The organism is Janthinobacterium sp. LPB2021202312-11-4, assembly GCF_037049705.1.
Classification (GTDB): domain Bacteria; phylum Pseudomonadota; class Gammaproteobacteria; order Pseudomonadales; family Pseudomonadaceae; genus Aquipseudomonas.
The window spans coordinates 1-56547 of record NZ_JBAGKV010000001.1 but is presented as its reverse complement, the minus strand read 5'-3'; the positions used below and the strand labels follow the sequence as shown (position 1 = coordinate 56547).

Sequence of the window (56547 nt, the reverse complement as noted above, 5' to 3'; positions counted from 1 at the left end):
CTGTGATCACTCGTCGAGGAAGGAGCGCAAATGCTCGCTTCTCGTCGGGTGGCGCAGCTTGCGCAGCGCCTTGGCTTCGATCTGACGAATCCGTTCACGGGTCACGTCGAACTGCTTACCAACCTCCTCAAGGGTGTGGTCGGTATTCATGTCGATACCGAAGCGCATGCGCAGAACCTTGGCTTCACGTGCAGTGAGGCCGGAGAGAACTTCGCGAGTCGCTTCTTTAAGGCTCTCAACGGTTGCAACATCGATTGGCGACTGCATGGTCGAGTCTTCGATGAAGTCACCCAGGTGGGAGTCTTCGTCATCACCGATCGGGGTTTCCATGGAGATCGGCTCTTTAGCGATCTTCAATACCTTGCGGATTTTATCCTCAGGCATTTCCATGCGTTCGCCCAGCTCTTCCGGGGTCGGTTCGCGACCCATTTCCTGCAACATCTGCCGGGAAATACGGTTGAGCTTGTTGATCGTCTCGATCATGTGCACCGGAATACGGATGGTGCGGGCCTGGTCGGCGATCGAGCGAGTGATCGCCTGACGAATCCACCAGGTGGCATAAGTCGAGAATTTGTAGCCGCGGCGGTATTCGAACTTGTCTACCGCTTTCATCAAGCCAATGTTGCCTTCCTGGATCAGATCGAGGAATTGCAGGCCACGGTTGGTGTACTTCTTGGCGATGGAGATCACCAGACGCAAGTTCGCTTCAACCATCTCTTTCTTCGCGCGGCGGGCCTTGGCCTCACCGATCGACATGCGACGGTTGATGTCCTTGATCTCGGCAATCGTCAAACCGGTTTCGGTTTGCAGCGCGATCAGCTTTTGCTGGCAACGAAGGATGTCCGGTTGCAGGCGACCAATGGCTTCGGCGTATTTGCCTTTGCCTTTAGCCAAACCGTCGGACCAGCTTTCGTCGACTTCATTGCCCGGGAACTGGCGCAGGAAATCGGCACGCGGCATGCGCGCATCACGAACGCAGAGCTGCATGATCGCGCGCTCTTGCTGACGCAGACGATCCAGGGCACTGCGAACACGCTCGACCAGGCCTTCGAATTGCTTCGGCACCAGTTTGATCGGCATGAACAGCTCAGCCAGCAGCACCAGTTCGGCAATCGCCGCCTTGTTGCCACGACCGTGCTTTTTCAGCGCCTTGCGGGTGATTTCCATCTGATCGGAGACAGCGCCAAAACGCTGGGCTGCGATGATCGGATCGGGACCGCTTTCGGCTTCTTCGTCGTCGTCGGTGCTGGCTTCAGCTTCTTCGTCGTCGGTATCGTCATCCGCTTTCACGGCTTTCGGATCGACAGGCGGCGGTACTTCGGCTGCAGGCGGCGCAATGCCGTCGTCCGGGTCGATATAACCGCTCAGGACGTCGGACAGGCGTCCACCTTCGGTGGTGACGCGAGTGTATTCGGACAGAATGTGGTCAACCGTGCCAGGGAAGTGCGCAATTGCGCCCATCACTTCGCGGATGCCCTCTTCAATACGCTTGGCGATTTCAATTTCGCCTTCACGAGTGAGGAGCTCTACCGTACCCATTTCACGCATGTACATGCGCACTGGGTCGGTGGTGCGACCAATGTCGGTCTCGACCGCTGCCAACGCTGCTGCTGCCTCTTCGGCCGCGGCTTCGTCGGTATCGGCGTCGGCCAGCATAAGGGAATCCTTATCTGGCGCAACCTCGAATACGTTGATCCCCATGTCGTTGATCATGCGGATGATGTCTTCCACCTGTTCCGGATCTGAAATATCCTCCGGCAGGTGGTCGTTGACCTCCGCGTAAGTCAGGTAACCCTGCTCACGACCAAGTGTGATCAACTCTTTGATACGAGACTGCTGTTGCGCTTTTCCGGACATAACACCCTATCCACTGAAGGTCTTGGCGGGCAAAAAACAAGCCGAGGATTATACCTGAGCTATGACCTCACGCGCCAGTTGAGGTCGGGGTTGATACAGCCATATTGCGTTTTAATAGGTCGCGCATCTGATTTGCGATCTGATTTGCTTCCTCCGCGGTCAGTCCTGGCTGCCTTGCTTTTCTGATAAGTGCTTCCAGGCTATCCGTGTGTTGAGATGCGGATAGCCTAGTAATGGTGTCTAAAAACTGTTGTTCAAGGTTATCGCCTTCAATCAGCCATTCCTTTTCTGCCAATGCCTTGAGCAAACGCCCCTGTTCGGTCCCGTGCCAGCGCGCCATCAACTGAATTGAGTTTAGCTTAGGATTTTTTTGCACGGCCTCAATAAGGGCCACCAGCAACTGCGCGTAGGTATTGCTCTCATTGGCGAAGTGGTTGGCGGTTTCTACCCGGCCGGCCAGATCCGGATGATGGATGAGCGTGCGAAGTGCGATCAGGGTTGGTGCTTCGACGGCAATCGGCGTGCGCGGGGCACTTTGTTGATCGCGATCACCGCCACGCTTGCCGTTTTTGTCCCAGGGCTTCTTGTCCCACTTTTTGCCGCCGGCGCCGGGTTTCTTCGGTGTCCACTCCTGCTGCGGCGCATACATCTCTTGTGACTGTGGCTGATGGTAGTCGCTGTAATCCGGCATGGCGTCGTAATCGATGCCCGGGTCGTAGGCCGGTGGTGCGTCCTGGGGTGCGCTTTGCACCAGTTGGCTCACGGCTTCGCCGCTAAGCCCGGTGATTTCGGTCAAGCGCTGACGCATCAGGATGCGCAGGTTGGCGCCCGGGACTTTATCGATCAGCGGCGCGGCGAGGGTGGCCATGTGGGCCTTGCCTTCGAGCGAACGCGGGTCCGATTCCTCGGTCAGTTGCTGAAAGAAATAATCCGCCAGCGGTTGAGCATGTTGATTGATTCGCGCGCGGAAGGCATCAGTACCTTCGGAGCGAACCAGCGTGTCCGGGTCTTCGCCCTCGGGCAGGAACAGAAAACGCGCCCGTCGCCCATCCTGCAGGCACGGCAGCGCCGCTTCCAGTGCTCGCCAGGCGGCGTTACGCCCGGCCTGGTCGCCGTCAAAACAGAACAATACGTTGGGCACGACGCGAAACAGTCGCTTCAAGTGCTCTTCGCTGGTAGCGGTGCCCAGGGTTGCGACGGCATTGCGCAGGCCTTGCTGGGCGAGGGCGATAACGTCCATGTAACCCTCGACGACAATGATTTCGTCGAGGTTGCGATTGTTCTTGCGCGCTTCATAAAGACCGTAGAGTTCCTGGCCTTTATGAAACACCGGGGTTTCCGGCGAGTTCAGGTATTTCGGCTTGTCGTCGCCCAGTACGCGGCCACCAAACGCAATGATGCGCCCGCGACTGTCGCGAATCGGGAACATCACGCGATCGCGAAAGCGGTCATAGCGTTTGCCGGTTTCGGCGTTCTCGATCAACAGGCCGGCATCGACCATGGCTTTCTGTTGCAGGGTATCGCTGCTCAAGTGTTTGAACAGGTTGTCCCAGCCGGGCGGAGCGAAGCCGAGGCCAAAGTCGCGGGCGATCTCACCGGTCAGGCCGCGACCTTTCAAGTAGTCCACAGCCGCTTTGCGCGATGGATGGCTTTTCAGGGCCTGCCGGTAAAAATCGGCGGCGGCGGTGAGTAGCGGGTACAACGGCGAATCGGTCGGCTGTCGCGGTTTGTGCGGGCGGCCGCTTTCTTCGCGGGGGATTTCCATGCCGGCGGCTTTGGCCAGTTCTTCGACAGCCTGGACGAAATCCAGATTGTCGTGGTCCATCATGAAGCCGAGGGCGTTACCGCCAGCGCCGCAACCGAAGCAGTAATAGAACTGTTTGTCGGGGCTGACGCTGAAGGAGGGGGTTTTCTCTTTGTGAAACGGGCAGCAGGCGGTGTAGTTCTTGCCGGCTTTTTTCAATTGCAGGCGCGAGCTGACCACATCGACGATGTCGGTGCGGTTCAGAAGGTCGTCAATGAAGCTCTGGGGAATTAGCCCGGCCATGGCGTTCTCGTCATCTGCGCTGATGGGTCCAAAACGAACGGCGAACGGGCATGGGTCGTTGCTTGAGGCACACACGTATGTGGCTCGACCGGTGTCGTCTGCGTAATCGCTGTCGGGAAGTGTATCTGCCGAAAATCCACTGACGTTAGTACCAATCAGTATTCGACTATTTGAAAGTATTGCGCTGAAATCCGCTGCAGCCAAATGCTGGCCTCGGATAGCTCATAAGCGGGCACGCAAGCAGGTGCCTTGGGCTGATCGTCGTGAGAGGAATCAGTGGGTGTGCTCGTCAGTAGCCTTGGAAGGCTCGTCAGAAAAGACGTGCACCGCTGGCAAAAGAGCCAGGTCTGACGCTGTGAAGCAGGTTTGTCTCGGTCGCGTCTGCGGCTTTGACCTTGAAACATCAAGCGATTCCCGCAAATGCCATTAGCCCGGCTGAGGGCCGGGCTTGGCAGAAGCTTGCTACGAACGTCTGTGTATTAGTACAGACGAACGGCGCGGCGCTGTTCGCGCTGTACTTTCTTGGCGTGACGCTTAACAGCGGCTGCTGCTTTACGCTTACGCTCAGAAGTTGGCTTCTCGTAGAATTCGCGGCTACGAACTTCAGCCAGTACACCGGCTTTTTCGCAGGAGCGCTTGAAACGACGCAGAGCTACGTCGAAGGGTTCGTTCTCTTTTACTTTGACGGCTGGCATCCAGAGCTACCTTCATTCATTACCGGGGTCAACATCCTCGCGGCAAAAGAGCACTTGAAGACGTCGGTTTTTAAGGGTTGCGGATGTTAACTCCTCATTGACCGGAATGCAAAGCCTCTGATCGAAAACCGCTAGTCGGGGCATCCCGTGGCGACTATTATGCGCGCCTTCGAATTCAGCCTAAACAAGGCGAAAACCCATGCTAGTACTGGGATTAGAAACCTCCTGCGACGAAACCGGTGTCGCACTTTACGACAGTGAACGCGGCCTGCTGGCCGACGCGCTGTTCAGCCAGATCGACCTGCACCGCGCCTATGGTGGCGTGGTGCCGGAGCTGGCCTCTCGTGATCACGTCAAACGCATGCTGCCCTTGATTCGTCAGGTGTTGGCCGAGGCTGACTGCGTGCCGACCGAGATCGATGCGATCGCTTATACCGCCGGACCAGGCCTGGTCGGAGCCCTGCTGGTCGGGGCTTCCTGCGCTCAGGCGCTGGCGTTTGCCTGGGGCATTCCGGCCTTGGGTGTGCACCACATGGAAGGCCATTTACTGGCGCCAATGCTGGAGTCGCAACCGCCGGAATTTCCGTTCGTCGCTTTGTTGGTGTCGGGTGGTCATACGCAGCTGGTTCAGGTCGACGGAATTGGCCAATACACGTTGTTGGGCGAGACCCTCGACGATGCCGCCGGTGAAGCCTTCGACAAGACCGCGAAGATGATGGGGCTCAATTATCCGGGCGGCCCGGAAATCGCGCGTTTGGCGGAGCACGGGCTTGCAGGACGTTTCACTTTTCCGCGTCCGATGTGCGATCGCCCAGGCCTGGCCTTTAGCTTCAGTGGCTTGAAAACCTTCGCCCTGAACACCTGGCAGCAGTGCGTCAGCGCCGGGGACGACAGTGAGCAAGCCCGTTGCGACATCTCGCTGGCGTTCCAGCAGGCCGTGGTGGAGACTTTGACCATCAAGTGCAAGCGCGCCCTGAAAGCGGCGGGCATGAAGCGTCTGGTGATCGCTGGGGGCGTCAGCGCCAACAAGGCATTGCGCACCTCACTGGAGAAAATGCTCGGCGACATGCAGGGCGATGTGTTTTATGCGCGTCCCGAGTTCTGTACCGATAACGGCGCGATGATTGCGTTTGCCGGTTGCCAGCGTTTGCAGGCAGGCCAGCATGAAAGCCTGGCGATCAGCGTGCAGGCACGTTGGCCGATGGAGCAATTGTCGGCGCTGTGATGCGGTGCGGGATGAGCGACGCTCATGTCCGGTATTTAAAAATGCCGTTCGCGCCCGGCAAACAGGTCGCGTAGATTGCCGCGATGGCGCCAGACGATCAGCCCGGTGAGTGCGCTCATGGGCAGCAATGCCGCCGGCTCTTGCCAGGCGAGCAGAGGCAGGGTCAGTGGTGTGGCGATCAGTGCCGCCAGTGAGCTGGTGCGGGTCAGGTAGAACGTCAGCAGCCAGGCGCAGATCGCCAGCAAGGCTGCCGGCGGGTACAGGCCCAGCAGCATGCCGGCGGCAGTGGCGACGCCTTTGCCGCCGCGAAAGCGGAAGTACAAGGGGAAGAGATGGCCGATGACGGCGCAAACACCGATCCAGGCCTGATCTTGCAACGAAAGGCCGATAACGCCGGCGATCAGGACGGGAACCAAGCCTTTGCAGAGATCGCCTAGCAAGGTCAGGACGGCGAGTTTCTTGCCGGCCAGGCGCAACATGTTGGTGGCACCGGCATTACCCGAGCCACTCATTCGCGGATCGGGGTTACCGGTCAGGCGGCTGAGCAAAATGGCGAAGGACAGCGAGCCGAGCAGGTAGGCGAAGGTCGCCAATAACCAAAACATGCTAACTATTCCGGGCGAGGACGCCCTGATTCTAACGGCGCATTGCGCCCTTGTCGTGCAGTGGAGAGAAGTGCTTGGACAGAGTGTTTATCGAGGGCCTGGAAGTCGACACCGTGATCGGTGCCTACGACTGGGAGCGCGGCATCCGACAATGCCTGCGACTTGATCTGAGCTTCGCCTGGGACAATCGCCCGGCAGCGGCGGGTGACGACCTGACCCTGGCCCTCGACTACGCGAGTGTTTCGTCGCGAATCCAGGCATTTGCCGAGCAGGCCCAGTTTCAACTGGTCGAAACCTTTGCCGAGCGCCTGGTCGAAGTCCTGATGAGCGAATTCAAGATCACCTGGATGCGCCTCAAGCTGACCAAGCCAGGCGCCGTTCCGGCAGCCACCGGTGGTGTGGGCGTGGAGATCGAGCGCGGATGTCGCTGACTCAGGTGTACCTTGGGCTCGGTAGCAATATCGAGCGCGAAACCCATTTGCAGGCTGGCCTGGAAGCCCTGGCGGGTTTTCTCGTGGATATCCGCTGCTCGGCCGTGTTCGAAAGCCAGCCGGTGGGGATTAAGAGCGGGCCGTTCTTCAACTTTGTGGTCAGTGCCTACACGGATCTGCCGTTGATGGAACTGGATCGCCGATTGAAATTCATCGAGGCAGATAACGGTCGCTATGCGCCGGATCGCAAGGGTTTGCCGCTGGATATCGATGTGTTGCTGTTCGGTGATCTGGTGGGCAACTTCGATGGTCTGATCCTGCCGCGAGCAGAGATTCTCAAAAATGCCTTCGTGCTCTGGCCGTTGTCGCTGATTGCACCGGACAGAGTGCATCCGGGCGTAGGCAAAAGCTTCGCGACCTTGTGGGACGAAGCACAGATTGATCAAGTTTTGGCACCAGTGGCTTTTGAGTGGCGCGGCGAGCCGTTGACCCCTTCTGATTTGTTGTAACGCAAAAGATCGCAGCCTTCGGCAGCGCCCACAGGCGCGTAGGAGCTGCCGAAGGCTGCGATCTTTTGATCTTGCTTAAGCCTGTTCTTTGTAGGCTTTCAACGCCTTAAGCCGCTCCCTCTTGATCGCTTCACCCAACTCCGGCCCCTTGAATCCCTTCTCCAGCAACGGTTGCACCGCCACACTGCGGGCCGCCATCGCCGCCCCGCGCAAATAATCCGCCTGTGGATAACTTCTCTGCTCCAGGCCTTTGCGCCCTCGGGCATCCATCTCGCACGCCGCAATAAACTCCTCGAACCGCTGCGGCCGCCGGTACACGTCAAAACTCTGCAGTAACTCCAGTAAAGTCGACGGTTTCAGCTCCAGCGCACGATGGCCGTGGGTGTGAAATTGGCCGACGAGCAGCGCCAATTCCTGGCAATCCCTTGGTGCCTTGAAGCGTTCATTGACCGCTTTGATCAGCTTCAGGCCCGTGTGCTCGTGGGCGATGTGCCGTGGCCAGTCTTCCTTGGGCGTTAGCCCTTTGCCCAGATCATGCAGCAGGCAAGCCCAGCGCACGGTCAGCGGTTGCTTATGCAACGCCGCTTGCTCGAGCACGCTCAAGGTATGGATGCCGGTATCGATTTCCGGGTGATGGGCTTCCGGCTGTGGTACGCCGAACAATGCGTCGACTTCCGGCATCAGCACTTTGAGCGCATCGCACGCGCGCAGCACTTCAATGAACACCTGTGGCTGGTCTTCCATCAGGGCGCGGGAGATTTCTTTCCAGCTACGCTCGGCCGTCAACGCTTCCAGTTCGCCGGACTCGCTGAGTTGGCGCATCAACTCCAGCGTCTCGGGCGCGACGGTGAAACCCAATCCGGCATAGCGTGCCGCAAAGCGCGCAACACGCAGGACCCGGAGCGGATCTTCGGCAAACGCGGGGGAAACGTGACGAAGCACGCGAGCCTCAAGGTCGCGTTGGCCGTGATACGGATCGGTCAGGTTCTGCTGATCGTCTTCGGCCATGGCGTTGATGGTCAGGTCGCGACGGATAAGATCTTCTTCGAGGGTGACTTCGGGGCTGGCGTGAAAGGTGAAGCCGCCGTAACCGCGTCCGCTTTTACGTTCGGTGCGGGCGAGAGCGTATTCCTCACCGGTTTTGGGGTGAAGAAACACCGGAAAGTCCGCGCCCACCGGGCGAAAACCCTGGGCGAGCATTTCTTCAGTGGTGGCGCCTACCACGACCCGGTCGATGTCAGTGACAGGTATGCCCAGCAAGCGATCGCGTACGGCGCCGCCGACTTTATAAATCTGCATAAAAAACCTCCGTTAGCTCGACAGAATAACCGTTGCGTCGAACTTCCGGAGGCAGAAACAGAATCAAAGGTGAATGACAGCCAGATCGAGCCGACCGTAATCCCCCTCGGCGTGCTCGCTTCTGGGCGGAACGTGATGGACTTTCATCACTTGGTCGCCTTGCAGGGTTTCCAGGTGAATGTCGAAGCCCCAGAGCCGGTGCAGGTGCTTGAGCACTTCGTCGGTGGACTCGCCCAGCGGTTTGCGGTCGTGTTGCTGATGGCGCAGGGTCAATGAGCGATCACCACGCCGGTCGATGCTGTAGATCTGGATGTTGGGTTCGCGATTGCCCAGGTTGTACTGGGCCGCCAGGGTTTCACGGATGATCCGGTAGCCGGGTTCGTCATGAATCGCCGGGACCAGCAAATCGTCCTTCTGGTCATCATCCAGAATGCTGAACAGCTTCAGGTCGCGGATTACCTGGGGTGACAGGTATTGCAGGATGAAACTCTCATCCTTGAAGCTGCTCATGGCGAATTTAATGCTCGACAACCAGTCGGTGCCGGCGATTTCCGGGAACCAGCGGTAATCCTCCTCGGTCGGGTGTTCGCACATGCGCCGGATGTCCCGGTACATGGCAAAGCCCAAGGCGTAGGGGTTGATGCCGTTGTAGTAGGGGCTGTCAAAACCTGGCTGCATGACCACGCTGGTGTGGGATGTCAGAAACTCCATCATGAAACCGTCGGTGACCAGGCCTTCGTCATACAAGTCGTTCATCAGCGTGTAATGCCAGAACGTCGCCCAGCCTTCGTTCATCACCTGAGTCTGGCGCTGTGGATAGAAATACTGCGCGATCTTGCGCACGATCCGCACGATTTCCCGCTGCCATGGTTCCAGCAGCGGTGCGTGTTTTTCGATGAAGTACAGGATGTTTTCCTGAGGTTCGGCGGGGAAGCGCGCGTTGTCCTTGTCGCTGTACTTGTCCGCGCCTTTGGGAATGGTGCGCCACAAATCGTTGATCTGTTTCTGCAAATGCTCTTCGCGATCCTTCTGCCGGCGACGTTCTTCTTCGGCGGAAATCGGATAAGGACGTTTGTAACGGTCAACGCCGTAGTTCATCAGCGCATGGCAGGAATCCAGCAGGTCTTCCACCGCGTCGATGCCGTGGCGCTCCTCGCACTGCATGATGTACTGCTTGGCGAACACCAGGTAATCGATGATCGAACTGGCGTCGGTCCAGGTGCGGAACAGGTAATTGCCCTTGAAAAAACTGTTGTGGCCATAGCAGGCGTGAGCCACCACCAGCGCCTGCATGCAGATGGTGTTTTCTTCCATCAGGTAGGCAATGCACGGGTCGGAGTTGATCACGATCTCGTAGGCCAGGCCCATCTGGCCTCGGGAGTAGGATTTTTCGGTGCTGAGGAAATGTTTGCCGTAGGACCAATGGTGATAACCCAGCGGCATGCCGACGGAGGCATAGGCGTCCATCATTTGCTCGGCGGTGATCACCTCGATCTGGTTGGGGTAGGTATCCAGGGCATAACGGGCCGCCAGGCGACTGATTTCTTTGTCGTAGGCCTGGATCAGCTCGAACGTCCATTCGGAGCCGGTGGAAATGGGTTGGCGTTTCTGCTCTTTGGCGGTCATGTCACTAACCTGCGCTGGAAGAGTTCACGGAAGACCGGATAGATATCCCCGGCCGAGACCAGTTGCTGTTGGGCAAAGGTGTCAGAAAAGGCTTCGGCGATGCGTTCGTACTCGAACCACAGGGCCTGGTGTTCGCGCGGTGTTATCTCGACATAAGTGTAGTACTGCACGAATGGCATGATCTGGTTGATCAGGATGTCGCGGCAGATCGGCGAATCGTCGTTCCAGTTATCGCCGTCGGAGGCCTGGGCGGCGTAGATGTTCCATTCATTGCTCGGATAACGCTCGGCCATGATCTCCTGCATCAGTTTCAGGGCGCTGGAAACAATGGTGCCGCCGGTTTCCCGGGAGTAGAAAAACTCTTCCTCGTCCACTTCACGCGCACTGGTGTGGTGGCGGATGAACACGACGTCGATCTTGTCGTAGTTACGCTTGAGAAACAGGTACAGCAGGATGAAGAAGCGCTTGGCGATGTCCTTGGTCGCCTGGGTCATTGAGCCGGACACGTCCATCAGGCAGAACATCACCGCTTTGGAGCTGGGGTTGGGTTGCTTGATGAGCAAGTTGTACTTGAGGTCGAAGGTGTCGAGGAACGGCACCCGGTGAATCCGCGCGCTGAGTTTCTCGATTTCCGCTTCGATTTCCTGAATGTCGCCGAAGTTGTCCGGTTCCTCCCGTTTGAGTCGGGCCAGTTCCTCTTTGGCGTCGCGCAGCCGCGCACGACTGCTGCCGGAGAGAGCGATACGCCGGGCGTGGGCCGAGCGCAGGGTGCGGATGATGTTGATCCGCGACGGGTTGCCCTCGTTGCTGATGCCCGCACGAACGGTCTTGAAGGTGTCCGTGCCGGTCAGGTTGCGTTTGACCAGGTTCGGCAGTTCGAGGTCCTCGAACATGAATTCGAGGAATTCCTCCTGGGTGATCTGGAAGACGAACTCGTCCATGCCTTCGCCAGAGTTGCCGGCCTTGCCGGGGCCTCTGCCGCCGCCACCGCTGGGTGGCCGGGCAATGTGCTCGCCGCTGGTGAATTCCTTGTTGCCGGGGTGCACGACGGTCTGCTTGCCGCCGCGCCCGTGGTGAAGCACCGGCTCGTCGATGTCGCGGCCGGGGATGCTGATCTGTTCGCCATGTTCCATATCGGTAATGGAACGCCGGCTCACCGCCTCTTCGACGGCTTTCTTGATGTGATCACGGTAGCGCCGCAGGAACCGCTGGCGGTTCACCGTGCTCTTGTTCTTGCCATTGAGACGTCGGTCGATCACATAGCTCATGACTGCTCCTTAGAAGCTGTCCTGAAAGGGGCGAGCGGTTATGCAGCATCGGACCGGTGCCAAGGGATGTACACGCTCCCCCAAGCGCTGTTGGATACTGCCTGAACCTCGTTACCGACTTTCGAACACCTTCCAGAGGTCTGTGTAACAGAAAATGCGCACACAGGCCTCTGGCTGACGACAACCGGTCTTACCGGCAGCGGGTTACTGTGATTTTCTGACCCGCAGGTACCACTCGGACAGCAGTCGTACCTGTTTGTCGGTGTAGCCGCGCTCGACCATCCTTGTGACAAAGTCGTTGTGCTTCTGCTGATCCTCTTTGCTGGCCTTGGCATTGAAGCTGATGACCGGCAGCAGGTCCTCGGTGTTGGAGAACATTTTCTTCTCGATGACCACCCGCAGTTTTTCGTAGCTGAGCCAGGTCGGATTCTTGCCGTTGTTGTTGGCCCGGGCACGCAAGACGAAGTTGACGATTTCGTTGCGGAAGTCCTTCGGATTGCTGATGCCGGCCGGTTTTTCGATTTTCTCCAGTTCTTCGTTCAGGGCGACGCGGTTGAGGATTTCGCCGGTTTCCGGGTCGCGGTATTCCTGGTCCTGAATCCAGAAGTCGGCGTACAGCACGTAGCGATCGAAGATGTTCTGGCCGTACTCGCTGTAAGACTCGAGGTAAGCGGTCTGGATTTCCTTGCCGATGAATTCGATATAACGCGGCGCCAGGTATTCCTTGAGGAAGCGCAGATAGCGTTCGCGGGTTTCGGCCTGGAATTGTTCCTGTTCGATCTGTTGTTCCAGCACGTAGAGCAAATGCACCGGGTTGGCGGCGATTTCGTGCGGGTCGAAGTTGAAGACCTTGGACAGGATCTTGAACGCGAACCGGGTCGACAGGCCGTTCATGCCTTCATCGACACCCGCGTTGTCGCGGTATTCCTGGATCGACTTGGCTTTTGGATCGGTGTCCTTGAGGTTCTCGCCGTCGTACACACGCATCTTGGAGTAGATGTTCGAGTTCTCCGGCTCCTTGAGGCGCGAGAGCACAGTGAACTGGGCGAGCATTTTCAGGGTGTCGGGCGCGCAATGGGCCTTGGCCAGCGAACTGTTGAACAGCAGCTTGTCGTAGATCTTCACTTCGTCGCTGACCCGCAGGCAGTAAGGCACTTTGACGATGTAGATCCGGTCGATGAAGGCTTCGTTGTTCTTGTTGTTGCGGAAGGTGTGCCACTCCGATTCGTTGGAGTGCGCGAGCAGGATGCCGGTGAACGGAATCGCGCCCAGGCCTTCGGTACTGTTGTAGTTGCCTTCCTGGGTGGCGGTCAGCAATGGGTGCAGCACCTTGATCGGTGCCTTGAACATTTCGACGAATTCCATCAAGCCCTGGTTGGCCCGGCACAGCGCGCCCGAGTAGCTGTAAGCGTCGGCGTCGTTCTGCGGGAATTCTTCCAGTTTGCGGATATCGACCTTACCGACCAGCGCCGAGATGTCCTGGTTGTTTTCATCGCCGGGTTCGGTCTTGGCCACGGCGATCTGGTTGAGGATCGACGGGTAGAGTTTCACCACGCGGAACTGGCTGATGTCGCCGCCGAATTCGGCCAGGCGTTTGGTGGCCCATGGCGACATGATGGTGTTGACGTAGCGCCGAGGGATGCCGAAGTCTTCCTCGAGGATCGCGCCATCTTCAGTGGCGTTGAACAGACCCAGGGGCGACTCGAATACCGGCGAGCCCTTGATCGCGTAGAAGGGCACTTTCTCGATCAGTTGTTTGAGCTTTTCGGCCAGGGACGATTTACCGCCGCCGACGGGGCCCAGCAGGTAGAGGATTTGTTTCTTCTCTTCCAGGCCTTGGGCGGCATGGCGGAAATACGACACGATCTGGTCAATGCATTCTTCCATCCCGTGGAAGTCTTCAAAGGCCGGATAGCGGCGGATCACCTTGTTGGAAAAGATTCGCGACAGTCTCGAGTTGGCCGAGGTGTCGAGCAGCTCCGGTTCACCGATGGCCAGCAGCAGACGCTCGGCGGCGGAAACGTAGGCGCTGCGGTCCTTTTTGCACAGCTCCAGGTACTCTTGCAGCGAGAGTTCTTCCTGGCGTGTGGACTCGAAGCGTTGTTGGAAGTGGCTAAAGATACTCATGACGTCACCTCGCTCGATACGTGGAGCCGACGCCGGATCACTCAGTCGATGCTGGCAGCGACCACATAGGCAGTCACTGTTTACCCCCCAGAACTCTTTCGCGGCTGACAGCCTTGAAAGTTACTCCCGATGATCCGCGCGCCGGTGTACCGGCTCTCCCCTGTTTTGGATGGCCTGCGCTTAAGGATAGTTGGGAATTCAGGAGGTAAAGGCGAGATACGTAATTAGTTGTGGCAGACCGTTCGTCTGCCACCGCGCGAGCCGGGGCTTGCGCGTTACAAAAAAATTATTCTGAGGTGCCTTGAGCGGTTTCCGCTGGATAAGTCGTGCGCCACAGCTCAAAACCGCCATCCATGCTGTAGACGTCGGAGAAGCCCTGGCTGATCAGGTAGGCCGCTGCGCTCTGGCTGGAATTGCCGTGATAGCAGACCACCACGGTCGGTGCGTCGAGGTCGGCAGCACGGATGAAATCCGCGATGGACACGTTGTCCAGGTGCCGGGAGCCGGCGATGTGCAGCGCGGCGTAGGTTTGCGGATCGCGGACATCGACCACCACTGCGCCTTGTTCGCGCAGGGCCTGGGCCTGTTCTGGGGGGATACGTTTGAATTCGCTCATGGCGGGCTCCTGTGGCTCGGCTGAAAGCGCAGTCTAGCGCTGGGCGCTGGCTGACGTTTGTTCGGGAATAGGGGAGGCGACTGGCGGTTTGCTGTGGCCCGACTCGTCGCATTTGCAGCTCAGGCGTTCAAGGGTGTCGACGTTCATCAGGGTCATGGCGCCGCCCCAGACGCAACCGGTGTCGAGGGCAAAGATGCCTGGCTCGTCGCACTTGCCTTCAAGGGCTGCCCAGTGACCGAAGATGATCTTCAGGCCTTTGGTCTTGCGCTCCTTGTACTTGAACCAGGGCTTGTAGCCCGGTGGCGCGGTGTCGACGCCTTCCTTGCCCTTGAGGTCGAGCTTGCCGTCGCTGGTGCAGAAACGCATGCGAGTGAAATAGTTGGTGATTACCCGCAAGCGTTCGACGCCAGTAAGGTCACTGTTCCATTTGGTCGGCTCGTTGCCGTACATGCCATCCAGGTACGGTGCGAAAAGGTTGTCGTCGCGCAACGCGGCTTCGACTTCACCGGCGCACTTCAAGGCTTTACGCAGGGACCACTGAGGCGGGATACCGGCATGGACCAGGGCGATGTCGCGCTGTTCGTCGTAGTGCATGAGCTTTTGCTGACGCAACCACTCCAGCAGTTCGCCGCAATCCGGCGCCTCAAGAATCTCACGCAGGGTGTCAGCTTTCTTCAGGCGTTCGATGTTGCTGCCGGCCGCCAATAAATGAAGATCATGGTTGCCGAGTACGCACACCAGGGATTCGCGGATGCTATAGAGGAAGCGCAAGGTGTCCAGCGACTGCGGGCCACGGTTGACCAGGTCGCCCACCAGCCACAGTTTGTCCCGGGCAGGGTCGAAGGCCACTTGTTTGAGCAGGCATTGCAGCGGTTCGAGGCAGCCTTGCAGGTCGCCGACGGCATACGTCGCCATCAGTGCAGGGCTCCGGGCACCGCCAGGCGGAATGGCGCGATCACGGCGTCGAAGTGCTTACCGTCGTCGGCGATCATCTGATAAGTGCCTTGCATGGTGCCGACCCGAGTGGTCATCACCGTGCCGCTGCTGTAGGTGTGGTTTTCACCGGACGGGATCAGCGGCTGCAAACCCACCACGCCGGCCCCGCGAACCTCTTCCACATGCCCGTCACCGTCGGTGATCACCCAGTGCCGCGACAACAGTTTGGCCGGTAGCTCGCCATGGTTGTGCACGGTGATGGTGTAAGCGAAGGCAAAGCGGTTTTGCTCGGGTTGCGATTGTTCTGCCAGATAGCGAGTGACGACGCTGACGTCGACCTGATAACGGGGATCGGACATGCAAGAGGCCTTAAACGAAGCGGGACGCGGGGCGTAGCTGATGGGAATCAGTCTAGGCCAAGTACCGGGTAGTAAACCAGACATCGCGTCTGGCGTCCTACCCGATAACGCTAATCGCCGGTCAGTCGGCGGCGGGTGCTTGCAGGACCTGTTCGCTGAGCTTGTCGGCCAGGCGCACGAAAGCGGCCAGGTCGAGTTGCTCCGGACGCAGGCTGCCATCGACGCCGGCGGCTTCGATCTCGTCGTTGCTCAGCAGCAATTTGAGGGTGTTGCGCAGGGTTTTTCGGCGCTGGTTGAAGGCTTCGCGCACAACGCGTTCCAGCAGCTTGTGATCCTTGGCCGGGTGCGGCAGTACGTCGTGGGGCACCAGGCGCACGATGGCCGAATCGACTTTCGGCGGCGGGTTGAACGCACCCGGGCCAACGTTGAACAGGTGCTCGACCCGGCAGTGGTACTGAACCATGATCGACAGACGGCCCCAATCACCGCCCCCAGGCCCCGCCGCCAGACGTTCGACCACTTCCTTTTGCAGCATGAAGTGCATGTCGCGAATGATGCTGGCGTTGTTCAGCAGGTGGAAAATCAGTGGCGTAGAGATGTTGTACGGCAGGTTACCGACCACACGCAGGCTGTTCGGCGCGGCGTTCAGGCTGTTGAAGTCGAACTTCAGCGCGTCGCCCTGGTGCAGGTTGAAGTTGCTCATGCCGCCAAACTGCTGGTTGAGGATCGGGATCAGGTCCTTGTCCAGCTCTACTACGTCCAGTTGCGCGCCGCTGTTGAGCAAGCCTTGGGTCAGAGCACCCTGGCCCGGGCCGATTTCCAGCAGGCGATCTTCAGGTTTGGCGCGGATGGCGCGCAGGATGCGGTCGATAACGCCGGCATCGTGCAGGAAGTTCTGGCCAAAGCGTTTGCGCGCCTTGTGTTGGTAATGCTCGGTCATAAACGGGTCTCGGCCATCTGGTAGGCGGTTTCCAGGGCGACTTGCAGGCTGCCGGTGTCGATGTTGCCGCTGCCGGCCAGGTCCAGGGCTGTGCCGTGGTCCACCGATGTGCGGATGATCGGCAAGCCGAGGGTCACGTTGACTGCCGCGCCGAAGCCTTTGTACTTCAGCACCGGCAGGCCCTGGTCGTGGTACATCGCCAGCACCGCGTCGCAGTGCTCCAGATATTTGGGGGTAAACAGAGTGTCGGCGGGCAGGGGACCGCGAAGGTCCATGCCCTCGCCACGCAGGCGCTCTAAGGTGGGTTCGATGATGTCGATTTCTTCATGGCCCAGGTGTCCGCCTTCACCGGCGTGGGGGTTGAGCCCACAAACCAGGATGCGTGGCTGGGCGATGCCGAATTTTTCTTGCAGGTCGGCGTACAGAATCCGCGTGACCCGCTCCAGGCGCTCCGGGGTGATTGCATCGGCAATCTCGCGCAGCGGCAGGTGAGTGGTGACCAGCGCCACACGCAAACCGCGTGTAGCGAGCATCATCACCACTTGTGCGGTGTGGGTCAGGTCGGCGAGAAATTCCGTGTGCCCGGAAAAGGCGATCCCGGATTCATTGATCACGCCCTTGTGGACCGGCGCGGTGATCATCCCGGCGAAATGCCCGTCCATGCAGCCTTGGCCCGCGCGCGTCAGGGTTTCCAGGACAAAAGCCGCATTGGCCTTGTCCAGTTGCCCGGCGCTGACCTTGGCGTTGAGCGGTGTATCCCAGACGTACAAGCTGTTGGCCGGCGCAGGAACGTCCGGCCAGTTGTCCGGGGTGACCGGCAGCAAGTCGACGACCACGCCCAGTTGCGCGGCCCGCTCAAGGAGCAGGTCGCGGCTGGTAATGGCAATCAGGGGGTGTGGCTGGGCGTGCGAGGCGAGCAGCAGGCACAGGTCTGGACCTATGCCCGCCGGTTCGCCGGGTGTCAGCGCGAAACGCTTGGGTTTCACTGCGCTGCCTGGTCTGCACCAGGGAGTTTGATCTCTACGTACGCTTCGTCACGGATCTGACGCAGCCAGGTTTGCAGCTCTTCGTCGTATTTGCGGTTACGCAGTACGGTCATGGCTTGTTGCTCACGGGCCTGGGTGGTGCTGTCGGTGGCCCGACGGCCAAGGACTTCCAGGACGTGCCAGCCATATTGGGTCTTGAACGGCTTGGACAGCTGACCTTGTGGGGTCTTGGCCATCACTTCGCGGAATTCAGGCACTACGGCATTCGGGTCGATCCAGTTCATGTCGCCGCCGTTGAGGGCGGAACCCGGGTCTTCCGAGTAGCTTTTCGCCAGCTCGCTAAAGTCTTCGCCCGCTTCGATACGGGTGTAGAGCGATTGAGCCAGGGCCTTGGTTTTTTCTTCGTCGCGAATCGGGCTCGGTTTGACCAGGATGTGACGCACATGCACTTCGTCACGCATCTGGGTCTCGCCGCCACGCTTGTCGAGGATCTTCAAGATAATGAAGCCGCCCGGGGTGCGCATTGGCTGAGTGATATCGCCGATAGTCATGGTGCCCAGCATGCGATCGAACGGAGGTGGCAGTTGAGCGGCTTTACGCCAGCCCATGTCGCCGCCTTCCAGTGCGGTTTCGCTGGCGGATTTGGCGATTGCCAACTGACCGAAGTCAGCGCCTTGCTTGAGTTGCTGGTAAACCGCGTCTGCCTGTTTGGCTGCACTCTGAATCGCGTCGGAGTTGGCGCTTTCCGGCGTAGGAATCAGGATGTTGGCCAGGCGGAATTCTTCGGACAATTGCATTTTGCCCAGGTCGGACGCGAGGAAGTTCTTCACTTCCTGCTCGGACACCTGAATGCGCTCGGCCACACGACGCTGGCGCACACGGCTGATGATCATTTCACGGCGAATCTGGTCACGGGCGTCGTCGTAAGACAGACCGTCGTGAGCCAGGGCGGCGCGGAATTGATCGATCGACATGTTATTGCGCTGGGCAATGGTGCCAACCGCCTGGTTCAGTTCTTCATCGGTAATGCGGATGCCCGAACGGTCGCCGATCTGCAGTTGCAGGTTTTCGACGATCAGGCGCTCCAGTACCTGCTGGTCCAGCACGCTGGCCGGCGGTACGGCAGAGCCGCGTTTGGCGATGGTTTGCTGAACTTCGTGGACCCGTTGGTCCAGTTGGCTCTGCATGACCACGTCGTTATCGACGATGGCCACCACTTTGTCGATGGACTGCACTGCGGCGTTAGCCGCAGTACCCAGGAACAGCGCGCCCAGCATCAGCGGGCGCAGACAATCAGAAAGCTTGGTCTTCACGTTCACGATAACCTTGAATGCCTTTGTCGAGGAAGCTCTCTACCTTGGCGCCAGTCAGGCCGCCGAGTCCCTTCAGAACAATTTGGAGGAAGACGCCATGGTCGCCTTTTTCGTTTTGCGGGGCTTCTTGACTGAACTCGTCGTAGGAAACCCAGTAACGGTTGATCAGGCGCAGTTTCCAGCAGCAGTTGTCGTACTCGAAACCACCGAAGGCTTCCAGGGTACGGTTGCGGTTGTAGTCATACTGCCAGCGGCTGATGGCGTTCCATTGCGGCACGATCGGCCACATCACCGAGAAGTCGTGCTGCTGGATTTTGTAGTAATCCTTCACGTAGCCAGGCGTGCCCGGGGTGCCATAGTCACCACCGCCCACGGTCCATTTACCGGTGGTCTGGTCGTAACGGACCTGATCATTGCGATAGCGATAGCCGGCGTTGATGATCTTGTTCGGGTTGTCTTCAGGCTGGTAGTGGAACATCGCGCTACCCGAGCGTGGGCTGCGGCTGTCCGGGTCCCAGTTGTAGTCGGCCGTGGTGCGCCAATCGCGGTTCCAGCGGTATTCGTATTCCAGGGCATAAGGCGAAACATTGGAATGTGCATCCTGGCGTGTTTTCGCGTCGATACCTGGCAGCTGAACTTCACGATCCTTGAAGTACAAGGCTTGGCCAACACTGATGCGCTGACGTTCGAAACCGTTGTCTTCGATCCAGCGGTTGGTGATGCCCAAGGACAGTTTGTTCTCGTCGCCGACACGGTCGGAGCCGGAGAAGCGGTTGTCGCGGAACAGCGATGCGTAGTTGAAGGTGTACTCGCCCGAGTCGAATACCGGGATGTCTTGCTGATCTGTCTCAGGAACGTAGAGGTAGAAAAGGCGTGGTTCAAGGGTCTGGCGATAGTTTTTGCCAAACCATGTGGTGTTCCGATCGAAATACAGTCCGCTGTCGATGCTGGCGATTGGCACGCCACGATTCTGATTGCGACTGAAGGTACCGTTCACACGGTCTTGCTCTGCACTTTGCAAGGCGATGTCACTTTTGCCTTGGTTGTCCAGATCCAGATCATATTGTGTGTACTGATACTTGAGCGATGGTTTCAGGAAACCATAGGTCCAGTCCAACGGGAGGCTGACACCTGGCTTAAGGTTCAGGCGATTACCGTTGGCGCGGGCTAAACCAAACACATTTGTGTCGAGACGTGCAGCAGTTGTACCGTCCTCGTTGGTGAAGTTGCCTTTAAGCAGATCTCGCTCGAACCGCACAACTTCAGTTTCGTAATCGAAATTCAGGCCGTTTGGGTGTGTCGGCAACTGACCATTGAAGGTGATTTGCGGCAGGCGGTCATATGGAGTGATGTCCGAAACGGTCGCCAACTGATAGGCCTGGACATTTAAGCGGGCGGTATAACTGTCGCCACGATAAGTCACAGAACCTTGCTGATTCACGTAATCCTGGCTTTTCACGCCAATCTGGTCAGTCTGCAGATCCTGGAAGTAATAAGGATCGCTGATCTTGGTGTAATCGACCTGCGTGAACACGCGCGAATCGAGGCCACCCTTGTGCTGCCAGTTGTACATGTAGCGGGTTTTTTCGTAATCGGTCTGCTTGCTGCGATCGGTATCGTCGTCGTTGAGGTACGCGGCGCCGAACTGACCTTCACTGGACTTGGTCAGGTAACGGAACTCGCCTTCCACCAACATGCCGCGCTTGCTCATGTAACGCGGATACAACGTGGCATCGTAGTTCGGTGCCAGGTTGAAGTAGTACGGCGTGACCAGCATGAAGCCGGTATCGCTGCCGGTGCCGATGGTCGGCGGCAGGAAACCGGATTGGCGACGGTCGTCGATCGGGAAGTAGATGTACGGCGTGTACAGGACTGGAATGTCCTTGACCCGCAGTGTCACGTTGGTCGCGGTACCGAAACCGGTGGCCGGGTTCAAGGTGATGTTGTTGCCCTTGAGCTGCCAGGCGTTGCTGTTCGGTTCGCACGTGGTGTACGTACCATCCTTGAGGCGGATGATCGCGTTCTCGGCACGTTTGGCGTACAGCGCGTTACCGCGGATACGGGATTTGTGCATCACGTATTCGGCGTTATCGACCTTGGCTTCACCGGTGTCGAGCTGCACGTCGGCGTGGTCGCCCACGATCAGCGCGCCGTTGTCACGAATACGCACGTCGCCATTGAGTTCGGCGCGGCTCTCGGCCTGATACAGGCTGGCCTCGTCGGACTCGACCTGCATGCTGCCCTGACGCAACACGACGTCACCGGCCAGCGTGCCGACCTGATCGTCAGTGTTGTAGCGCGAAGCCTTGGCGCCGATAAAGGTCGGTGCGTCGCTTTTATTCGTCTTGTCATTCATGCCAGGACGAATTGGTTCGATATAGGAACCAGAGCAGTAAGGACCGGTTTCGGCCAACTGCGCAGCGGTGAGCTTCTCACGCGGAACCCAGTCGAGGTGACTGTAGTCTGCGCTACGGGACTTCAGACCACGGCCCTTGGCTTCGGTCACAAGTGCCGTTTTGGCACCGGTGTCCTGCTCGGAGCTGCCGGAACTGTTGCCAGCCGGAGCTTCGCCAGTTGCGGAGACTGCGCTGCCGTCATGGACGGGCCGCGGCGGCAATGCGGCTGCCGGCGACTTGGGCGCACAGTCCCAGGCACCCGAAGCAGAGACTGAGCAGTCATACTGTTCCGCGGCGACCACGTAGGAAGTGGCTAGGGGTTGCAGGGCCAGCAGACTGCCGGTAACCAACAACGGAAATTTTTTACGAAACGCGGGGGATTTCAATGCCATCTTATTAGTCCGGGCTTCCTGCGTGCCATCTGCCCGCGGTGTGGGCCGCACGCCTCTCGATGGTCTGAAAAAGATGCTGGATAATAAAGCATGACCCGCTTGACGGCTAGCGCCGTCGGAGACCCTTGCAATGCCTGATCAAGATGTACGCTTGCAACACCTGAAAGTTTGGCTCGATGAACAATTGGCGACCCTCTTTGCCGAACAAGGCTGGGGCGCCGTACCCCCGGCCACGTTGACCGCGGCCAGTAGCGACGCGAGTTTCCGGCGTTATTTCCGTTGGGAAGGCGAGGGCCGGAGTTTTGTCGTTATGGACGCTCCGCCGCCCCAGGAAAACTGCAAACCATTCGTGGATATCGCTTTTTTGCTGGCGAAATCCGGAATAAATGTGCCGAAAATTTATGCCGAAGACCTCGAACGCGGTTTTCTTTTGCTCAATGACCTGGGCAATAAGACCTATCTGGACGTGATCGACAGCGAAAATGCCGACGATTTGTTCAAGGATGCCCTACAGGCGTTGTTGGCTTTTCAACAATTGCCGATGGTGGCGCCGCTGCCAAGTTACGACGTCGCCTTGCTGCGTCGCGAGCTGGAACTGTTCCCTGAGTGGTACGTGAAAAAAGAGCTGGGCATCGAATTTGATGCCGCTCAGCAAATGCTCTGGCAGCAGGTCAGCGATCTGTTGATCGACAGCGCCCTGAACCAGCCCAAGGTGTTGGTGCACCGCGACTACATGCCGCGCAACCTGATGCTCAGTGAACCGAACCCCGGCGTGCTGGATTTCCAGGACGCAGTCTATGGCCCGGTCACCTATGACGTGACCTGCCTGTTCAAGGACGCATTCCTCAGTTGGCCGGAAGAGCGCGTGCACGCCTGGCTGCAAGATTACTGGCAACAGGCCGGCGCGCTGGGCATTCCGGTGCAACCTGACTTCGAAGAATTCCACCGCGCCAGCGACTTGATGGGCGTGCAGCGCCACCTGAAAGTGATCGGCATCTTCGCCCGCATCTGCCACCGCGACGGCAAGCCACGCTACCTCGCCGACGTGCCGCGCTTCTTCGCTTATATAGAAGCGGTGATTGCCCGTCGTCCTGAACTGGCTGAGCTGGATGTGTTGTTGCTGAGTCTGCGCGCTGGAGCCCCTGCATGAAGGCAATGATTCTGGCGGCGGGCAAAGGCGAACGCATGCGCCCGCTGACCCTGACCACGCCAAAACCGCTGGTGCGTGCCGGCGGTGTGCCGTTGATCGAGTATCACCTGCGTGCCCTGGCCGCTGCCGGGTTTGGCGACATCGTGATCAACCACGCCTGGCTCGGTCAGCAGATCGAAGATTATCTGGGCGATGGTTCGCGCTATGGCGTCAGCATTCAATACTCGCCGGAGGGTGAACCGCTGGAAACCGGCGGCGGGATTTTCCGTGCGTTGCCGCTGTTGGGTGACGAAGCGTTCGTGGTAGTCAACGGTGATATCTGGACCGATTACGACTTCAACGCCCTGCGCCAACCCATCGCCGGGCTGGCTCACTTGGTCCTGGTAGACAACCCGGCCCATCACCCGGCCGGGGACTTCATCCTGGTCGATGGCCAGGTGCGCGACGGTCAGCCGGATGTTCAAACCCTGACCTACAGCGGCATCGCCGTGCTGCACCCGGACTTGTTCAAGGACTGTTCGGACGGGGCGTTCAAGCTTGCGCCGCTGTTTCGCAAGGCCATGGCCGAAGGGCAAGTGTCGGGTGAACGCCTGGACGGGCATTGGGTGGACGTCGGCACGTACGAACGCCTGGCCGAAGCCGAAACCCTGATAGAAGCGAGTCGCTGACATGTTGTGGCCAGGGACTCTGATCGGAGCCGGAGCAGGCTTTGCCATAGCCAGCATTCCGGGGGCCATGCTCGGCGCGTTGTTGGGACAGGCGCTGGACCGACGCCTGCACTTGCAGAGCTGGGGGCATTTGCGGGAAAAACTCGGCGGCCGGCCGATGTTGCGCAACGATGAGCTGTTGTTTGTGTTGCTGGGCCGGCTGGCCAAGAGCGACGGGCGAATCGTGGATGGTCATATCCAACAGGCGCGGCAGGAGATGCGCTCACTGGAAATGACCGAGGCGGCGCAACGTCGGGCGATTGCGGCGTTCAATCGCGGCAAGTCCGGGCATGACCGGTTGCGTGGGTATCTGCGGCGCTTGAGTGCTCAGCCTCATGCCGCTGAAGGCGTTTTGCGCGCCTGCTGGCGGATGGTCTGGGCCGATGGGCGCGCGGGCAACAGTGAGCGTGATCTGCTGACTCAGTGGGGCAAATGGTTGGGCTGGACGCCCCAACAAGTGCTGGCGTTGGCCCACGACTATGAACCGCAGAAACGCCCGCAGGTCAGCAGCGCGGTGACGTATCAGGAAGCCTTGCGGCTATTGGGTGTGTCGGCCACCGCTGAGCCGGCGCAGATCAAACGGGCGTATCGGCGTTTGCTCAGCCGTCATCACCCGGACAAGATTGCCGGCACGGGCGCGACGGCCATGCAGGTGCGCGAGGCGACGGACAAGACCCGGGAATTGCATAACGCCTATACGTTGATCAAGGCGCGGCGGGATTTTCGGTAGCAGCCAGTATTTGTGTTGTCAGTGAGGCCGCCTTCGCGGGCAAGCCTCGCTCCTACAAGGTCACCACCAATCCTGTAGGAGCGAGGCTTGCCCGCGAAAGGGGCGACTCGATCGATCAGTCCGCCACAGGCTGCGGATTCAACCACCCACGCACCCGGCGAAACAATTGCTCTTGCTCAGCCTTGGCATTCCCCGGCAACGCCTTCAGCGACACCTGGCTAAACGCCGACGTCTTCAAGCGTTTACTCGCCTGCAAACGTTCCAGCGCCGCATTGCGATCCAGCGGCTTATCCATATAGAAGAGGTCGGCGGTCGGCAGCTTCAAGGTCGGGGTCAGTTCGGCCAATGCAGGTTTGCCCGCAACGGGCGTTTGCGCGGCGATCATCACAAACTTCTCCACTTGCGACGGCTGCCTCTCGCTCAAGTAGCGCGCGGCCCAGTAAGCCCCGGTGCCATGCCCCAACACCACAATGCGCCGAGCGCTTTGCTGTTCGGCAAAAGCGATCGCGGCGTCGATGCGGGCGAAGATGCGCTCGGCGTCAGCCTTGCTCTGTTCTTCGGTGGTTTCGGCGATGGCTTTGTCCGCTACATCTGCTTCACCACCGGCCGCCTGCTCGATGGGCGGGGCGGTGGTCGAGTCCTTGCTGCCGGTGTCGGCGGCTTTCGGCGCGGGCGCGGCCTGGGCAATACGTGGCGCAATGGCATCGCTTTGCAGGTCCGGCAAGGTGATACTCAGGCTGCTCCACTCGGCGTCGGGCAATTTATTGCGCAAAGGGCTGATCGCTTGCGGCCAGTCAACGCTCTCGCCGGCGCCGGGGATGATAATTACCGCACCCTTGGGGTCGGCGGTGTTGGCCGGTTTCCACAGTGCGAGAAAGGTCTCGGCACCGGCCTGAAGCTGTTGCTGTTCCTGGGCCGGGACGGTTCGCTCAAGGGCGGCGGCTTCTTCCTGACTACGCTCAAGCAACGGCTGGCGTTCGGCCGGTTTGGCTTCGGTGGATTTTTCCGCGCTGGCGGGCGTCGGGTCGGCGGCCTCGACAGAAAAGGCGCAAGGCAGGATCAGCGACAGGCACAATGCTGGCAGTGCCAGGCGGTAGACAGGGGGCATCGGATATTCCAGGCCAGAAGTTATTCCGGCAGCCTAATGGGTTGATCAGTATTTGTCAGTGTGTGGGGCTTCAATGATGCGTTTTCGCTGCTTGTGGGTTATCGGCTGTTTGTGGTTTCCCTTGATCAGTTGGGCGGCGCCCACGCCCCCGGCCCACGGTGCTCAATTGTCCACGGCCCAGCAACAGTGGCTGGCGCAGCATGATGAATTGCGAGTCGGGCTGGTGTTGCAGGCGCCGTATGCGCAATACGATCGACGCTTGCAGCGCTTGTCCGGGGTGAACGTCGATCTGATGAAGTGGCTGGCCAAGGCCCTTAAGGTCGAGCTCAGTTGGCGCAACTTCCCTGATGTCGAACAACTGGAAGCGGCGGTGCGCGAGGGTGAAGTCGATATCGCTCCGGGCCTGACCCAAACCCCTAACGGGCTGCGACTCTGGCAGTTTTCCGACCCGTATATGCGCGTGCCGCAACTGGTGGTCAGCGACCAGAAAGGCACCGGTGTCGTGGAGCTGGAAAAACTCGACAGCCAGACCCGCGTCGCCGTGCGCATGCCCAGCGCCACCGCCGATTACCTGCGCAGCAATTATCCGCACCTGAACCTGCAAGGCGTGCCCATCGAGCGCCAGGCGTTGCAGTTGCTGTTGAGTCAGCAGGCCGGTTACGCCGTGGTGGATGAGGCGCAACTGGGGCGTTTGTCCGCCGAACCTGAATTCGCCGGGCTGGTGGTCGTGGGCGACATTGGCCTGCCGCAACTGCTGCGGGTGGCCACGCGCCGGGACTGGCCGGAGCTGGCCGGTATCGTCGAAAGTGCGCTGCGGGCGATCCCGGCCAAGGACCTGGAACAACTGCACAACCAATGGCTGCAACCCAAATACCCACGGCTGTCCGAATCCCCGGGGTTCTGGCAAAACCTTTGCCTGCTATTGCTGGTGTTGGTGCTAAGCAGCATGGCCATTGTGTTCTGGCAGCGGCGCCAGCAACACAGTCTGGAACAGCGGCTGTTGGAAGCGCGAGAAGACATCGCCCTGCGCGAAGCCAGTGAAGAAGCCCTGCGCCTGACCCAGTTTTCCATCGATCAAAGCACGGTCGGCATCCTCTGGGTCAACTGGGACAGCCACGTGCGCTACGCCAACCGCGCCGCTGAAACCATGCTCGGCTACCCGGCGGGGGGGATCATCGATCGTCCGTTGATCGACTTCGAACCCGGTCTGCACATGGACCGCTGGCTGAACCTATGGAAACGCGCCCGTGCCAGCGAAGAGGGGCCGCAAAGTTTCGAAACCAATTGCGTGCGGGCCGACGGCAGCATTTTGCCGGCGGATGTTTCGTTGAGCTTCCTGCGTTTTCGCGACGGCGAGTACCTGGTGGTCTACCTCAATGACGTCACCGAGCGCCGTCGGGCCCTGGCCGCGTTGCAGGAAAGCGAAGCGCGGTTGCAAGGGATTGCCGCCAACGTTCCCGGATTGGTCTTTCGCCTGGAGCGGGCGCCGGTGACAGGGCAGATCGACTTTGCCTACATCAGTGAGGGCAGCGAGAGCCTGGTTGGTTACTCGCCGGCGACCCTGGCCCACCGCGATAAAGGCCTGCGCAGCCTGGTGCACCCGGACGACAAGGCCAGTTACCACCAGACTCAGGACCATGCGCTGGACACTGATAGCGACTGGTCGTGGCAGGGGCGGATTTTGACCCGTTCGGGCGAGCAGCGCTGGGCTGAAATCAAAGCCATCACCCGACAACTGGAGGACGGTGCGTATGTCTGGGACGGGATCGTCTGGGACATTAGCGAGAGCAAGCGCATCGAACTGGAACTGGACAGTTCCCGTGGGCAACTGCGGGAGTTGTCGGCGCACCTGGAGAGCGTGCGAGAAGAGGAAAAGGCCCGCATCGCCCGGGAAGTTCACGATGAACTGGGTCAGATGTTGACCGTGTTGAAGCTGGAAACCTCCATGTGCGAATTGGCCTACGCGCAACTCGACCCGGGGCTGAACGAACGCTTGAACAGCATGAAGCGGCTGATCGCCCAGCTATTCCAACTGGTGCGTGATGTGGCCACGGCGTTGCGGCCGCCGATTCTCGATGCGGGGATCGCCTCGGCCATCGAGTGGCAGGCCCGGCGTTTCGAGGCGCGCACCCAGATCCCGTGCCTGGTGCAGGTGCCGGAGAACCTGCCGGTGCTTAGCGACGCCAAGGCGATTGGCTTGTTCCGAATCCTTCAGGAAGCGCTGACCAATGTCATGCGCCATGCCCAGGCGCATACTGTCGAACTGACACTGGCGCTGGAAGGCGACGAGTTGTGTCTGACCGTCAGCGATGATGGCGTAGGATTTATTCCCGCCACCGGCCGGCCGACATCCTTTGGCGTTGTCGGTATGCGTGAACGGGTGTTGATCATGGGCGGGCAGTTGTCGCTTGAGAGTGAGCCGGGTGAAGGTACGACCCTGAGTGTGCGTGTGCCTTTGGATCGTTAAAAGATCGCAGCCTGCGGCAGCTCCTACAGGGATATGCGTTCGGCGTAGGCTGCGATCTTTTCGGCATCAACGCATTTAATGAGGAGAGGCAAGTGATCCGTGTACTGGTAGCCGAAGACCACACCATCGTCCGTGAAGGCATCAAGCAATTGATCGGCCTGGCCAAGGACTTGCTGGTGGTGGGGGAGGCGAGTAATGGCGAGCAGTTGCTCGAAACCCTGCGGCACGTGCCCTGCGAAGTGGTGTTGCTGGATATCTCCATGCCTGGGGTCAATGGCCTGGAGGCGATCCCACGCATTCGTGCGCTGAACAATCCACCGGCGATCCTGGTGCTGTCGATGCACGATGAAGCACAAATGGCTGCCCGTGCCTTGAAGGTGGGCGCCGCCGGGTACGCGACCAAGGACAGCGATCCGGCCTTGTTGCTGACGGCGATTCGCAAAGTCGCGGCGGGTGGGCGGTACATCGACCCAGACCTGGCCGACCGCATGGTCTTCGAAGTCGGCCTGACCGATTCGCGCCCGCTGCACTCCTTATTGTCGGAGCGCGAGTTTTCGGTGTTCGAGCGGCTGGCCCAGGGCGCGAACGTCAACGACATCGCCCAGCAACTGGCCCTGAGCAGCAAAACCATCAGCACCCACAAAGCGCGGCTGATGCAGAAACTCAACATCACTTCCCTGGCGGAACTGGTGAAGTACGCGATGGAACATAAACTCCTCTAAAGCGGGCGCGGTCCCCGTAGGAGCTGACGAAGGCTGCGATCTTTTGGCGCCCTCAGGATCGCTGAAGATCAAGATCAAAAGATCGCAGCCTTCGGCAGCTCCTACGGGGATTGTGTTGTCATATCCATTTGCGACACCCCGCCAATCCGCTTTTGCCTGTTCTTGCGGCTTGTCGCTTGTCGCTTGCCGCTGCGCTTACCCAAGCGCGCCATGCTTGTAGGGCAATCCCTACACCCAATCTTCCATCCGGCTGAGGCGATTCTCTCCTGCGTCCCGATTTGCGTGGTCTCCAGCGTCCACTAGGCTTAGTCCCACAAGCAGTCATCAACAACAAAGGTGTGGGTATGAGCCAGGTCGATTCAAGTGCAGGGGCCAATGACATTCTGGTCAGCTTTCGTGGAGTGCAAAAGAGCTACGACGGCGAGAACCTGATCGTCAAAGACCTCAACCTGGACATTCGCAAAGGCGAATTCCTCACCTTGCTCGGGCCGTCCGGCTCCGGCAAGACCACCAGTCTGATGATGCTCGCCGGTTTCGAAACCCCGACCGCCGGCGAAATCCTGCTGGCCGGGCGCTCCATCAACAACGTGCCGCCGCACAAGCGTGACATCGGCATGGTGTTCCAGAACTACGCACTGTTCCCGCACATGACCGTGTCCGAGAACCTCGCGTTCCCGCTGACGGTGCGTGGCTTGAACAAGAGCGACGTCAGTGACCGGGTCAAGAAAGTCCTGAGCATGGTCCAGCTCGACGCCTTCGCCCAGCGCTACCCGGCGCAACTGTCCGGTGGTCAGCAACAGCGTGTGGCCCTGGCCCGTGCCCTGGTGTTCGAACCGCAACTGGTGCTGATGGACGAACCCCTCGGCGCATTGGATAAGCAACTGCGTGAACACATGCAGATGGAAATCAAACACCTGCACCAGCGCCTCGGCGTGACCGTGGTCTACGTGACCCACGACCAGGGCGAAGCCCTGACCATGTCCGACCGTGTGGCGGTGTTCCACCAAGGCGAAATCCAGCAGATCGCCCCGCCGCGCACCCTCTACGAAGAACCGAAGAACACCTTCGTCGCCAACTTCATCGGCGAGAACAACCGCCTCAACGGCCGTTTGCACAGCCAGACCGGCGACCGCTGCATTGTTGAACTCGGACGCGGGGAAAAGGTTGAAGCCCTGGCGGTCAACGTCGGCAAGACCGGCGAACCCGTCACGCTGTCGATTCGTCCGGAACGCGTGAGCCTCAATGGTTCGAGCGAGTCCTGCGTCAACCGCTTCTCAGGGAGGGTGGCGGAATTCATCTATCTGGGCGACCACGTCCGGGTTCGCCTGGAAGTCTGCGGTAAGACCGACTTCTTTGTGAAACAACCGATTGCCGAGCTCGATCCTGCGCTCGCGGTCGGCGACGTGGTTCCGCTTGGCTGGCAGGTCGAGCACGTTCGCGCGCTCGATCCCCTTCTAGAGGCGAACTGATCGCCCCGGCTACACCAACACCAACCCTGCACGTGGAGAGAACAATAAATGTTGAGATCCCTGAAATTAACCGCTTTGGTCATGGGCATGATCGGTGCGGCACACGCGATGGCGGCGGGCCCGGACCTGACCGTGGTGTCCTTTGGCGGGGCGAACAAGGCAGCGCAAGTCAAAGCCTTCTACGCACCGTGGGAAGCGGCAGGCAACGGCAAGATCGTAGCCGGCGAGTACAACGGCGAAATGGCCAAAGTCAAAGCCATGGTCGATACCAAGAGCGTGTCCTGGGACCTGGTAGAAGTTGAATCGCCAGAACTGTCCCGTGGTTGCGACGAAGACATGTTCGAGCAGCTCGATCCGAAGTTGTTCGGCAAGACCGAAGACTACGTCAAAGGCGCGATCCAGCCGTGCGGCGTGGGCTTCTTCGTCTGGTCGACCGTGTTGGCCTACAACGCCGACAAACTGGCCTCCGCGCCAACCAGTTGGGTGGATTTCTGGGACACCAAGAAATTCCCTGGCAAGCGTGGCCTGCGTAAAGGCGCCAAGTACACCCTGGAATTCGCTTTGATGGCCGACGGCGTTGCGCCGAAAGACGTCTACAAAGTACTGGCCGGCAAGGATGGTCAGGACCGCGCATTCAAGAAACTCGATGAGCTCAAGCCGAACATCCAGTGGTGGGAAGCCGGCGCGCAACCGCCGCAATACCTCGCTTCCGGTGACGTGGTCATGAGCTCGGCCTACAACGGCCGGATCGCTGCGGTACAGAAAGAAAGCAACCTGAAAGTGGTGTGGAACGGCGGGATCTACGACTTCGACGCGTGGGCAATTCCAAAAGGCCTGGATAAAACCCGTGCCGAAGCGGCGAAGAAATTCATCGCGTACTCGGTCATGCCGCAGCAGCAGCAGATCTACTCGGAAAACATCGCTTACGGCCCGGCCAACACCCAAGCCGTACCGTTGCTGGCCAAGGACGTGTTGAAAGACATGCCGACCACCCCGGAAAACATCGCCAACCAGGTGCAGATCGACGTCAGCTTCTGGGCTGACAACGGCGAGCAACTGGAACAGCGCTTCAATTCCTGGGCTGCCAAGTAGGAGCTGCCGAAGGCTGCGATCTTTTGATCTTGATCTTCAGCGGTCTCAGGACCGTAAAAAGATCGCAGGCTAGCTGTAGGCGCTGGCGAAGGCCGGGATCTTTTGATCTCGATCTTCGGCGGCCTCAAGGCCGCCAAAAGATCGCAGGCTGCGCCAGCTCCTACAGCGTCCGTGTTTGATCCAAGAGCATTGATGTAACGCGGCATCACCGTTAAGTGATGCCGCCCATCCAAAGATTTCCGGAGTACGCCATGGCTATCGCCGTTCCCCTGAACGCGGGCACTGACCCCACCTTGAAGCAACGGCTCAAGCACGCCGAGCGGATCAATCGCTGGAAGGCCCAGGCCTTGATTGCGCCGCTGGTGCTGTTTCTGTTGCTGGTGTTCCTGGTGCCGATCGTGGCGCTGCTCTACAAAAGCGTCGGTAACCCGGAAGTGGTCGGCGGCATGCCGCGCACCGTGACGGCTATCGCCAGTTGGGACGGCCGTGGCCTGCCCGCTGAACCGGTTTACAAGGCCGCCAGCGAAGACCTCGCGGAAGCCCGCAAGAATCAAACCTTGGGCGACCTGTCCAAGCGCTTGAACATGGAGTTGGCCGGCTACCGCAGCCTGCTGACCAAAACCGCCCGCGCCTTGCCGTTCGCCACCGAACCGGCCTCTTATAAAGAAGCGCTGGAAGGCCTCGACGAACGCTGGGGTGATCCGGCCTATTGGCAAGCGGTGCGCCGCAACACCAGCAGCATCACGCCTTACTACTTGCTGGCGGCGGTCGATCACCGCATCGACGACCTCGGCGAAGTGGCCCCGGCGACCCCCGATCAGGCGATTTACCTCGACATCTTCGCCCGCACCTTCTGGATGGGCCTGGTCATCACCGTGGTCTGCCTGTTGCTGGCGTACCCGTTGGCTTACCTGTTGGCGAACCTGCCGTCCCGTCAAAGCAACCTGCTGATGATTCTGGTGCTGCTGCCGTTCTGGACGTCGATCCTGGTGCGCGTCGCCGCGTGGATTGTGTTGCTGCAATCGGGCGGGTTGATCAACAGCGGCCTGATGGCCATGGGCATCATCGATAAGCCGCTGGAGCTGGTATTCAACCGCACCGGGGTCTACATCTCGATGGTGCACATCCTGCTGCCGTTCATGATTCTGCCGATCTACAGCGTGATGAAAGGCATTTCGCCGACCTACATGCGCGCCGCGATTTCCCTCGGTTGCCACCCGTTCGCGAGTTTCTGGCGGGTGTACTTCCCGCAGACCTATGCCGGTGTCGGCGCCGGTTGCCTGTTGGTGTTCATTCTCGCCATCGGCTACTACATCACCCCGGCGTTGCTGGGCAGCCCGAACGATCAGATGGTCAGTTACTTCGTCGCCTTCTACACCAACACCAGCATCAACTGGGGCATGGCGACCGCACTCGGTGGGCTGCTGCTGTTGGCGACCGTGGTGCTTTATCTGATTTACAGCTGGCTGGTGGGCGCCAGTCGCCTGCGCCTGAGCTAAGGGGAGAATCGAAATGCTGAGTCCTTATATGTCGCCCGTTGAGCGGGTGTGGTTCTACAGCTTGCGGATTCTCTGCGGCTTGATTCTGTTGTTCCTGATCCTGCCGGTGCTGGTGATCATTCCGCTGTCGTTCAACTCGGGCAGTTTCCTGGTGTATCCGCTGCAGGGCTTCTCGCTGCACTGGTATCAGGACTTCTTCGCCTCGGCGGAATGGATGCGCGCCTTGAAGAACAGCATCATCGTCGCCCCGGCGGCCACGGTGCTGGCGATGGTGTTCGGCACGTTGGCGGCGATTGGCCTGACCCGTGGCGACTTCCCCGGTAAAGCGCTGGTGATGGCCCTGGTGATTTCGCCGATGGTGGTGCCGGTGGTGATCATTGGTGTGGCCAGTTATCTGTTCTTCGCGCCGCTGGGCCTGGGTAACAGCTTCTTCTCGCTGATCGTGGTCCACGCCGTGTTGGGTGTGCCGTTTGTGATCATCACGGTGTCGGCGACGTTGCAGGGCTTTAACCACAACCTGGTGCGCGCCGCTGCCAGCCTTGGTGCTTCGCCGCTGACCGCATTCCGTCGGGTGACCTTGCCGCTGATTGCGCCGGGTGTAATCTCCGGGGCGTTGTTTGCCTTCGCCACTTCGTTCGATGAAGTGGTGGTGACGCTGTTCCTCGCCGGCCCTGAACAAGCGACCTTGCCACGGCAGATGTTCAGCGGCATCCGCGAAAACCTCAGCCCGACCATCGCCGCCGCCGCGACGCTGCTGATTGCCTTCTCGGTGATCCTGTTGCTGACCCTGGAATGGCTGCGTGGGCGCAGCGAGAAACTGCGTACTGCGCAGGTCTGACGCAGTCATCCGTAGGCGCTGTGTAGGAGCTGCCGAGAGAAACGAGGCTGCGATCTTTTGATCTTGTTTTTAAAAAATCAAAGTCAAAAGATCGCAGCCTCGTTTCTCTCGGCAGCTCCTACAGGGGTGTGGTTTCGCGGTGGTTGATCATTCATTGGCTGAATAACAGACAAACCCCAATCCCCAGCTACTATTGTGCCCAGCTCCCCTATCGATAAGAGGCTGCGCACATGAGTCTTTCCTCTTTCAAAATTGCCCACAAACTGATCACCGGCGCCGGTGCCATCGAGCAACTGGCGGCGGAACTGACTCGCCTGGACATCGACAACCCGCTGATCGTCACCGACGCCGCCCTGGTCAAATCCGGCACGGTCGAGCTGGCGCTGGCGCATCTGGGCGATCGAGCCTATGAAATTTTCGACCGCGTACTGCCCGACCCGGAAATCGCCATCGTCGAAGACTGCATGCGCGTCTACCGCGAAGGCGGGCATGACGGGTTGATCGGCCTCGGCGGCGGCAGTGCCATCGACATCGCCAAAAGCGTGGCGGCGTATGCCGGTTACCACGGGGCGCTGGAAGATTTGTTCGGCGTCGATCAAGTGCCGCGCAAAGGCCCGCCGCTGATCGCCATCCCGACCACCGCCGGCACCGGTTCGGAAGTCACCAACGTGGCGATCCTCTCCGACAAGGTCGCGCAACTGAAGAAAGGCATCGTCAGCGACTATCTATTACCGGACGTGGCGCTGGTCAGCCCGCAAATGACCCTGACCTGCCCGCGCAGTGTCACCGCCGCCAGTGGTGTCGATGCGCTGGTACACGCCATTGAGTCTTATCTGTCGCTGAATGCCTCGGCGATCACCAATGCCCTGGCCATTGGCGCAATCAAGCTGATTACCCAGGCGCTGCCCAAGGCCTACGCCAACCCGGCCAACCTGCAAGCCCGGGAAGACATGGCCACTGCCAGCCTGATGGCCGGCATGGCGTTCGGCAATGCCGGGGTCGGCGCGGTGCATGCGCTGGCGTATCCGCTGGGCGGGCGGTTCAACATTGCCCACGGTGTCAGCAACGCCTTGTTGCTGCCGTACGTCATGACCTGGAACAAAATGGCCTGCGTCGAACGCATGCAGGATATTGCCGAGGCCATGGGCGTGAAAACCGCGCACCTGAGCGCCACCGATGCGGCGGACAAAGCGGTGGAGGCGATGACCGCGTTGTGCCTGGCAGTGGAAATTCCCCTGGGCCTGCGCAGCTTCGGTGTGCCCGAGGACGCGATTCCGGCCATGGCGGTGGAAGCGGCGGGGATCGAGCGCTTGATGCGCAACAATCCGCGCAAATTGAGTGCCGTCGATATCGAGAAGATCTACCGGGCGGCGTACTAGAGCCTGTGGCCTCGTATTGATCGAAGGCAGCCCCAATCATCGCGGTCACAGTGCGCGCGTCAAAGCATGAGGTATACAATGCGCGCCATCGTGATTTTGCTCAGAAAAGGTGCGTCATGCAGCCCTTCGTAATTGCTCCGTCGATTCTCTCCGCCGACTTCGCCCGCCTGGGTGAGGAAGTGGACAACGTCCTGGCCGCTGGCGCCGACTTCGTGCACTTCGATGTCATGGACAACCACTACGTGCCGAACCTGACCATCGGCCCGATGGTCTGCGCAGCATTGCGCAAGTACGGCGTGACCGCGCCGATCGATGCCCACTTGATGGTCAGCCCGGTGGATCGCATCGTCGGCGACTTCATCGAGGCCGGCGCGACCTACATAACCTTCCACCCGGAAGCCACGCAACACGTCGACCGTTCCCTGCAACTGATCCGCGAAGGCGGCTGCAAGGCGGGCCTGGTGTTCAACCCGGCCACGCCGCTGAGCGTGCTCGAATACGTGATGGACAAGGTCGACATGATCTTGCTGATGAGCGTCAACCCGGGCTTCGGCGGGCAGAAGTTCATTCCCGGCACCCTCGACAAACTGCGTCAGGCCCGTGCGCTGATCGATGCGTCCGGCCGCGACATTCGCCTGGAAATCGACGGCGGCGTGAATGTGAACAACATTCGTGAAATCGCCGCTGCGGGCGCCGACACCTTTGTGGCCGGCTCGGCGATCTTCAATGCGCCGAACTACCAGGAAGTGATCGAGAAGATGCGTTCCGAACTGGCGCTGGCTCGTCCATGAGTGGCTTTGAGCAGCTGTTCCCGGGGCGTCTGCCGCGACTGGTGATGTTCGATCTGGATGGCACGCTGATCGATTCGGTCCCCGACCTCGCGGTTGCCGTGGATAACATGCTGCTCAAGATGGGCCGCGAGCCCGCCGGGCTTGAGTCGGTGCGCGAGTGGGTCGGCAACGGCGCGCCGGTACTGGTGCGTCGTGCGCTGGCCGGTGGCATCGACCATTCTGCGGTGGATGATGGCGAGGCCGAAGGCGCGCTGGAGATTTTCATGGAGGCTTACAGCGAGAGCCATGAATTGACCGTGGTCTATCCCGGCGTGCGCGACACCCTGAAGTGGCTGCACAAGCAAGGCGTCGAGATGGCGCTGATCACCAACAAGCCGGAGCGCTTTGTCGCGCCGCTGCTGGATCAGATGAAGATCGGGCGCTACTTCAAATGGATCATCGGCGGCGACACCTTGCCGCAGAAGAAGCCCGATCCGGCGGCGCTGTTTTTCGTGATGAAAATGGCCAACATCCCGGCCTCGCAATCGTTGTTTGTCGGCGATTCGCGCAGTGACGTGCTGGCGGCGAAAGCGGCGGGGGTCAAGTGTGTGGCCCTGAGTTACGGCTACAACCATGGCCGGCCGATTGCCGAAGAGTCGCCGGCGCTGGTGATTGACGATCTGCGCAAGCTAATTCCCGGTTGCCTGGACCCGGCCGCTGAGATAACGTTGCCCGACGCTGTTCAACCCCCTGCTGGAAACGCCATCGTGGTGGTCACTCGCAAACTCTGGATGAAAGTCATCAAGGCCCTGGCCCGCTGGCGTTGGCGCGCCTGACTTGTTCCTGGCCGGCATCCCGGCGCGTTTGCATACCTGACTGTTAGACCCTCAAGCCACGAGGCTACCCCATGATCCGCGAAGAATTCCTGCGTTTGGCCGCTGCCGGCTACAACCGTATCCCGATGGCCTGTGAAACCCTGGCCGACTTCGACACGCCGCTGTCGATCTACCTGAAACTGGCCGATCAGCCCAACTCCTACCTGCTGGAATCCGTACAGGGCGGGGAGAAGTGGGGGCGTTACTCGATCATCGGCCTGCCGTGCCGCACGGTGTTGCGGGTTCATGATCACCGCATCAGCGTGACCCATGACGGCGTCGAGATCGAAAGCCTTGAAGCCGAAGATCCACTGGCCTTCGTCGAAGAATTCAAGGCTCGTTACAACGTCCCGACCATCCCAGGCCTGCCGCGCTTCAATGGCGGTCTGGTGGGTTACTTCGGTTATGACTGCGTGCGTTATGTGGAGAAACGTCTGGGCAAATGCCCGAACCCTGATCCGCTGGGCGTGCCGGACATTCTGCTGATGGTGTCCGACGCTGTAGTGGTGTTCGACAACCTCGCCGGCAAGATGCACGCAATCGTTCTGGCCGACCCGGCGCAGGCCGATGCCTTCGAGCAAGGCCAGGCGCGCCTGGAAGCCCTGCTGGAGCAACTGCGCCAGCCGATCACCCCGCGCCGTGGCCTGGATTTCAGCAAGCAACAATCTGCTGACCCGGTGTTCCGTTCGAGCTTCACCCAGGACGATTACGAAAAAGCCGTCGACACCATCAAGGAATACATCCTGGCCGGTGACTGCATGCAGGTCGTGCCGTCCCAGCGTATGTCGATCGACTTCAAGGCAGCGCCCATCGATCTGTACCGGGCGCTGCGCTGCTTCAACCCGACGCCTTACATGTACTTCTTCAACTTCGGCGACTTCCATGTCGTCGGCAGTTCGCCGGAAGTGCTGGTGCGGGTCGAAGACAACTTGATCACCGTGCGCCCGATTGCCGGCACCCGCCCACGCGGGGCCAACGAAGAGGCGGACCTGGCGCTGGAAAAAGACCTGCTGTCGGACGACAAGGAAATCGCCGAGCACTTGATGCTCATCGATCTGGGGCGTAACGACACGGGCCGGGTGTCGGAAATCGGTTCGGTGAAGCTCACCGAGAAAATGGTCATCGAGCGGTATTCCAACGTGATGCACATCGTGTCCAACGTCACCGGGCAATTGAAGGCCGGGCTGACGGCGATGGACGCACTGCGGGCGATTCTGCCGGCGGGTACCTTGTCTGGTGCACCGAAGATTCGCGCGATGGAGATCATCGACGAACTGGAGCCGGTCAAGCGTGGTGTCTACGGCGGGGCGGTTGGTTACTTCGCCTGGAACGGCAACATGGACACTGCGATTGCGATCCGCACGGCGGTGATCAAGGACGGCGAACTGCACGTGCAGGCCGGCGGCGGCATCGTCGCTGACTCGGTGCCGGCGCTGGAATGGGAAGAAACCCTGAACAAGCGCCGCGCGATGTTCCGCGCCGTAGCATTGGCCGAGCAAACCCCCGACAGTTGAGCTCCCACAGGGGCTTCTTCAGCAAAAAAACGCGGCGCCTGTGAGGGCGCCGCGTTTTTTATGCCTGCAATTTCATGCCGCCAAAAGATCGCAGGCTGCGCCAGCTCCTACAGGGAATCGGACTAAACCCGTAGGAGCTGGCGAAGGCTGCGATCTTTTGATCTTTCGTTTTAGAAGTCCAGGCTGACCCCCAAGTTAACGCCCTGCTGGGTAAAGTCATCATCCCGGCGAATGTCGTAGCTGGCGCGCAGTGCCAGTTCCTTGGTGAGGTTGTGGCTCACGCCCAGGTTCAGGCGGTTCAGGTTGGTCTGCGGGGTGTAGCCGGCCAGGGTGTAGCGATTGCCCGGCAGGCTGTTGAGGTTCATGGTCACGTCCTGGGTGTCGTCGTTGTACTCACGTTCGTGGGCGAATTCACCGAATACCTGGGTCTGCGGGGTGATCTGGTACTTGCCCTGGATACCGAGGCCAAGTCGCCGGGAGATGCGCGACTGGTCATCAAAGGTCAGCGCCGTGGCATCAGCCCCGTTTTCCGAGTAACCATCGACTTCCACCTTGGCGAAGTCGGCGCTCACGAACGGCGACAAGTGCCATGGGCTGCTCGCCTCTGGCGCGATGTCGTAACCCACACGACCGCTGAGGGCGACCAGGTAACCGTCGGTATCGCCTTTCTCCCCGCGCTCATTAACGCCTAGCTGGAATTTACGTTTCAGGCTGTTGTAGTCCAGATGCCCGGCGGTCACTGCGGCGTCACCCCACCAGCGGTTCTGCTGGTACTGGGCGAATGCGGTGCCCATGTACGTGTTGAGCTTGTAGTCCGAATCGTTACTGCCTGCTTCAAGCTTCTGGTTGTAGAAACCCGCCGCCAAACCTACGCGCCAGGCGTCGTTGAGCCGGTAGCTGCCACCGATGTTCAGGTTGGCGCCATTGCCGTCAGCACTGGCGCCGCTGCGCTGGCTGTCGAAATCCTGGTGTTGGCCGCCGGCGGCGACAATCGCTCGCCACTGGCCGACGCCTTGCCAGTTCTCCCAATCCGCCAGCCACTGGTTGCGCAACTCATCCTGATGGGAGCGCAATGTGCCTTGGGCCATTTCCGGCAACAGGCTGGCTTCCCATGGCGCGGATAGAAGGGAGTAGGCGTAATCGGCAATCAGGCGCTGCCCGGCTTCGGTCGGGTGGACCGAATCGTTGTAGATCAGCTTGGTCGGGTCCGGGGTCGCACTGTTGATCCCGTAACGGGCGTTGGCGGTGCAACCGTCGCCGCTAAAGCAAGTGGCGCTCAGGTTCTGGTCGGTGGCCAGGCCGAACTGGCCCGGGTTGGCGAACGTCTCTTTGAGCAGAACCGGGATGTTCAGCGGGATGATGTTGGCGTTGATGCCCTGCAACTGGCTCACCAGTTCGGTGTTGAACTGGTTGCTGAGCTGGGTCGTGAACGCTTGCAGGGGCGAGCCGTTGAAGGCCGGGGTAAAGCCGATGTCCGGCAGCAGCCAGACCATGATGTAGCGGGCACCCGCCGTTTGCAGGGTTTGTACGCTGCTGGCCAGACGATCGGCGGCGGCGCTGGCTTGCGGCAGGCTGGTCACACGACCCTGAAGAAAGTCGTTGCCACCGCCCGAGAGGTAATACAGCGCATTCGGGTCGGCGCGGAAGTTGTTCGACGGCAGATACCCGGCGCGGGTGCGCTCGCCAGTGGCGGATGTGCCGGTGATCGAGTCAAGGATCTGGTCGGTGCGATAGCCGCCGACCGCCCAGTTGTTGCCGTCGGGCAGGCCTTCGCTGGCGCGTACCGCCGAGGACGAGGACGCGGTCTGGTCGGCTGAGTAACCCAGTTTTGCGCCCAGAATCTGCGTGGCGTTCAGCGAGCGGTTTTCGCCGCTGCCGTCCGTGTAAAGCGGGCCGACGCGGTTGGTGTAACGCTGGGTGGCCCCGGCAGGCCCGCCGGTGTCGGCAAACGTACCGGCATCGTTGAGGCTGTCGCCGAAAACGACGAAGTTCGTGTAAGGATTGGGCGCCGCATTCGCCTGGGCGCAGGCCATGGCGAGCAGGCAACTGGCGAGTGGTACAAACAACGTCTGTTTGATCATGAGCAAGTCCGTTTATTTATTGTTGTAGTGAACGAAACGACAGTACCAAAAACTCCCGGCCTTTTGCCATCTGTCGCGAACCCCTGGTTTGTTTCGCAAGCCGTGACCTCGGCCATATTGCACGCTCTGCCCAGCTAAGTTACTGTGCCGAGACGTATAAATGAGACCTTCTCCGTGTTGATCATCAGCAAACTCCTGGATCAAGTCATCAAGGCACACGCCCGCTGGCGTTGGCGCGCCTGAATTCTTTTGCCGGCTCCGCCGGACCTGTACCGCTTTGCCTTCTTTACCCGTTTCAAATACTGCTTTGCAGGCGCTACTCCGGCACCTGACAAAACGCAGCGCACTGCGGGTAAATCATTTGAAGGCCGTCTTAAAAGTCAGTGAATTCAAGAGGTTCCACGCCATGTTGCTGATGATCGACAACTACGACTCCTTTACTTACAACGTTGTGCAGTACCTCGGTGAGCTCGGCTCCCAGGTCAAAGTCGTGCGCAACGATGAACTCACCATTGCCGAAATCGAAGCCCTCAACCCTGAGCGCATCGTCGTGTCCCCCGGTCCTTGCACCCCGACTGAGGCGGGCATCTCCATCGCCGCGATCAAACACTTCGCCGGCAAGTTGCCGATCCTCGGCGTCTGCCTCGGTCACCAATCCATCGGCCAGGCCTTTGGCGGTGATGTAGTGCGCGCCCGTCAGGTCATGCACGGTAAGACTAGTCCGGTATTCCACGAGGACAAGGGCGTTTTCGAAGGCCTGAATCGGCCATTGACGGTGACCCGCTACCATTCGCTGATCGTCAAGCGCGAAACCCTGCCGGACTGCCTGGAGCTGACCGCGTGGACCCAGCTCGAAGACGGTTCGGTTGATGAAATCATGGGCCTGCGCCACAAGACGCTGAACATCGAAGGGGTGCAGTTTCACCCTGAATCGATCCTCACCGAGCAGGGCCACGAGCTGTTCGCTAACTTCCTCAAACAAACCGGCGGCACGCGCTAAGGACTTTTCATGAATATCAAGACAGCCCTGGGCCGTATCGTCGATCACCTCGACCTCAGCACCGATGAAATGCGTGATGTGATGCGCGAAATCATGACCGGGCAATGCACGGATGCGCAGATCGGCGCGTTCATGATGGCCATGCGCATGAAGAGCGAAAGCATCGACGAAATCGTCGGCGCGGTGTCGGTCATGCGTGAACTGGCGGACAAGGTCGAACTCAAGACCCTCGACGGCGTCGTCGATGTGGTGGGCACCGGCGGTGACGGTGCGAATATTTTCAACGTCTCGACCGCCTCATCCTTCGTGGTCGCGGCGGCCGGTTGCACGGTGGCCAAGCACGGTAACCGTGCAGTCTCGGGCAAAAGCGGCAGCGCCGACTTGCTGGAGGCGGCCGGGATCTACCTGAACCTGACGCCGGTCCAGGTGGCACGCTGCATCGATAACGTCGGCATCGGTTTCATGTTCGCCCAGACTCACCACAGCGCCATGAAGTACGCCGCCGGCCCGCGCAAGGACCTTGGCCTGCGTACCCTGTTCAACATGCTCGGCCCGCTTACGAATCCGGCTGGCGTGAAACATCAGGTGGTGGGCGTGTTCAACCCGGCCCTGTGCCGGCCATTGGCTGAAGTCTTGCAACGTCTGGGCAGTAAACATGTCTTGGTGGTGCATTCGAAGGATGGCCTGGATGAGTTCAGCCTGGCGGCGCCGACTTTCGTGGCAGAACTGAAGAACGATCAGATCACCGAATATTGGGTCGAGCCGGAAGACTTGGGCATGAAGAGCCAGAGCCTGCACGGCCTGGCCGTCGACAGCCCGGCCGCTTCGCTTGAGCTGATTCGCGATGCCTTGGGCAAGCGCAAGACCGAGAACGGCCAGAAAGCCGCCGAGATGATCGTGCTCAATGCCGGTGCCGCGCTGTATGCCGCCGACCATGCAACCAGTTTGAAAGAGGGCGTTGCCCTGGCGCACGACGCGCTGCACACCGGCCTCGCTCGGGAAAAACTCGAGGAGCTGGGTGCGTTTACCGCGGTATTTCGAGTGGAGAATGAGGGATGAGTGTACCGACGGTTCTGGAAAACATTCTGGCCCGCAAAGTCCAGGAAGTTGCCGAGCGTAGCGCCCGTGTGAGCCTGGCCGAGCTGGAAAGCCTGGCCAAGGCAGCCGATGCACCCCGTGGTTTTGCCAAGGCATTGATCGCTCAGGCCAAGCTCAAGCAACCGGCGGTGATTGCTGAAATCAAAAAAGCCTCGCCGAGCAAAGGCGTGATCTGCGCGAACTTCGTGCCTGCCGACATTGCCAAAAGCTACGAGAAGGGCGGCGCCACCTGCCTCTCGGTGTTGACCGATATCGATTACTTCCAGGGCGCCGACGCCTACCTGCAACAGGCCCGCGCCGCGTGCAAGCTGCCGGTGATCCGCAAGGACTTCATGATCGATCCGTACCAGATCGTCGAAGCCCGTGCCCTGGGCGCTGACTGCGTGCTGTTGATCGTCTCCGCACTGGACGACGTGAAAATGGCCGAGCTGGCCGCCGTGGCCAAAAGCGTTGGCCTCGATGTGCTGGTGGAAGTCCACGATGGCGACGAGTTGGAGCGGGCCTTGAAAACCCTCGACACGCCGCTGGTAGGCGTGAACAACCGTAACCTGCACACCTTTGAAGTCAGCCTGGAAAACACCCTCGACCTGTTGCCGCGCATCCCCCGTGATCGCCTGGTGATTACCGAAAGCGGGATTTTCAACCGGGCCGACGTCGAGCTGATGGAAATCAGCGACGTGTACGCCTTCCTGGTCGGCGAAGCGTTCATGCGCGCGGAAAGCCCGGGTACTGAGTTGCAGCGTCTGTTCTTCCCGGAGCGTGGCTCGGCGGTGAGTGGTTCTACACTCGACTGAGTACAGTTAGACCGAGTCGCTGCCTTCGCGAGCAAGCCCACTCCCACATTTGACCTGTGTACACAGAGCTAATGTGGGAGCGGGCTTGCTCGCGAAGACGGTAGAAGACTCACCACAGACTTAAGGTCCTACGGAACTCCTTATGACTCTGATTACCTCTCTAACAACCGAAGCCGGCTTACTCTCCGAACAGGATCTGCTGGCCGAAGTCTGCACCGGCTCTTCAGAATTCGGCCTGCTGTTCTGGCAGCCGAGTGACCGCGCGCTGGTCATGCCGCGTCGTTTGAATCGCTTGCCGGGATTCGAAGCCGCGTGTGAAGTCTCAGCCGCTGCGGGTTGGCCTGTGCTGCTGCGCGAAACCGGCGGCGAACCGGTCCCGCAGTCGTCCTCGACAATCAACATCGCACTGGTCTACGCAGCACCCCGCAGCGAAGGTGATCAGAACCGTATCGAAACCGCCTATCGCCGCCTCTGCGATCCGATTTGTCAGCTACTTGATGAGTTGGGCGGTGTCTCGTCGCTGGGCGAAGTCGAAGGCGCTTTCTGTGATGGCCGCTTCAACGTCAACCTTGATGGTCGCAAAATGGTCGGCACCGCCCAGCGCTGGCGGCAGAGCAAGGGCGGTACGCGTCCGGTCGGGTTGGTGCACGGGGCGTTGCTGCTGGATAACGAGCGGGAGTCGATGGTCGCGGCGGTTAACCGCTTCAATGAGGCGTGCGGTCTGGATCAGCGAGTTCGGGCCGAAAGCCACATCGCGCTGCATGAAAAGTTTGCCGCCCCCGATGCGCTGGCACGCCTCGACGCGCTGTACCGCCAGTTGCTGGGCGAGATGTTCGAGGCTTAACGCGTGCCGAAGACCACCATGGTCTTGCCTTTGACATCCACCAGGTTGCGTTCTTCAAGGTCCTTGAGCACGCGACCGACCATCTCCCGGGAACACCCGACAATCCTCCCGATTTCCTGACGGGTCACCTTGATTTGCATGCCGTCCGGGTGGGTCATGGCGTCCGGCTGCTTGCACAATTCCAGCAGGCACCGCGCGACGCGACCGGTCACATCGAAGAACGCCAGATCGCCGACCTTGCGCGTGGTGTTGCGCAGGCGTTGTGCGATTTGTCCGCTGAGTACGTAAAGAATATCTGGATCTTGCTGGGACAATTCGCGGAATTTCGCGTAGCTGATTTCCGCGACTTCGCATTCGACCTTGGCGCGTACCCAGGCGCTGCGCTCCTGCTCCAGGCCGGCCTGTTCAAACAGCCCAAGTTCACCGAAAAAGTCCCCGGCGTTCAGGTAGGAAATGATCATCTCGCGGCCGTCATCGTCCTCGATCAGGATGGTGACCGAGCCCTTGATGATGAAGAACAGCGTGTCCGAGCGGTCGCCGGCACAGATGATGTTGCTCTTGGCCGCATAACGACGGCGCTGGCAGTGCATCAACAGCTTGTCGAGGTTCTTGATTTTGGGTGTTGGGGTAATAGCAACCATGGTTGTATCCCGAAAAGACTGCACGGTGTGGTTGGTTTTTTTATGAGTTGCTGATGACAGGCGTTACAGGGCTGGCTATGCGCCAGCGAATTGGCGCCAGCTTAACAGACACATTCCTTCAAGATTTGAGAATTTGCCTACAGCATAGGTACATGCGGCGTAGGAAGGTGAGGGACTGTCATGACGGGCCCCTGTGCTAAGCTGGCGACCCTTTTTTAGACAGTGGAGTCTTGGCGATGAAGGCACGCATCCAATGGGCTGGCGAAGCCATGTTCCTCGGTGAATCCGGCAGCGGTCACGTGGTGGTCATGGACGGTCCTCCCGAGGCCGGCGGTCGTAACCTGGGTGTCCGCCCGATGGAAATGCTCCTGCTGGGTGTCGGTGGTTGCAGCAATTTCGACGTGGTCAGCATCCTCAAGAAGTCCCGCCAGGCGGTCGAGAGCTGCGAAGCCTTCCTGGAAGCCGAACGTGCAACGGAAGATCCAAAGGTCTTCACCAAGATCCATATGCACTTCGTGGTCAAGGGCCGTGGCTTGAAAGAAGCCCAGGTCAAACGCGCCATCGAACTGTCCGCCGAGAAGTATTGCTCGGCCTCGATCATGCTCGGCGCGGCTGGCGTAGCCATTACCCACGACTACGAAATCATCGAACTCGGCTGATTCGACATTCAACTATCATAAAAGCTGTGCAGACTCTGGCGATCCATAGCTGACGTCTGCATAATGCGCCACTTTTTTCAGGGTCGTGGCCCGTCACCCGACAGGCTCCGCACCCGAACAGACAACCAAAATCGCCATCGCGAAGAGGTGTTAACCGTCCTACGCAGCTGCGTTGTTCGCATCTGACGGGCATGCTTGATCACGCGGCCCGGGCCGCAATACATAGAGAGTTTTTAACGGTGAAAAGCAAACTCAAGCTCCACGGGTTCAATAACCTGACAAAGACCTTGAGCTTCAACATCTATGACATCTGCTACGCGGAAACCCCGCAAGACCAGCAGGCTTACGTCGAGTACATCAATGAAGAGTACAACGCGAAGCGCCTGACGCAGATCCTCACAGAAGTTGTCGATATCATTGGTGCCAACATCCTGAACATCGCCAGTCAGGACTACGACCCACAGGGCGCCAGCGTCACGATTCTGATCTCTGAAGAGCCGGTAACCCCGACCGACAGCCAGATCGAAGAGTCCCCGGGCCCGTTGCCCGAGATCATCCTGGCCCACCTCGACAAGAGCCACATCACGGTGCACACCTACCCGGAAATCCATCCGGTGGACGGTATTGCCACGTTCCGTGTGGACATTGACGTGTCGACCTGTGGTGTCATTTCACCGCTTAAAGCGCTCAATTTCCTGATTCACCAGTTCGATTCGGACATCGTGACCGTGGATTACCGCGTGCGCGGGTTCACCCGTGACGTTGAAGGCAAAAAGCACTTCATCGACCACGAGATCAACTCGATCCAGAACTACCTCTCCGAAGACACCCGCGACAGTTACCAGATGACTGACGTGAACGTGTACCAGGAAAACCTGTTCCACACCAAAATGCTGCTGAAGAACTTCGAACTGGATAACTACCTGTTCGGCGATGCCACCAACAGCCTGTCCTCCGAGCAACGCGCTCAGGTGACAGAACGCGTGAAACACGAAATGCTGGAAATCTTCTACGCGCGCAACATGCCGAGCTAAGATTTTCGAGCACAAAAAAGGCGACTTCCTCACGGCAGTCGCCTTTTTTATGTCTGTCGCAGAACCCTTGTAGGAGCAAAGCTTGCTCGCGATAGCGTCCTCAAGATCGCCATCGCGGGCAAGCCTTGCTCCTACGATCAGATCCGGTAAGTACTCTTGGTCATCACCTTGGCCAACAGACTCATCCCGAACTTCACCGGCGCCGGGAAACGGAAACCACCTGCGTCCAGTGCACTTTCCGCATGATGTTCTTCATCAATGCGCATCTGCTCGAGAATCGCCCGGGACTTTTCGTCCTCGGCCGGCAGTTGCTCAAGGTGTTCGTTCAGGTGCTTGCAGACCTGGTGCTCGGTAGCCGCAACGAAACCCAGGCTGACCTTGTCGCTGATCAACCCGGCGACAGCACCGATCCCGAAGGACATGCCATAGAACAGCGGATTGAGAATGCTGGTGTGACTGCCCAACTGCTGGATGCGCTGTTCGCACCACACCAAGTGATCGATTTCTTCTTCAGCGGCATGTTCCATGGCGGCGCGCACGTGCGGCAGCTTGGCGGTCAAGGCCTGGCCCTGATACAGCGCCTGGGCGCAGACTTCGCCGGTATGGTTGATGCGCATCAGGCCGGCGACGTGCCGGGTGTCTTCATCGCTCATTTGCGCTTCCGGCTGCACGATGGCGGGTGACGGACGGTACGGTTGGCCGCTGAAGGGCAACAAGGTACGCATCGCGGCATCGGCCTGGAGCAGAAGACGGTCAATCGGCGAGTAGTGACGTTGGGTAGTCATGCTGACCTCCGGGAGGAATCTCGGCGGCCAGTTTAACTGAATCGGCCGGGGAAGGTTTGCGCTGGGTCATTGCCCTTGACCGATGCAACCTGACGTGGGGCAAAAATCATCTGTAGGAGCAAGGCTTGCCCGCGATGGCGATCTTGCGGACGCCATCGCGGGCAAGCCTCGCTCCTACAAAGGCAAAAAATCAGCCCGGCGGCCAGTTCATCTGGCGTTGACCCAGCACGTGCATATGGATGTGGTAGACAGTTTGCCCACCTTCTTCATTGCAGTTCATGACTACTCGGAACCCTTTTTCGCAACCCAGCTCCAGCGCCAGGCGTTGGGCGGTGAACAGAATATGCCCGGCCAGTGCCTTGTCATCTTCGGTCAGGTCATTGAGGGTGCGCACCGGTTTTTTCGGGATGACCAGAAAATGCACCGGGGCCTGTGGGGCGATGTCGTGGAAGGCCAGTACCTGGTCGTCCTCGTAGATGATCTTGGCCGGAATTTCCCGGTTGATGATCTTGGTGAACAGAGTATCCACAGCTGTTTTCTCCGTTGTTTTGGCTGGCCTGAGTCAGACCCGAGCCCAGCCTTCTACTGTTAAGGGTTTCAGCGCGGGCAGTAGGCCTTGTTGACCATGCCTGCGATTGTCCGGGTCAGCCAGCGCGAGCCGAGTCGCGGCAGGAAGGCAAACCAGCGATTCAGTCGGCCGGGAATAATGATGGCGCGGTTTTTTGCCAGGGCCCGCACGGTGTACAGCGCGACTTCCTCGGAGCTCATGAGCAATTTGCTCTCGGCCAGTTTGCCGGTGTTCAGTTGTGCGGTCTGGAAGAACGCCGTGCGGGTCGGCCCGGGGCAGAGCACCGAGACCTTGACCGCGCATTTCTTCAGTTCGACGCGCAAGCCTTCGGAAAAGTGCAGCACATAAGCCTTGCTCGCGTAATACGTACTCATCCACGGGCCGGGATGGAACGCCGCCACCGAGGCCACATTCAAAATCTGCCCGCCGCCCTGCAAGGCCATGCTGTTGCCGATGGCGTGGCACAGGCGGGTGAGGGCCAGGATGTTCACCTCGATCAGGTCCTGCTCGGTCATCCAGTCCTGGGCCAGGAAAGGGCCGCACGTGCCGATGCCGGCGCAGTTCACCAGCAAATCGATCTGGCGGTCGCCTTCTTCCAATTCCAGCAGGAATCCGGAGAGCCTTAACGGCTCGCCCAGGTCACAGGCGCGGAATAGCACTTCCACGCCGAAACGTTGGGTCAGTTCAATCGCAATTGTTTCCAGCTGATCACGCTGTCGGGCCACCAGAATCAGGCTGCGGCCACGGCGGGCCAGCGCTTCGGCCATCGCCAGGCCGATGCCGCTGGAAGCGCCAGTGATCAGAGCGTAACGGGTCATGCAGTTCTCCATCGCAACAGCTCCGCGCCGGCGACGCAGGTGTCACGGGCGGGGAGCGCTGTTCATTCTTTCGCAGAGTCTACAGGGGCCGGGGCTTCTTCGGCTTCATCGTCTGCGGAATTGGGTACTTGCTCTGCTTCTGCAGCCGGCTCGGCTTCAACTTCGTCAGTGGTGACCGAGCCGCTGTCGTAGCTGGTTTCGGCGGCGCTTTCATACTCTTGCTGGATGGCGGTAATGCCACCGGCCAATGCGCCGACGAAGATGATCGCGATAAACGCTACCCACAGCGAAGCCAGCACTTTGACCGCCGTGCTGTTCGGCGGAGGTGGCGCGCCGTAGCGGTTGGCGGTCTCGTTACCCGGCACCACCATGATCACGAACGGGAAGAAACTGCCCACGAACGGCACCAGGTTCAACAGCCACAACCAACCGGACCAGCCAATATCGTGCAGACGCTGGACGCTGGACGCTGAACTGGATACTGACGAACCCGAGCGCCACGAGAAGAATAAACGCCAGCAGGCCGCCGAGAATCAGGCCTGAGGTCGAGTCCGCGCTGATCAGTGCGAGGCCGAGAATGGCAAACACCGAGCCCACGGCCAGCGTCACCAGGGTCAGGGCCATGGTCCAGGCCAAAAACCGCAGGCGTCCGATCCGCCCTTCGAAGCTGAACGGCTTGAGGGTGGCGAATTCCGGCAGGGCTTCACCGACGGTGGCCCGCGGCGGTGCATAAGGCGATTCAGGGTCTGCCGATACCGGTGGGTAGCTGGCGGGCACGTGGTCGTGCACGTCGGCGAGGTTCAGCTCTATCGAGGGTTCGGCCTCGATGCGTGCATCAATGCCGGTTTTCGTCAGGGCTTGCAGATAAGTCTGCGCGTCGAGTTGCGACAGGTCGCGTTTGAGTGCCACCGGTCGGCCACTGAATAGCCGTTCAATGGCCGCGACATCGCTTTTGAACAGTTCGGCGAGATTGAGTTTGGCGGTGGTGACATCAACACCTGGCAGCAGAGCGCCGTCGAACACAATCTTGAAACGGTTTTCGCTCATAGCCGAGGCATCCTTGTCGCGCAGGTTTGGAAAAGAGAGTGTTGCGGCCCGGCAGTGTAAAGCCAGCCGATAGCGGCTGGCCAAGTTTTACAGTCAGCGCGGCCAGCGTTTAGGCAGTTGGGCTACCAACTCCAGCGCCTTGCGGTATTCCGCGTCGAGCCGTGTGACCAATTCATCGACGCTTGGCAAATCATCGATTTCACCAACGCCCTGACCGGCAGACCACACGGTTTTCCAGGCTTTGGCTTCGTCACTTATAGGCTTGAGCTTGGCGCCGAAGTTCACTTCACCTTTGCCTTGCAGCGCTGCCGTGTCGAAACCGGCCGCTTCCAGGCTTTGGCGCATGAAGCTCGCCGGCACGCCCGACACCGCTGGAGTATGAACGATGTCCGCCGCTCTGGAAGTCAGCAACATCTGCTTGTAGGCGTCAGGCGCATGACTTTCGGTGGTGCCGATAAATCGCGTACCGAAGTAGGCCAAATCCGCGCCGAGCAATTGCGCCGCGAGAATCTCATGGCCGTGGTTCAGGCAACCGGCCAGCAGCAGGGTCTTGTCGAAGAATTGGCGGATTTCGGCAATCAACGAAAACGGACTCCAGGTCCCGGCGTGCCCCCCGGCACCGGCGGCCACGGCGATCAAACCATCGACACCGGCCTCGGCGGCTTTCTCAGCGTGACGACGGGTCGTCACGTCGTGAAACACCAGACCGCCATAGCTGTGCACCGCGTCCACCAGCTCTTTCACGGCGCCGAGGCTGGTGATCACGATCGGCACTTTGTGCTCGATGCAGATCTCCAGGTCCGCTTGCAGTCGTGGGTTGCTGTTGTGGACGATCAGGTTCACCGCGTAGGGCGCCGGACTCTCCAGTGTCGCCAATCCCGCCTCGATCTCTTCCAGCCAGGCCTTGAAGCCGCTGCTCTCGCGCTGGTTCAACGCAGGAAAGCTGCCCACTACGCCATTACGGCAGCAGGCCAGCACCAATTGAGGATTGGAAATCAGGAACATCGGCGCTGCCACTACAGGCAGACGCAAACGTTGTTCGAGCAGAGCGGGCAGCGACATTGGAAGTACCCCGATAAATGGTGACTTATTGGATTAGAACGGCCGAACGACGACCAGAATTACGATAGCCAGCAATATCAGAACCGGCACTTCATTGAACCAGCGATAAAAGACATGGCTGCGGGTGTTTTCGCCACGGGCAAAGCGTTTTACCTGCGCGCCGCACATGTGGTGGTAGCCGATCAGGATGACCACCAAAGTCAGTTTGGCGTGAATCCACGCGCCTTGGCTGAAGATGCTGGGATTAAGGGCGATCAGCGCGATGCCGAAGGCCAGGGTGGCGATCATCGCCGGGCCCATGATGCCGCGATACAACTTGCGCTCCATGACGCTGAAGCGCTCCTTGCTGACGCTGTCTTCGCTTTGCGCGTGGTAGACGAACAGGCGCGGCAGGTAAAACAGGCCGGCAAACCAGCACACCATGCTGACGATATGAAACGCTTTGAGCCACAGATAGAGCATTTTTAGTTATTCCCAGGTTCACGGTAGCCCGGATAGTAGAGTTTGAGGCCCCGCACGTCACCTTGCCGGTTGTCGCAGGACGATACGGGCCCTATTATCGACGGCTTTCCAGTGGGTTCGTTGAGGGCAGGTTTATGGTCAAGGTCGGTATCGTCGGCGGCACGGGTTACACCGGTGTCGAATTGCTGCGTCTGTTGGCACAGCATCCGCAAGCTGAAGTGGTCGTGATCACTTCCCGATCCGAGGCCGGTCTGGCCGTGGCTGATATGTACCCGAACCTGCGAGGCCATTACGACGGCTTGGCGTTCAGCGTTCCAGATATCAAGACCCTGGGCGCCTGCGACGTGGTGTTCTTCGCCACGCCGCACGGTGTTGCCCATGCCCTGGCCGGTGAACTGCTGGCGGCCGGGACCAAGGTCATCGACCTGTCGGCGGACTTCCGTCTGCAAGACGCTGATGAATGGGCCAAATGGTACGGTCAGCCACACGGCGCGCCGCAGTTGCTGGAAGAAGCGGTCTACGGCTTGCCGGAAGTCAATCGCGAGCAAATCAAGCAAGCGCGCCTGATCGCCGTGCCGGGTTGCTACCCGACCGCTACGCAACTGGGCTTCCTGCCCTTGCTTGAGGCCGGTCTGGCGGATACCTCGCGCCTGATAGCCGACTGCAAATCCGGTGTCAGCGGTGCCGGTCGTGGTGCTGCTGTCGGTTCGCTGTACTCCGAGACATCGGAAAGCATGAAGGCCTACGCGGTCAAAGGTCACCGTCATTTGCCGGAAATTCGCCAAGGGCTGCGTCGCGCCTCGGGCAAGGACGTTGGCCTGACCTTCGTTCCGCACCTGACGCCGATGATTCGCGGGATTCATTCGACGCTTTACGCCACCGTCGTGGATCGCTCGGTGGATCTGCAGGCGCTGTTTGAAAAGCGTTATGCCAACGAACCGTTCGTCGATGTGATGCCGGCCGGTAGCCATCCGGAAACCCGCAGCGTGCGTGGTGCCAACGTTTGCCGAATCGCGGTGCATCGTCCGCAGGATGGTGATCTGGTGGTGGTGTTGTCCGTGATCGACAACCTGGTCAAGGGCGCGTCGGGGCAAGCGGTGCAGAACCTGAACATCGTGTTTGGTCTGGATGAGCGCTTGGGCCTGTCCCATGCGGGGATGCTGCCGTAAGGCAATATCGCGCTTGGCAAAAAGGCCCGTCTGACGGGCCTTTTTGTATTTCGGACTGGCAATCGGGCTTATTGATATACCGTAACAATAGTTGACCGATTTTGTAGGAGAAGCGGATAATGCCCGCCATCACGCATTATGGCGGCGTAACGCCGGGAGATAGTTAGCATGAGCGTCGAATCCTTCACCCCCACGGCTTTGCAATTCACCCACGGTGCTGCGCACAAGGTGAAGAGCCTGGTCGATGAAGAGGGGAATGATCGTTTGAAGCTGCGCGTATTCGTTACGGGCGGTGGTTGTTCAGGTTTCCAGTACGGCTTCACCTTCGATGAAGAAGTGGCCGATGACGACACCATTGTCGAGCGCGAAGGCGTGAGCCTGGTGGTTGATCCGATGAGCTTCCAGTACCTGGCCGGTGCCGAGGTGGATTACCAGGAAGGTCTGGAAGGTTCGCGCTTCGTGATCAAGAATCCGAACGCCAGCACCACCTGTGGTTGCGGTTCTTCGTTCTCGATCTGATTGCGTATCACCGTATTACAAAACGCCGCAGGGCTTCACAGTCCTGCGGCGTTTTGCTGTCCGGGATTCAGGCGGGGTAGTTCAGGCGGGATAGATGGCGCCGAGTATGCGCAAGCCGCGTGCGCCAGTGACGCTTGGGCGGTTGGCCGCGATGCCTTCAAGGCAGCAATGGGCCAGCCAGGCGAAAGCCATTGCTTCGACCCAGTCCGGGTCGACACCGTAAGCCGCAGTGCTGCTGACATTTGCGCTCGGTAGCAGGGCCGCCAGACGCGCCATTAATGCAGCGTTATGCGCGCCGCCGCCGCAGACCAGCAATTCCCGGGTATCTGACTGGGCGCTTTGCAGCGATTCAACGATGGTCAGGGCGGTCAGTTCAAGCAAGGTTGCCTGGACATCTTCTGCAGCGAAGGCGGGCAAGTGCGACAGGTGTTGCACCAGCCACGGCAGGTTGAATACTTCGCGACCGGTGCTTTTGGGGCCTTTGGTCACGAAGAATGGATCGCTGAGCAACTCGTTCAACAAGGTTTTTTCAACCTTGCCGCTGGCCGCCCACTGGCCGTCGCGATCAAAGTGGTCGCCGCGTTGCTGGTGAATCCAGGCGTCCAGCAGCACATTTCCCGGGCCGCAGTCGAAACCGGCGACAGGTTTGCCGGGTTCGATCAGGCTGAGGTTGCTGAAGCCGCCGACATTCAATACCGCGCGGTTGCCGGGTTGCGCTTCAAACAATGCTTCGTGGAAGGCCGGAACCAGTGGTGCACCCTGGCCGCCGGCCGCGACGTCGCGGCTGCGAAAGTCACTGACTACAGTGATGCCAGTGAGCTCGGTCAGCAGCGCCGGGTTGCCGATTTGCACCGTAAACCCGCGTGCCGGTTCGTGGCGAATGGTCTGGCCGTGGCTGCCAATCGCACGAATGTCCTGGGGTTTGAGCTGCTGCTGGTCGAGGAGGGTGTGAATGCCCTGGGCCGCCAGTGTTACCCAGTGCTGCTGGGCGATGGCGGAGCGGGCAATCTCGTCTGGACCGCTGGCGCACAAGCCAAGCAGCTCGGCGCGCAGGGATTCAGGCATGGGGATGTAGTGCGTGGCGATCAGCTTGATCGCCGGTGTCAGTTCGACCAGCGCAATGTCCAGGCCATCGAGGCTGGTCCCGGACATCACACCTATATAGAACGTCATGGCTTAGCGTTTGCTCGAGGCCAGCATGGTGGCCTTCTCTTGGTCCATCCGTGCCATCAGCGGCTGGCTTTGCGCCAGGAAGCGTGAGCGCTCGGCTTTGGCGATCGGATCAGCCATTGGCAGCTTCTGGCCCAGTGGATCAACGTGTACGCCATTGACCTGGAACTCATAGTGCAAGTGCGGACCGGTGGACAGGCCCGTGGTGCCGATGTAGCCGATCACCTGGCCTTGCTTGACGTTGCCACCAGTCTGTACGCCTTTGGCGAAACCTTGCATGTGGCCGTACAGCGTCCGGTAGGTATTGCCGTGCTGGATGATGATCGTGTTGCCGTAGCCGCCGCGACGACCGGCCAACAGCACTTTGCCGTCACCGGTTGCCTTGATCGGTGTGCCGCGTGGTGCTGCGTAGTCGACGCCTTTGTGGGCGCGGATTTTGTTCAGGATCGGGTGTTTGCGGCCCATGGAGAATTTCGAGCTGATGCGGGCGAAGTCTACCGGGGTGCGGATGAACGCCTTGCGCATGCTGTTGCCGTCAGCCGTGTAATAGCTGCTGTTGCCTTGTTTGTTGGTGTAGCGCACGGCGGTGTAGGTCTTGCCGCGGTTGGTGAAGCGTGCGGAAAGGATCGGACCATTGCCGACTGCTTTGCCGTTGACGACTTTCTGTTCGTAGATCACGTCGAATTCGTCGCCCTGGCGAATGTCCTGGGCGAAGTCGACGTCATAGCCAAACACGCTGGCCATGTCCATGGTCAGGCTGTGGGACAGGCCGGCGCGAGCGGCGGATTGCGACAGCGAACTGTTGATCACACCATGAACGTAGGCGGAGCGCACGGTCGGTTTGGCTGTAACGCGGTTGAATACATAACCCTTGTCATTCTTGGTCAGGGTGATGCTTTCGAGGTCGCTGAGCTTGCTGTGCAAGTTGGTCAGTTGGCCGTCAGGGCCCAGCTCGAATTCGAGCTTCTGGCCATGTTTTAACTGGCTGAACTGCTTGGCCTGCTTGTCGCTGGCCAGGATGTCATGTACCGAAGCGGCCGGCAGACCCACCTTAGCGAACAGGGTCGAGAGGGTATCGCCTTTACCAACGATCACTTCTTTGTGGTTTGGGGCGGGGGCTTTCTTCGGTTCGACTACCGGTGCAGGGGCGGCCTGAGCGGTTTCCTGGGTGTCTTCGGCGCTGTCTTCGATTTGTGCAAATGGGGAGGCTGCCGGCTCATTTGTGGCTTGGACGGCGTCGGCGGCGTCTTGATCTTGTGTCAGTTGTTCAGCAGGGCTTTCCAGTTCAAGGCTCAGGGTCGTCTTTTTGGCTTCAACATCACTGGAAGGGAATACCAGGAGAGCGAGGCTGAGAAGGGCGGCGATGCCACTTGCAGCAAGCAGGTGGGTCTTCGGGTAAAGCGGCGGCGCTTTAGACGGTTCTGTGGTCATAGGTAGTTTTGACTTTGAAAAAAGGATGAATTGGAAAAGATGACTGACATGATGAAGATGAAATAACTGTATAAAATATAACCAAATCATCTCTGAAGCAAGCCTGCGGACGCTCTGTCCGTGGATTGGCGTCCGCGCGCCGGGCAAAACTTGTATTTGGTGCGCGATCTTGTATGGTTGGTTCCCTTTGAATCTGAGCCTTGCGGGTCTGTTATGAAGTCGGTTGAAGAGCAGCTAGCGCTGATTAAACGTGGTGCGGAAGAACTGTTGGTCGAGTCCGAGCTGATCGAAAAGCTCAAGCGTGGTCAGCCGCTACGTATTAAGGCAGGCTTCGATCCGACTGCGCCGGATTTGCACCTGGGCCATACCGTGCTTATTAATAAGCTGCGTCAGTTCCAGGAGCTGGGTCATCAGGTCATCTTCCTTATAGGTGACTTCACCGGGATGATCGGTGATCCGAGTGGCAAGAGTGCCACCCGTCCTCCGCTGACCCGCGAGCAGGTTCTCGAGAATGCCGAGACCTACAAGACTCAGGTCTTCAAAATTCTGGACCCGGCTAAAACCGAGGTGGCGTTCAACTCCACCTGGATGGATCAGATGGGGCCGGCCGACTTCATTCGCCTGACTTCGCAATACACCGTGGCTCGCATGCTGGAGCGCGACGACTTCGACAAGCGCTACACCACCAATCAACCCATCGCGATTCATGAGTTCCTTTATCCGCTGGTTCAGGGTTATGACTCGGTTGCCTTGCGTGCGGATGTCGAGTTGGGCGGTACCGATCAGAAGTTCAACCTGCTGATGGGGCGTGAGCTTCAGCGTGGTTATGGTCAGGAGCCTCAGTGCATTTTGACCATGCCGTTGCTCGAAGGTCTGGACGGCGTGAAAAAGATGTCCAAGTCGTTGGGCAACTACGTCGGTATCCAGGAAGCGCCGGGCGTCATGTACAGCAAGCTGGTTTCCATTCCGGACGCGCTGATGTGGCGCTACTTCGAATTGCTCAGCTTCCGCTCCATGGATGAGATCAATGCATTCCGTGCGGATGTCGAGGCGGGTGCCAATCCTCGGGATATCAAGATCAAGCTGGCCGAAGAGATCGTTGCGCGTTTCCATGGCGACGAGGCTGCGGCCAATGCCCATCGTGCGGCGGGTAACCGTATGAAGGAAGGCGAACTGCCGGATGATCTGCCGGAGATCGAATTGACGGCTGCTGAAGATATGCCGATCGCCGCTGTCCTTAATAAGGCAGGCCTGGTGAAGAACTCGGCAGTGGCGCGCGACCTTTTGAGTTCTGGTGGTGTGCGTATCGATGGTGAGGTTGTCGATCGCACCTTTATATACGTACTGGGTGCGACCCATGTTTGCCAGGCTGGGAAGAAGGCATTTGCGCGTATTACGCTCAAATCCGAATAAAGCTG

At 59.5% G+C, this 56547-nt stretch carries 52 protein-coding genes; 25 read left to right on the top strand and 27 right to left on the bottom strand.

Annotated elements, in window-relative coordinates:
• Nucleotides 1–6 precede the first annotated feature (6 nt).
• The 3 genes from rpoD to rpsU all read right to left on the bottom strand — a co-directional run bounded on the left by rpoD (nt 7) and on the right by rpsU (nt 4599).
• Nucleotides 7–1857, bottom strand: coding sequence for an RNA polymerase sigma factor RpoD (gene rpoD / locus V5E99_RS00260; RefSeq protein WP_499800022.1), 1851 nt, complete (start codon nt 1855–1857; stop codon nt 7–9).
• Between the two features lie 67 nt (nt 1858–1924).
• Entirely contained in the window at nt 1925–3904 is a 1980-nt protein-coding gene (dnaG, locus tag V5E99_RS00255) for a DNA primase (protein WP_499800021.1), read from the bottom strand.
• A gap of 479 nt (nt 3905–4383) precedes the next feature.
• The gene (gene rpsU / locus V5E99_RS00250) at nt 4384–4599 is read right to left on the bottom strand and encodes a 30S ribosomal protein S21 (protein ID WP_002551877.1); all 216 of its coding nucleotides are present in this window, start codon (nt 4597–4599) and stop codon (nt 4384–4386) included.
• 199 nt (nt 4600–4798) lie between these two features.
• Between rpsU and tsaD the strand changes: the two genes are divergently transcribed.
• A complete protein-coding gene (gene tsaD / locus V5E99_RS00245; protein ID WP_499800019.1) occupies nt 4799–5824 on the top strand; it encodes a tRNA (adenosine(37)-N6)-threonylcarbamoyltransferase complex transferase subunit TsaD in 1026 nt (341 codons plus the stop codon).
• 35 nt (nt 5825–5859) lie between these two features.
• On the opposite strand, the gene plsY is transcribed toward tsaD, so the two are convergent.
• Entirely contained in the window at nt 5860–6429 is a 570-nt protein-coding gene (gene plsY, locus V5E99_RS00240) for a glycerol-3-phosphate 1-O-acyltransferase PlsY (protein WP_499800017.1), read from the bottom strand.
• Between the two features lie 83 nt (nt 6430–6512).
• Here plsY and folB point away from each other — a divergent pair, with 83 nt between their 5' ends.
• Both folB and folK read left to right on the top strand, forming a co-directional pair.
• Complete coding sequence (gene folB / locus V5E99_RS00235; protein WP_499800531.1) at nt 6513–6860, top strand: dihydroneopterin aldolase; 348 nt, start codon at nt 6513–6515, stop codon at nt 6858–6860.
• Entirely contained in the window at nt 6851–7369 is a 519-nt protein-coding gene (gene folK / locus V5E99_RS00230; RefSeq protein WP_499800015.1) for a 2-amino-4-hydroxy-6-hydroxymethyldihydropteridine diphosphokinase, read from the top strand. The genes folB and folK overlap by 10 nt, the downstream gene beginning before the upstream one ends.
• Nucleotides 7370–7444: 75 nt before the next feature.
• Here folK and V5E99_RS00225 read toward each other — a convergent pair whose 3' ends face one another.
• From V5E99_RS00225 to V5E99_RS00175, 11 genes are all read right to left on the bottom strand, one after another.
• Nucleotides 7445–8668 carry a multifunctional CCA addition/repair protein gene (locus V5E99_RS00225; protein ID WP_499800013.1) on the bottom strand — a complete coding sequence of 408 codons (1224 nt, stop codon included), beginning with the start codon at nt 8666–8668 and terminating at the stop codon, nt 7445–7447.
• Nucleotides 8669–8731: 63 nt separating this feature from the next.
• On the bottom strand, nt 8732–10294 hold the full coding sequence (locus tag V5E99_RS00220) for a SpoVR family protein (protein ID WP_499800011.1): 1563 nt from the start codon (nt 10292–10294) through the stop codon (nt 8732–8734).
• Entirely contained in the window at nt 10291–11562 is a 1272-nt protein-coding gene (locus V5E99_RS00215; protein ID WP_499800009.1) for a YeaH/YhbH family protein, read from the bottom strand. Before V5E99_RS00215 ends, V5E99_RS00220 begins: the two co-directional genes overlap by 4 nt.
• Before the next feature lie 204 nt (nt 11563–11766).
• Entirely contained in the window at nt 11767–13689 is a 1923-nt protein-coding gene (locus V5E99_RS00210) for a PrkA family serine protein kinase (RefSeq protein WP_054044143.1), read from the bottom strand.
• A gap of 286 nt (nt 13690–13975) precedes the next feature.
• Nucleotides 13976–14305 carry a thiosulfate sulfurtransferase GlpE gene (gene glpE, locus V5E99_RS00205; RefSeq protein WP_499800007.1) on the bottom strand — a complete coding sequence of 110 codons (330 nt, stop codon included), beginning with the start codon at nt 14303–14305 and terminating at the stop codon, nt 13976–13978.
• A gap of 33 nt (nt 14306–14338) precedes the next feature.
• Entirely contained in the window at nt 14339–15220 is an 882-nt protein-coding gene (locus V5E99_RS00200; protein ID WP_499800005.1) for a symmetrical bis(5'-nucleosyl)-tetraphosphatase, read from the bottom strand.
• The gene (gene apaG / locus V5E99_RS00195) at nt 15220–15600 is read right to left on the bottom strand and encodes a Co2+/Mg2+ efflux facilitator ApaG/CorD (protein WP_499800003.1); all 381 of its coding nucleotides are present in this window, start codon (nt 15598–15600) and stop codon (nt 15220–15222) included. Before apaG ends, V5E99_RS00200 begins: the two co-directional genes overlap by 1 nt.
• 121 nt (nt 15601–15721) lie before the next feature.
• Complete coding sequence (gene rsmA, locus V5E99_RS00190) at nt 15722–16540, bottom strand: 16S rRNA (adenine(1518)-N(6)/adenine(1519)-N(6))-dimethyltransferase RsmA (RefSeq protein WP_499800002.1); 819 nt, start codon at nt 16538–16540, stop codon at nt 15722–15724.
• A complete protein-coding gene (gene pdxA / locus V5E99_RS00185) occupies nt 16537–17526 on the bottom strand; it encodes a 4-hydroxythreonine-4-phosphate dehydrogenase PdxA (RefSeq protein WP_499800001.1) in 990 nt (329 codons plus the stop codon). Before pdxA ends, rsmA begins: the two co-directional genes overlap by 4 nt.
• On the bottom strand, nt 17523–18839 hold the full coding sequence (gene surA, locus V5E99_RS00180; RefSeq protein WP_499799999.1) for a peptidylprolyl isomerase SurA: 1317 nt from the start codon (nt 18837–18839) through the stop codon (nt 17523–17525). Before surA ends, pdxA begins: the two co-directional genes overlap by 4 nt.
• A complete protein-coding gene (locus V5E99_RS00175; protein WP_499799998.1) occupies nt 18820–21627 on the bottom strand; it encodes an LPS-assembly protein LptD in 2808 nt (935 codons plus the stop codon). The genes surA and V5E99_RS00175 overlap by 20 nt, the downstream gene beginning before the upstream one ends.
• Before the next feature lie 130 nt (nt 21628–21757).
• Here V5E99_RS00175 and V5E99_RS00170 point away from each other — a divergent pair, with 130 nt between their 5' ends.
• From V5E99_RS00170 to V5E99_RS00160, 3 genes are read left to right on the top strand one after another with little or no spacing between them, the layout of a single operon-like run.
• Nucleotides 21758–22777, top strand: coding sequence for an aminoglycoside phosphotransferase family protein (locus V5E99_RS00170; protein ID WP_499799996.1), 1020 nt, complete (start codon nt 21758–21760; stop codon nt 22775–22777).
• On the top strand, nt 22774–23445 hold the full coding sequence (gene murU / locus V5E99_RS00165; RefSeq protein ID WP_499799994.1) for an N-acetylmuramate alpha-1-phosphate uridylyltransferase MurU: 672 nt from the start codon (nt 22774–22776) through the stop codon (nt 23443–23445). Before V5E99_RS00170 ends, murU begins: the two co-directional genes overlap by 4 nt.
• A gap of 1 nt (nt 23446) precedes the next feature.
• The gene (locus V5E99_RS00160) at nt 23447–24214 is read left to right on the top strand and encodes a TerB family tellurite resistance protein (protein WP_499799993.1); all 768 of its coding nucleotides are present in this window, start codon (nt 23447–23449) and stop codon (nt 24212–24214) included.
• Between the two features lie 115 nt (nt 24215–24329).
• Here the strand turns inward: V5E99_RS00160 and V5E99_RS00155 are convergent, their stop codons facing one another.
• Complete coding sequence (locus V5E99_RS00155; RefSeq protein WP_499799991.1) at nt 24330–25322, bottom strand: alpha/beta hydrolase family protein; 993 nt, start codon at nt 25320–25322, stop codon at nt 24330–24332.
• Nucleotides 25323–25395: 73 nt separating this feature from the next.
• Between V5E99_RS00155 and V5E99_RS00150 the strand changes: the two genes are divergently transcribed.
• The 10 genes from V5E99_RS00150 (at nt 25396) to trpE (ending at nt 37947) form a co-directional block, all read left to right on the top strand.
• On the top strand, nt 25396–27789 hold the full coding sequence (locus V5E99_RS00150; RefSeq protein ID WP_499799989.1) for a PAS domain-containing sensor histidine kinase: 2394 nt from the start codon (nt 25396–25398) through the stop codon (nt 27787–27789).
• 92 nt (nt 27790–27881) lie between these two features.
• The gene (locus V5E99_RS00145; protein WP_003210977.1) at nt 27882–28511 is read left to right on the top strand and encodes a response regulator; all 630 of its coding nucleotides are present in this window, start codon (nt 27882–27884) and stop codon (nt 28509–28511) included.
• A 344-nt stretch (nt 28512–28855) separates the two neighbouring features.
• Nucleotides 28856–29980, top strand: coding sequence for an ABC transporter ATP-binding protein (locus tag V5E99_RS00140; RefSeq protein WP_499799987.1), 1125 nt, complete (start codon nt 28856–28858; stop codon nt 29978–29980).
• A 48-nt stretch (nt 29981–30028) separates the two neighbouring features.
• Complete coding sequence (locus V5E99_RS00135; RefSeq protein WP_499799985.1) at nt 30029–31072, top strand: ABC transporter substrate-binding protein; 1044 nt, start codon at nt 30029–30031, stop codon at nt 31070–31072.
• A 251-nt stretch (nt 31073–31323) separates the two neighbouring features.
• Nucleotides 31324–32571: an ABC transporter permease gene (locus V5E99_RS00130; RefSeq protein ID WP_499799983.1), complete on the top strand. Its 1248-nt coding sequence runs from the start codon at nt 31324–31326 to the stop codon at nt 32569–32571.
• 13 nt (nt 32572–32584) lie between these two features.
• Nucleotides 32585–33409 carry an ABC transporter permease gene (locus tag V5E99_RS00125; RefSeq protein WP_027926741.1) on the top strand — a complete coding sequence of 275 codons (825 nt, stop codon included), beginning with the start codon at nt 32585–32587 and terminating at the stop codon, nt 33407–33409.
• Nucleotides 33410–33639: 230 nt separating this feature from the next.
• Nucleotides 33640–34788 carry an iron-containing alcohol dehydrogenase gene (locus tag V5E99_RS00120; protein ID WP_499799981.1) on the top strand — a complete coding sequence of 383 codons (1149 nt, stop codon included), beginning with the start codon at nt 33640–33642 and terminating at the stop codon, nt 34786–34788.
• Nucleotides 34789–34904: 116 nt separating this feature from the next.
• Entirely contained in the window at nt 34905–35579 is a 675-nt protein-coding gene (gene rpe / locus V5E99_RS00115; RefSeq protein WP_092277324.1) for a ribulose-phosphate 3-epimerase, read from the top strand.
• Entirely contained in the window at nt 35576–36394 is an 819-nt protein-coding gene (locus V5E99_RS00110; RefSeq protein WP_499799978.1) for a phosphoglycolate phosphatase, read from the top strand. The genes rpe and V5E99_RS00110 overlap by 4 nt, the downstream gene beginning before the upstream one ends.
• Before the next feature lie 71 nt (nt 36395–36465).
• Nucleotides 36466–37947 carry an anthranilate synthase component I gene (gene trpE / locus V5E99_RS00105; protein ID WP_499799976.1) on the top strand — a complete coding sequence of 494 codons (1482 nt, stop codon included), beginning with the start codon at nt 36466–36468 and terminating at the stop codon, nt 37945–37947.
• A gap of 170 nt (nt 37948–38117) precedes the next feature.
• Here trpE and estP read toward each other — a convergent pair whose 3' ends face one another.
• Nucleotides 38118–40028, bottom strand: a complete 1911-nt coding sequence (gene estP / locus V5E99_RS00100) for an esterase EstP (RefSeq protein ID WP_499799974.1) — start codon at nt 40026–40028, stop codon at nt 38118–38120.
• A gap of 406 nt (nt 40029–40434) precedes the next feature.
• Here estP and V5E99_RS00095 point away from each other — a divergent pair, with 406 nt between their 5' ends.
• From V5E99_RS00095 to V5E99_RS00080, 4 genes are all read left to right on the top strand, one after another.
• Nucleotides 40435–41028 (top strand): aminodeoxychorismate/anthranilate synthase component II, encoded by a 594-nt coding sequence (locus V5E99_RS00095; RefSeq protein WP_169372825.1) that lies wholly within the window; start codon nt 40435–40437, stop codon nt 41026–41028.
• 9 nt (nt 41029–41037) lie between these two features.
• Nucleotides 41038–42087: an anthranilate phosphoribosyltransferase gene (trpD, locus tag V5E99_RS00090; RefSeq protein WP_497642103.1), complete on the top strand. Its 1050-nt coding sequence runs from the start codon at nt 41038–41040 to the stop codon at nt 42085–42087.
• Complete coding sequence (trpC, locus tag V5E99_RS00085; RefSeq protein ID WP_499799972.1) at nt 42084–42920, top strand: indole-3-glycerol phosphate synthase TrpC; 837 nt, start codon at nt 42084–42086, stop codon at nt 42918–42920. Before trpD ends, trpC begins: the two co-directional genes overlap by 4 nt.
• A 142-nt stretch (nt 42921–43062) precedes the next feature.
• Nucleotides 43063–43764, top strand: a complete 702-nt coding sequence (locus tag V5E99_RS00080; RefSeq protein ID WP_499799970.1) for a lipoate--protein ligase family protein — start codon at nt 43063–43065, stop codon at nt 43762–43764.
• Here the strand turns inward: V5E99_RS00080 and crp are convergent.
• A complete protein-coding gene (gene crp, locus V5E99_RS00075; protein WP_054044118.1) occupies nt 43761–44405 on the bottom strand; it encodes a cAMP-activated global transcriptional regulator CRP in 645 nt (214 codons plus the stop codon). The two genes, V5E99_RS00080 and crp, sit on opposite strands and share 4 nt — an antisense overlap.
• A 236-nt stretch (nt 44406–44641) precedes the next feature.
• On the opposite strand from crp, the gene V5E99_RS00070 reads away from it, so the two are divergent.
• A complete protein-coding gene (locus tag V5E99_RS00070) occupies nt 44642–45064 on the top strand; it encodes an OsmC family protein (RefSeq protein WP_003176451.1) in 423 nt (140 codons plus the stop codon).
• 239 nt (nt 45065–45303) lie between these two features.
• Nucleotides 45304–46098, top strand: coding sequence for an adenosylmethionine decarboxylase (gene speD / locus V5E99_RS00065; RefSeq protein WP_499799969.1), 795 nt, complete (start codon nt 45304–45306; stop codon nt 46096–46098).
• Between the two features lie 137 nt (nt 46099–46235).
• Here the strand turns inward: speD and coq7 are convergent, their stop codons facing one another.
• The 7 genes from coq7 to hemJ form a co-directional block, all read right to left on the bottom strand.
• On the bottom strand, nt 46236–46883 hold the full coding sequence (gene coq7 / locus V5E99_RS00060; protein ID WP_499799967.1) for a 2-polyprenyl-3-methyl-6-methoxy-1,4-benzoquinone monooxygenase: 648 nt from the start codon (nt 46881–46883) through the stop codon (nt 46236–46238).
• A gap of 190 nt (nt 46884–47073) precedes the next feature.
• The gene (locus tag V5E99_RS00055) at nt 47074–47412 is read right to left on the bottom strand and encodes a histidine triad nucleotide-binding protein (RefSeq protein ID WP_060541606.1); all 339 of its coding nucleotides are present in this window, start codon (nt 47410–47412) and stop codon (nt 47074–47076) included.
• A gap of 68 nt (nt 47413–47480) precedes the next feature.
• Nucleotides 47481–48269: an SDR family NAD(P)-dependent oxidoreductase gene (locus V5E99_RS00050; RefSeq protein WP_499799965.1), complete on the bottom strand. Its 789-nt coding sequence runs from the start codon at nt 48267–48269 to the stop codon at nt 47481–47483.
• 62 nt (nt 48270–48331) lie between these two features.
• Nucleotides 48332–48694, bottom strand: coding sequence for a hypothetical protein (locus V5E99_RS00045; RefSeq protein WP_499799964.1), 363 nt, complete (start codon nt 48692–48694; stop codon nt 48332–48334).
• The gene (locus tag V5E99_RS00040; RefSeq protein WP_499799962.1) at nt 48624–49316 is read right to left on the bottom strand and encodes a DUF805 domain-containing protein; all 693 of its coding nucleotides are present in this window, start codon (nt 49314–49316) and stop codon (nt 48624–48626) included. The genes V5E99_RS00045 and V5E99_RS00040 overlap by 71 nt, the downstream gene beginning before the upstream one ends.
• 93 nt (nt 49317–49409) lie before the next feature.
• The gene (locus tag V5E99_RS00035) at nt 49410–50378 is read right to left on the bottom strand and encodes an NAD(P)H-dependent flavin oxidoreductase (protein WP_499799961.1); all 969 of its coding nucleotides are present in this window, start codon (nt 50376–50378) and stop codon (nt 49410–49412) included.
• A gap of 33 nt (nt 50379–50411) precedes the next feature.
• Nucleotides 50412–50840 carry a protoporphyrinogen oxidase HemJ gene (gene hemJ / locus V5E99_RS00030; protein ID WP_499799960.1) on the bottom strand — a complete coding sequence of 143 codons (429 nt, stop codon included), beginning with the start codon at nt 50838–50840 and terminating at the stop codon, nt 50412–50414.
• A gap of 134 nt (nt 50841–50974) precedes the next feature.
• On the opposite strand from hemJ, the gene argC reads away from it, so the two are divergent.
• The gene (gene argC / locus V5E99_RS00025) at nt 50975–52009 is read left to right on the top strand and encodes an N-acetyl-gamma-glutamyl-phosphate reductase (RefSeq protein ID WP_499799959.1); all 1035 of its coding nucleotides are present in this window, start codon (nt 50975–50977) and stop codon (nt 52007–52009) included.
• A 168-nt stretch (nt 52010–52177) separates the two neighbouring features.
• Nucleotides 52178–52528, top strand: coding sequence for an iron-sulfur cluster insertion protein ErpA (gene erpA, locus V5E99_RS00020; protein ID WP_007947969.1), 351 nt, complete (start codon nt 52178–52180; stop codon nt 52526–52528).
• Nucleotides 52529–52609: 81 nt separating this feature from the next.
• On the opposite strand, the gene V5E99_RS00015 is transcribed toward erpA, so the two are convergent.
• Both V5E99_RS00015 and V5E99_RS00010 read right to left on the bottom strand, forming a co-directional pair.
• Nucleotides 52610–53701 (bottom strand): anhydro-N-acetylmuramic acid kinase, encoded by a 1092-nt coding sequence (locus V5E99_RS00015; RefSeq protein ID WP_499799957.1) that lies wholly within the window; start codon nt 53699–53701, stop codon nt 52610–52612.
• A 3-nt stretch (nt 53702–53704) separates the two neighbouring features.
• Nucleotides 53705–55129 (bottom strand): peptidoglycan DD-metalloendopeptidase family protein, encoded by a 1425-nt coding sequence (locus tag V5E99_RS00010; protein WP_499799955.1) that lies wholly within the window; start codon nt 55127–55129, stop codon nt 53705–53707.
• A 213-nt stretch (nt 55130–55342) separates the two neighbouring features.
• Between V5E99_RS00010 and tyrS the strand changes: the two genes are divergently transcribed.
• Entirely contained in the window at nt 55343–56542 is a 1200-nt protein-coding gene (gene tyrS, locus V5E99_RS00005; protein WP_499800529.1) for a tyrosine--tRNA ligase, read from the top strand.
• Nucleotides 56543–56547: the final 5 nt, after the last annotated feature.

Bases quoted from the DNA above. Each gene is read 5' to 3' on its own strand.
- V5E99_RS00010 (WP_499799955.1), bottom strand. From the start codon at position 55,129: ATGACCACAGAACCGTCTAAAGCGCCGCCGCTTTACCCGAAGACCCAC.
- trpD (WP_497642103.1), top strand. From the start codon at position 41,038: ATGAATATCAAGACAGCCCTGGGCCGTATCGTCGATCACCTCGACCTC.
- V5E99_RS00175 (WP_499799998.1), bottom strand. From the start codon at position 21,627: ATGGCATTGAAATCCCCCGCGTTTCGTAAAAAATTTCCGTTGTTGGTT.
- V5E99_RS00220 (WP_499800011.1), bottom strand. From the start codon at position 10,294: ATGACCGCCAAAGAGCAGAAACGCCAACCCATTTCCACCGGCTCCGAA.
- V5E99_RS00095 (WP_169372825.1), top strand. From the start codon at position 40,435: ATGTTGCTGATGATCGACAACTACGACTCCTTTACTTACAACGTTGTG.
- glpE (WP_499800007.1), bottom strand. From the start codon at position 14,305: ATGAGCGAATTCAAACGTATCCCCCCAGAACAGGCCCAGGCCCTGCGC.
- erpA (WP_007947969.1), top strand. From the start codon at position 52,178: ATGAGCGTCGAATCCTTCACCCCCACGGCTTTGCAATTCACCCACGGT.
- V5E99_RS00050 (WP_499799965.1), bottom strand. From the start codon at position 48,269: ATGACCCGTTACGCTCTGATCACTGGCGCTTCCAGCGGCATCGGCCTG.
- V5E99_RS00140 (WP_499799987.1), top strand. From the start codon at position 28,856: ATGAGCCAGGTCGATTCAAGTGCAGGGGCCAATGACATTCTGGTCAGC.
- apaG (WP_499800003.1), bottom strand. From the start codon at position 15,600: ATGTCCGATCCCCGTTATCAGGTCGACGTCAGCGTCGTCACTCGCTAT.
- V5E99_RS00120 (WP_499799981.1), top strand. From the start codon at position 33,640: ATGAGTCTTTCCTCTTTCAAAATTGCCCACAAACTGATCACCGGCGCC.
- tsaD (WP_499800019.1), top strand. From the start codon at position 4,799: ATGCTAGTACTGGGATTAGAAACCTCCTGCGACGAAACCGGTGTCGCA.
- V5E99_RS00110 (WP_499799978.1), top strand. From the start codon at position 35,576: ATGAGTGGCTTTGAGCAGCTGTTCCCGGGGCGTCTGCCGCGACTGGTG.
- V5E99_RS00225 (WP_499800013.1), bottom strand. From the start codon at position 8,668: ATGCAGATTTATAAAGTCGGCGGCGCCGTACGCGATCGCTTGCTGGGC.
- V5E99_RS00015 (WP_499799957.1), bottom strand. From the start codon at position 53,701: ATGACGTTCTATATAGGTGTGATGTCCGGGACCAGCCTCGATGGCCTG.
- trpE (WP_499799976.1), top strand. From the start codon at position 36,466: ATGATCCGCGAAGAATTCCTGCGTTTGGCCGCTGCCGGCTACAACCGT.
- V5E99_RS00170 (WP_499799996.1), top strand. From the start codon at position 21,758: ATGCCTGATCAAGATGTACGCTTGCAACACCTGAAAGTTTGGCTCGAT.
- V5E99_RS00215 (WP_499800009.1), bottom strand. From the start codon at position 11,562: ATGAGCTATGTGATCGACCGACGTCTCAATGGCAAGAACAAGAGCACG.
- dnaG (WP_499800021.1), bottom strand. From the start codon at position 3,904: ATGGCCGGGCTAATTCCCCAGAGCTTCATTGACGACCTTCTGAACCGC.
- plsY (WP_499800017.1), bottom strand. From the start codon at position 6,429: ATGTTTTGGTTATTGGCGACCTTCGCCTACCTGCTCGGCTCGCTGTCC.
- rpe (WP_092277324.1), top strand. From the start codon at position 34,905: ATGCAGCCCTTCGTAATTGCTCCGTCGATTCTCTCCGCCGACTTCGCC.
- V5E99_RS00130 (WP_499799983.1), top strand. From the start codon at position 31,324: ATGGCTATCGCCGTTCCCCTGAACGCGGGCACTGACCCCACCTTGAAG.
- V5E99_RS00035 (WP_499799961.1), bottom strand. From the start codon at position 50,378: ATGTCGCTGCCCGCTCTGCTCGAACAACGTTTGCGTCTGCCTGTAGTG.
- murU (WP_499799994.1), top strand. From the start codon at position 22,774: ATGAAGGCAATGATTCTGGCGGCGGGCAAAGGCGAACGCATGCGCCCG.
- rsmA (WP_499800002.1), bottom strand. From the start codon at position 16,540: ATGACCGAGCATTACCAACACAAGGCGCGCAAACGCTTTGGCCAGAAC.
- crp (WP_054044118.1), bottom strand. From the start codon at position 44,405: ATGGTTGCTATTACCCCAACACCCAAAATCAAGAACCTCGACAAGCTG.
- folK (WP_499800015.1), top strand. From the start codon at position 6,851: ATGTCGCTGACTCAGGTGTACCTTGGGCTCGGTAGCAATATCGAGCGC.
- rpoD (WP_499800022.1), bottom strand. From the start codon at position 1,857: ATGTCCGGAAAAGCGCAACAGCAGTCTCGTATCAAAGAGTTGATCACA.
- trpC (WP_499799972.1), top strand. From the start codon at position 42,084: ATGAGTGTACCGACGGTTCTGGAAAACATTCTGGCCCGCAAAGTCCAG.
- V5E99_RS00070 (WP_003176451.1), top strand. From the start codon at position 44,642: ATGAAGGCACGCATCCAATGGGCTGGCGAAGCCATGTTCCTCGGTGAA.
- rpsU (WP_002551877.1), bottom strand. From the start codon at position 4,599: ATGCCAGCCGTCAAAGTAAAAGAGAACGAACCCTTCGACGTAGCTCTG.
- coq7 (WP_499799967.1), bottom strand. From the start codon at position 46,883: ATGACTACCCAACGTCACTACTCGCCGATTGACCGTCTTCTGCTCCAG.
- V5E99_RS00135 (WP_499799985.1), top strand. From the start codon at position 30,029: ATGTTGAGATCCCTGAAATTAACCGCTTTGGTCATGGGCATGATCGGT.
- estP (WP_499799974.1), bottom strand. From the start codon at position 40,028: ATGATCAAACAGACGTTGTTTGTACCACTCGCCAGTTGCCTGCTCGCC.
- V5E99_RS00200 (WP_499800005.1), bottom strand. From the start codon at position 15,220: ATGGCGACGTATGCCGTCGGCGACCTGCAAGGCTGCCTCGAACCGCTG.
- V5E99_RS00160 (WP_499799993.1), top strand. From the start codon at position 23,447: ATGTTGTGGCCAGGGACTCTGATCGGAGCCGGAGCAGGCTTTGCCATA.
- V5E99_RS00210 (WP_054044143.1), bottom strand. From the start codon at position 13,689: ATGAGTATCTTTAGCCACTTCCAACAACGCTTCGAGTCCACACGCCAG.
- tyrS (WP_499800529.1), top strand. From the start codon at position 55,343: ATGAAGTCGGTTGAAGAGCAGCTAGCGCTGATTAAACGTGGTGCGGAA.
- V5E99_RS00125 (WP_027926741.1), top strand. From the start codon at position 32,585: ATGCTGAGTCCTTATATGTCGCCCGTTGAGCGGGTGTGGTTCTACAGC.
- V5E99_RS00150 (WP_499799989.1), top strand. From the start codon at position 25,396: ATGATGCGTTTTCGCTGCTTGTGGGTTATCGGCTGTTTGTGGTTTCCC.
- argC (WP_499799959.1), top strand. From the start codon at position 50,975: ATGGTCAAGGTCGGTATCGTCGGCGGCACGGGTTACACCGGTGTCGAA.
- V5E99_RS00040 (WP_499799962.1), bottom strand. From the start codon at position 49,316: ATGAGCGAAAACCGTTTCAAGATTGTGTTCGACGGCGCTCTGCTGCCA.
- V5E99_RS00155 (WP_499799991.1), bottom strand. From the start codon at position 25,322: ATGCCCCCTGTCTACCGCCTGGCACTGCCAGCATTGTGCCTGTCGCTG.
- V5E99_RS00080 (WP_499799970.1), top strand. From the start codon at position 43,063: ATGACTCTGATTACCTCTCTAACAACCGAAGCCGGCTTACTCTCCGAA.
- hemJ (WP_499799960.1), bottom strand. From the start codon at position 50,840: ATGCTCTATCTGTGGCTCAAAGCGTTTCATATCGTCAGCATGGTGTGC.